A 55,084-nucleotide genomic window follows, 5' to 3' on the forward strand; every position below is an offset into this window, starting at 1 on the left:
GGTGGGGGGTGGGGGGGTTAGGCGGGGGTGGTGGCGGAGGGGAGCAGGGGGAGGACGCGGTAGGGGATCTGCTCGGCCAGCGCGATGATCGTGGAGGCGCGGCGGATGCCCTCGTACGAGACGATCTGGTCGATCACCCGCTGGAGGTCGGTGTTGGATCTCGCGACGATCCGGCAGAGCAGGTCGCTGGCGCCGGTGATGGTGTGCGCCTCCAGCACCTCGGGGATGGCGGCCAGATGGGCGGTGACCGCGTCGTGGCCGTGCCGCTGGCTGATCTCCAGGGTGACGAAGCTGGTCACCCCGAAGCCGATCGCGGCCGGCGAGACCTCCGGCCCGAAGCCACCGATCACCCTCCGCTCGACCAGCTTGTCCAGCCGGGCCTGGACGGTGCCCCGGGCCACCCCGAGCCGGCGGGAACACTCCAGCACCCCGATCCGCGGCTCGTCGGCAAGCAACTGGATCAACCTGGCGTCCAGCTGGTCGAGCTGTACATCCTGTCCAGCGTTCATGTTTCAACACTCTACCGAATGTGCAGGATGACCAGCAGGATCGGTGACGGTTGCCCAGTGAGCCGGGTCACCGCGATCCTCCGTGGAAGAGCATCGGAGCACCGCGACGGCCCACGAGGCCGGCCGGTACGCAAGGGAGGACACCATGACCCAGGCGATCGACCGACCGCAGTCGACCGAGGAGGTCGACGTCGACGCCCTCGTCGGCGCCGTCGACCACGACATCAGCCACGACCCGTTCCCGGTCAAGGGCCTCGACCACGTGCACTTCCTGGTCGGCAACGCCAAGCAGGCCGCGCACTACTACTCCACCGCGTTCGGCATGACCTGCGTGGCGTACCGGGGGCCGGAGCAGGGCTACCGGGACCACGCCGAGTACGTGCTGACCAGCGGCTCCGCCCGGTTCGTGCTGACCGGCGCGGTCCGCCCCGACGCCGCCGGCGCCGAGCACGTCACCAAGCACAGCGACGGCGTCTCCGACATCGCGCTGGAGGTGCCGGACGTCGACGCCGCGTACGCACACGCCGTGGCGCAGGGCGCCACCGGGCTGGTCGAGCCGCACGACGTCGCCGACGAGCACGGCACCGTCCGGCTGGCCGCCATCGCCGCGTACGGCGACACCCGGCACACCCTGGTCGACCGGTCCCGCTACACCGGCCCGTTCCTGCCCGGCTTCGTGGCCCGCGGCCCGATCGTGGACCGGCAGCCGATGATCGACGCCGGCATCCAGCCGAAGCGCTTCTTCCAGGCGGTCGACCACGTGGTCGGCAACGTCGAGCTCGGCCGGATGGACGAGTGGGTGGAGTTCTACAAGCGGGTCATGGGCTTCTCGAACATGGCCGAGTTCATCGGCGACGACATCGCCACCGACTACTCGGCGCTGATGAGCAAGGTCGTCGCCAACGGCACCCGCAAGGTGAAGTTCCCGCTCAACGAGCCGGCGATCGCCCGCAAGAAGTCGCAGATCGACGAGTACCTGGAGTTCTACCAGGGCCCGGGCGCCCAGCACATCGCCGTGGCCACCAACGACATCCTGGCCAGCGTCGACGCGATGCGGGCCGCCGGCGTCGAGTTCCTGGAAACCCCGGACTCGTACTACGACGACCCGGAGCTGCGCGCCCGGATCGGCCAGGTGCGGGTGCCCATCGAGGAGCTGAAGTCCCGCAAGATCCTGGTCGACCGGGACGAGGACGGCTACCTGCTCCAGATCTTCACCAAGCCGGTGCAGGACCGCCCGACGGTCTTCTTCGAGCTGATCGAGCGGCACGGCTCGCTCGGTTTCGGCAAGGGCAACTTCAAGGCGCTCTTCGAGGCGATCGAGCGGGAGCAGGAAGCGCGCGGCAACCTGTAACACTGTCGAGCGTGACGCAGCCTCCGACCTACCCGACGCCGCCGGCCGGTGGGCCCTCGCCCGCCGCCGGCGGCGGCTTCGCGCCGCCCTCCGGTCCCACCCCTCAGGGGTACGCCGTGCCACCGCAGCCCGGCCCGTACTCCGGACTGCCGACCTACCCGGCGCCCGCCTCCGGCCCCCCGCCCCGGCCCGGCTTCCCGGCCGTACCGCTCAGCCCCGGCGGCCAGCCGCTGGCCAGCTTCGGCGACCGGCTGCTGGCGGTACTGATCGACAGTCTGGTGATCATGGCCGCCTGCATGGTGGTCATCCTGCCCGCCGTGCTCGTCTTCTTCATGGCGGTACTGCCCGACCTGACCGCCACCCCACCGGACGGCACCTACGCCGAGCCGGACCCGTTCACGGACTTCCTGCTGCCGTTCCTGGCCCTGGAGGCCGGGGTCTTCCTGTTCGCGATCGGCGTGACGTACGTCTTCCACGTGGAGATGATGTTCAAGACCGGGCAGACGGTGGGCAAGCGGGTGATGAAGCTGCGCATCGTGCCGCTCGACCCGACCGCCACGCTGGACCGGAAGGTGGCGGCCAAGCGGTGGGCCGCCCACCAGATCGGCGGATCGGTCATCCCCGGGTTCAGCTACGTCGACGGGCTCTGGCAGCTGTGGGACAAGCCCTGGCAGCAGTGCCTCCACGACAAGTTCGCCGGCACCGTCGTCGTTAAGGTGTCCGGGTGAGCGTGCAACCAGGCTGGTACGTCGACCCCGCTGAGCCCACCACCAGGCGTTGGTGGGACGGCGAGGGCTGGGTCGGCGCGCCCGTCCCGGTCGACGTCACCCCGCCGGAGGGGCCCCCGCCGCCGGAGCCGCCCCCCGCCCCGGAGCCGCCGCCGGTCTCCCCGGCCGCGCCGGCCACCGGGTTCCCCGGGCCGCCGGGCCCGCCCGGGCCGCCGGGCCCGCCCGGCCCCGGCGCGGGCCCGCAGGGCGTCGGCGTCCCGCAGGGCCACGGCGTCCCACCGGGCCACGGCGTCCCACCGGGCGTCGGCCTGCCTCCCGGCCCGGGCGCGGGCCATCCGCAGGGGCCGCCGCCCGGCTGGCCCCACCCCACCTGGCCGGGGCGTCCACCGGAGCCGCGCCCGCACGGGCTGCCGCTCGCCGGGTACGGCACCCGGCTGGTCGCCCGGCTGATCGACTTCGGCATCGTGTTCCTGCTCAACGCGGTGGTCAACGGCTGGTTCGTCTGGCGGTTCGTGATCGAGATCGCCCCGCCCTTCGAGGAGTACTGGCGGCGGGTGAACGCCCGCGACCTGTCCACCGAACCACTGCCGGCCGCCGGGGTGCAGTCCGGGTCGCTGCTGGTCGCCATCCTGGTGATCGCCACCGCGCTCTGGTACGCGTACGAGGTGCCCTCGATGGCAGCTCGGGGGCAGACCCTCGGCAAGCGGGTGATGCGCATCCGGGCGGTGTCCGTCCAGGCGGACCAGCCGCTCGGCTTCGGCCGGGCCACCCGCCGGTGGAGCACGCTCGGCCTACCCACCCTGCTCTGGTACTGCTGCGGCTTCGGCCTGCTGCTCCAGTTCGTCGACGCGATCTCCGCGCTCTTCGACCACCCGCTGCGCCAGGCGCTGCACGACAAGCGCGCCCAGACCGTCGTGGTGCAACTGCCGCGACCCGGCAGCCCCGCCACCCGTACCGCCCCGCACGACCGTGCCGACTCCCCGGGAGACACCCCATGACCGACACCGGACGTCACCGTCCCGCGCTGCGCCTGACCCGCGCCGACCTGGACGCGCTGCCCAACTACGTACCGGGTCGCAGCCCGGCCGACCTGGCCCGCGAGCTGGGTCTGCCGGAGGCGATCAAGCTGGCCAGCAACGAGGTGCCGTACGGCCCGCTGCCCGGCGTGGTCGAGGCGGTCACCGAGGCGGTGACCGGCTCGCACCGCTACCCGGACATGGGCGTGGTCGCGCTGCGCCAGGCGCTGGCCGAGCGGTACGGCGTGGACGCCGACCGGATCGCCACCGGCTGCGGGTCGGTGGCGCTGGCCGAGCACCTGGTCCGGGCCACCTGCCTGCCCGGCGACGAGCTGCTCTACTCGTGGCGGTCGTTCGAGGCGTACCCGATCATCGCGGCGACCAGCGGCGCGACCAGCGTGCGGGTGCCCAACGACGCCGGGCACGGCCACGACCTGGCGGCGATGGCCGCGGCGGTGACCGACCGGACCCGGATGGTGCTGGTCTGCAACCCGAACAACCCCACCGGCACGGCGGTCCGCAAGGCGGAGCTGGACCGGTTCCTCGACTCGGTCGGCGAGGACGTGCTGGTCGTCATCGACGAGGCGTACCGCGAGTTCGTCACCGACCCGGAGGTGCCGGACGGCCTGACCTACCTGGACCGGCCGAACGTGGTGGTGCTCCGCACGCTCTCCAAGGCCTGGGGGCTGGCCGGGCTGCGGATCGGCTTCCTGGTCGCCGCCCCCGAGGTGGCCGCCGCCGTGCGCAAGGTGGTCACCCCCTTCTCCACCAGCATGGCCGCCCAGGCCGGCGCGCTGGCCGCGCTGGCGCAGGCGGACGAGGTGGAGCGGCGCTGCGCGCTGGTCGTCGCCGAGCGGGACCGGGTCACCGAGGCGCTGCGCAAGCTGGTCCCGGACGTGCCGTCCAGCCAGGCCAACTTCGTCTGGCTGCCGCTGGGCGACCGGGCGGTGGACTTCGGCCGGGCCTGCGAGGCGCGCGGGGTGATCGTCCGGCCGTTCGCCGGCGACGGGGTCCGGGTCACCATCGGCACCCCGGCCGAGAACGACGCCTTCCTGGCCGCGGCGGAGTCCGCGCTGGCCTGAGCCCGACGTCGGTCCGCCTCCGCCAACCCCGAGCGGAGGCGGACCGACGACTCACGCTATTGCATTTTAGGACATTTTGCCCGATTTGCCTCGCAGTGACCTCAGGTCACGGCGAGCACCACCGGCTCGGAGTTCAGGAACCAGCCCTGGTCGTCGTCCTCCGGACGGGCCCGCTCGCGGATCCGCTCCACGGCCACGTAGCCGTCGACCGCGTACGCCAGCCCGGGCACCCAGCCGAGTCCGTCCTCCCCGACGGTGAGCGGGAAACGGGACCGCTGCGCCCCGGTCCTCGGATCCAGCGTGATCAGGTCCCGCTCCGGGGTCAGCACGTGCACCCGACCGGGCTCGACCGCGATCACCCGTACCTCGCCCAGGTCGCCGCGCCGCCACCGTTCCCTGCCGGTACGCGCCTCCCGGCCGTTCAGCACGCCGCCGGTGACCCCGATGGCGAACTCCCCGGACAGGATGATGTCGTCGGCGTCCAGAGCCGGCGCGGCGAGCGGCGGCCCACCCGGGCCGACCAGCCAGCCCCGACCGTCGGAGGTGCGCAGCCCCCGGCACTGCGAGCGCGGGGTCAGGCAACCCAGCGGCGTGACGGACAGCTCCGGACCGGCGCCCGGGGGACGCCAGCGGCCGGTCACCACGCCGGTCGCCGCGTCGCGGAACTCCACGCTCGCCGGCCCGGCACAGGCGTCCACCGAGAGGACCTGGCCGGCGGCGCTGGTCCCGAGATCGGTCCGGCAGTCGGCGCCACCGGTGGCCCGCCAGAGCTCCCGCCCGTCGGCCAGCGCGTACCCGCGCAGCTCGCCCCCGCCGGACACCACCAGCGTCATCCGCTCGTCCGGACCCGGCGCGACGAAGATCCCCCGCGGGTCCCAGACCACGGCCGCGCCGGTGCGCCGGGCGGCGGAGACCTCCCCCGGCGCTGGGCCGTCGGCCCGCCAGGCCACCTTTCCGGTACGGCCGTCCAGTGCGACGACCTTCCCGTCCGACCAGCGGCTCACCACCGTGCTGCCGGTCACCAGCACCCCGTCGAGCTGGGCCGGCCACCGCCGGTACGACCAGAACGGGGTGACCCGGTGCCGGCTGTCGGCCGGCCGGTCGGCGTAGAGCTGGCGCTGCGCCGCGTACACCCGGAGCCGGCCGTCGACGATCAGCGGCGCGGCGGGCAGCCGGCCCACCACCCCGGTGGGCGGGGTGACCAGCGGCGGCAGGGCAGCCTGGGCGGGCGTGACGACCTCGGCGGGCGCGAGCACCCGGTAGCCGACGGCGGCGCCCGCCCCGAGGGCGAGCAGCGCCGCGACCGCGACCATGATCCGTCGCCGGCCCTTCTGGACACCCATGCCGCACCTCCGCCCGGCACCCTACCGAGGCAACCCCCGGTTACCCCGCGCAGGTCGCGGCGTCGCCGCCGGTGTCACCCGGCGGGGTCGCCGTCGTTCCCAGACTCGGCGGCCGGCCTGCGCCGTGGTCCGGCCCGCGCTCGCGGCGGATCGGGGGCCGGCCCGGCACGCCGTCGGCTTCAGTGCGCCGTTGGCGCGCACGTCGTCGGCTTCAGGCCGCCTCGGCGTCGTTGGCGCGCACGGCGTCGGCTTCAGGCCGCCTCGGCGCCGTTGGCGCGCACGGCGGCGGTGGCGAGGTCGGTGAGGTCGCGGCGGATGGACCCCTCGACCGCCCGGGCGGCCAGCCCCCCGAAGAGCAGCGCGACCACCCGGCCGTACGGGGCGGTCGGCAGCGCCTGCTGCTCCACGGTGACGGCGGTGCAGCCCCGGCCCCGCCGGCGCACGGCGCGCAGGGTCCAGGTGATCCGGTAGTCCACCCCGATGCCGGGCGAGCTGAGCACCAGCCGGTGCGGCGGCCCCGCCTCCAGCACCACGAACTCCTCCGCCTGGTCGCCGCCGTCCGGCCTGGTGCGGGTCTCCCGCCAGGCGGTGCCGGGACCCAGCCGGCCCTGGGTCAGCAGCTCGACGCCGCCGACGGTGCGGAGCCAGTCCGCGCGGACCGGCAGGTCGACCAGGAGCGCCCACACTTCGTCGGCCCGCGCCTCGACGAACTCGGTGACCGTGACCGTCGACATGACACCTCCCGTGGCGTCCACGGTACGGCGGGTGAGCGCGCCACGGGGGGTCCCCCGGTGGAATTTCCGTCACCGGTGCCCAGATCGGGGCACCGGTGCGGTCCCGCGTGGCGGGGTCAGGGGCGGAAGCCGCCGAGGCGGATCGCCTCGACGAACGCCGTCCAGCCCGGCGGACCGACGACGAGCACCGGCCCGTCCGGGTCCTTGGAGTCGCGTATCCCGACCACGCCGCGGTCGCGTACGAGGTTGTCCGCCACCTCCACGCAGAGCCCCTGATCGTTGGAACGACTACTGGTACGCCAGAGGGCGCCCACGAGATCGTTCATGCTCGTACCTCCTGTCCGCTGGGACGTGCCACGCCGGCCACGACCCACGCCGCCCCGGACGGGACGGCGTGGGATGGTGACCGAATCCGGTCGATCAACGCGGCAGGAGAACCGGCCGGTCGCACAGCGGGTGCGACCGGCCGCTGCGGAACGTCAGCGGGCCGGCAGGATCCGCCCGGTCACCTCGCCCACGGCGACGGTGGTGCCGTCCGGACCGGGGGCGGTGGCCCGGATGGTGACGGTGTCGCCGTCCTCCAGGAAGGTGCGGGTCTCGCCGCCGCCGACCTTGACCGGCTCGGTGCCACCCCAGGTGAGTTCCAGGAAGGAGCCGACCTGGCCGCGTTCCGGGCCGGACACGGTGCCGGACGCGTAGAGGTCGCCGGTGCGCAGCGAGGCCCCGTTGACGGTGAGGTGGGCCAGCTGCTGGGCGGGCGTCCAGTACATGGTCGCGAAGGGCGGCTCGGCGACCCGCTCGCCGTTCCACTCCACCGCGAGGCGCAGGTCGAGCCCCAGGTGCGGGGTGTCGCGCAGGTAGTCCTGCACCGGCGGGTCCTGCTCGGGCGCCGGTACGAACGCGTCGGCGAGCGCGTCCAGCGGGGTCACCCAGGCCGAGACCGAGGTGGCGAAGGACTTGCCCAGGAACGGGCCGAGGGGCTGGTACTCCCAGGCCTGGATGTCCCGGGCGGACCAGTCGTTGACCAGCACCACGCCGAAGACGTGGTCGGCGAAGTCGGCGGCGGCGACCCGGTCGCCGAGGGCACTGGGCACGCCGACCACGAAGCCCACCTCGGCCTCGATGTCGAGGCGTACGGAGGGGCCGGCGGTCGGACCCTGCGGGGTGGCGCGCTGCCCGGTGGGACGCACCACCGGGGTGCCGGACACGACGACGGTCCCCGCCCGGCCGTGGTAGCCGATCGGCAGGTGCTTCCAGTTGGGCAGCAGCGGCGGCTGGCCGGGGCGGAAGATCTGGCCGACGTTCGAGGCGTGGTGCTCGGAGGAGTAGAAGTCGACGTAGTCGGCCACCTCGAAGGGGAGCAGCAGCTCCGCCTCGTCGAGCGGGACCAGCAGCGGCTCCACCGCCGCCCGGTGCGCGGGGTCGGTGAGCAGCTCGACGATCCGCTGCCGCACCGACGTCCACTGCGGACGGCCCAGCGCCATGAAGTCGTTGAGAGTGGGACGGCCCAGCGCGCCGGCGGCGAGCACCAGGCCGGCCGCCTCCGCGCCGGCCAGGTCGAACACGAGGTCGGCGATGCGTACGCCGATCCGCGGCCCGCGTCCGTCGTGCCGGAACACCCCGTACGGCAGGTTGGCCACCCCGTACGGGGAAGCGTCGGCGCCCGTCACCCAGCTCATGCCGCCACTCCGCTGCGCCGAACGGTCCGAGCCCCGGCCGCGTCGGTCTGTGCAGCACCGTCGCCGCGGCCTCGGCCGGGGATCGGACTGTGAGCAGTGCCGCCATGAGGCAGCATCGCACTGCGCCTGCTGATTCGCTCGCTACGCTCGCTCATGCCGCCACTCCGCTCCGCTCCGTGCCGCCATGAGGCACCAACGCACTGCGCCTGCTGATTCGCTCGCTACGCTCGCTCATCGGTCGAATCCCCCGTTCACCAGCCCCAGCCGGATCAGATCGGTCAGTGGTTCCAGGATGCTGCACGAGCCGAAGCCGACCCAGAGCGGGCGTTCCTCGTCGCGCCGCGCCCGGGCCTGCTCGACCAGGGGCAGCGGGTCGGTCGCGGCGAGCAGGGCGGCGACCGCGTCCACCTCGGCGCCCTCGGCGGCGGCGAGGGCCGCGGCCAGCACGTTGCCGAAGCCGTGGTGGGTGAAGCCGGTCTCCGGGTCGACGTGGCGCAGCGCGTGGTGCAGCCCGGCGGTCAGCTTGAACGGCAGGCCCCGGTCGCGGCAGGCGCAGATCACCGCGGCCAACTCGACCGGGGTGGGGAAGAGTTCGGCGGCCAGCCCGCCGGTGCGGAACTTCGCCGCGACCGGCAGCCCGTCGGCCCGCGCGCCGGCCAGCGTGTCCAGCGCGCCGGTCAACCCGAAGGTCAACGGGACCTCGGCGTAGACGTCGACGCCGGCCAGCCGCTCGGCGAGCTTCAGCAGCTCGGCCAGGCCGGGCTGCGGGTCCTCGCCACGTTTGGCGACCGCCACCTCGATCTGCCGGACGGTGATCCGGGGATCGGCCTCGGCGAGCGCCGCGTCGAGCCGGCCGATCGCCAGGTCACCGATGACACCGGCCGCGATCCGCCCGTCCGGACGGAGCAGGCCGGCCAGGACCGGCAGCGTCGAGGCGGGCACCAGCAGCGGGCCGACCAGGTCGGCGTACCAGGCGTCGCGGTGCCGGTGGTGGGCGGCGACGGCGTCCGGCAGGGACGCGCTGCCGGGCGGGAACACGGCGGCGTCGTCGACGAGGCCGGCGAAGAGTCGGGGGACCTGCGTTGACACGAGACAAGAATCTACGGGACGCTACAAGGAACGGACAACAGCGTCCGATTATCGGACGTCACCGGCCGGAGAACGGGACATAACGGGAGGCGACATGCCGTACTACCGCAGCGTCGGCGAGGTGCCCCGCAAGCGGCACACCCAGTTCCGCCAGCCCGACGGCAGCCTCTACACGGAGGAGTTGATGGGCCAGGAGGGCTTCTCCTCCGACTCGTCCCTGCTCTACCACCGGCACGCGCCCACCGCGATCGTCGCCGCCGAGGAGTTCACCCCGCCGGCGTACACCCGGATGCCGAACCTCCCGCTCAAGCCGCGCCACCTGCGTACCCACAAGCTGGACGGCACCGGCGCCGACCCGGTCCTCGGCCGGCGCTACCTGCTGGCCAACGACGATGTCCGGATCGCGTACGTGCTGGCCGACCGGCCGTCCCCGCTCTACCGCAACGCCACCGGCGACGAGTGCCTCTACGTGGAGGCCGGCACGCTGCGGGTGGAATCCACCTTCGGCGTGCTCGACGCGGTGGCCGGCGACTACGTGGTCATCCCCACCTCGACCGTCCACCGGCTGGTGCCGACCGGCGACTCCCCCACCCGGCTGCTCGCCGTCGAGGCCACCGGGCACATCGGCCCGCCCAAGCGCTACCTGTCGGTGCGCGGCCAGTTCCTGGAGCACTCGCCGTACTGCGAGCGGGACGTCCGGGGGCCGGACGCGCCGCTGCTGGTCGACGGCACCGACGTCGAGGTGCTGGTCCGCCACCGGCGCGGCTGGACCCGGCATGTCTATGCCCACCACCCGTTCGACGTGGTCGGCTGGGACGGGCACATGTACCCGTGGGCCTTCTCCATCCACGACTTCGAGCCGATCACCGGCCGGATCCACCAGCCGCCGCCGGTGCACCAGACCTTCCAGGGCCCGAACTTCGTGATCTGCTCGTTCGTCCCGCGCAAGGTGGACTACCACCCGGACGCCATCCCGGTGCCGTACCACCACCACAACGTCGACTCCGACGAGATGCTCTTCTACACCGGCGGCAACTACGAGGCCCGGCGCGGCTCCGGCATCGAGCAGGGCTCCATCTCGCTGCACCCGTCCGGCTTCACCCACGGCCCGCAGCCGGGTGCGGCGGAGCGCTCCATCGGCGTCGACTTCTTCGACGAGCTGGCCGTCATGGTGGACACCTTCCGCCCGCTCGACCTGTGCGACGCGGCCGGCGAGTGCGAGGACGAGGGGTACGCCTGGACCTGGGCGCGTCGCTAGCTCTTCGTCGAGGCCGGTCGCGGCGCGGTCGTGGGTTCTCGCCGGAGCCCGACCTGCTCCGGGCGGTCAGGCTTGATCCCTGCGCAGGTCGGGCTCCGGCGAGAACCTGACCTGGTCGGTGTCCGTCCGACGGTGCCACCACCCATGTCCTCTTCGCGGGATCATGGTGGTGCTGCTGCCCAGCGTGGGGCTCTCCGGTTTCGTGGGGGTCAGCGGGGTGGGCGGGTGAGGACGGCGAGGACGGCGGCGGTGGTGACGGCGATCGCCGCGACCAGCGGCCACGGCGTGCCGACCAGCGTGTGGAGCAGCAGCAGGGCCGGGCCGGCGGCGACCCCGTAGACGGCGAGCGCCAGCGGTCGGTCGGTCCGCCACAGGTCCGGCAGGACGTCACGACGCAGGCCGGCCACCCGCGTGGCGAGCCGCCAGACCGCGAGCGCCCCGGCGACCGCCGCCAGCACGGCGACGGCGCGGGCCAGGCCGGCTCCGCCGGGCGCGAGGGCGGCGACGACCAGGCTGCCGACCAGCGTCCAGGCTCCTCCCAGGAGCACCACGCGCCGGATCCCCGCCGTGACGGGCAGCCCCGCCGCGCGCCCGGGGTTCACGCTGGCCAGCGCGGCCACCTGCTCCAGCGCCTCGGCCCAGCGCCGCCGCTCCAACCGGATGACGCCGGGATCCTGCCGGGCCTCGGCCAGCTCGGGGTCGAGCCGCAGCGCCTCCCGGTAGGCCCGTTCGGCCAGGTCGAACAGCTCCAGCCGGCCGGCGACCAGGGCGAGCACCAGGTGCGCCTGCGGCTCGTCGGGGGCCAGTTCCACCCCGCGCCAGGCCGCGTTCAGCGCCGACTGCCCGTTGCGCGCCTCGGCCAGGATCCCGGCGGCGCCCCGCTGGGCGTACGCGTCGGTCGGCCCGACCGCGAGGATCCGGTCCGCCGTACGGGCCGACTCGGCGTACTCCTCGAGGTCGGCCAGGGCGAACCCCCGGAGCACCAGGGGCGCGACGGCAGTGGGTGCGCCGGCCGAGGCGGCGTCGGCCGCGGTGAGCGCCTCCGCCGGCCGGCCCGCCACCAGGTGCACCCGGGCCAGCAGGGCCAGCGCGACGGCGTCGGTCGGGTCCAGGGCCAGCGCGAAGCCCAACTCCTCGACGGCCTCGTCGTACCGGCCGAGTTCGGCGAGCAGTTGTGCCCGCTGCCGGCAGCCGTCGAGGTCCGGCTCCTCGCCGGTCATCGCTGGGGCTGGTCGGCCGGCGCGTCGTAGACCAGGGCGACCGCGATCCCGGCGAGCCCCTCGCCGCGTCCGGTGAAGCCCAGCCCGTCGCTGGTGGCGGCGGAGAGGGTGAGCGGCGCGCCGACCGCCACGGAGAGCACCCGCTGCGCCTCCTCGCGGCGCGGCCCGATCTTGGGACGGTTGCCGACCACCTGGACCGAGACGTTGCCGATCTCGAAGCCGGCCGCGCGGACCCGCCGGGCCGACTCGGTCAGCAGCGCCAACCCGGAGGCGCCGGCCCACTCCGGCTGGTCGACCCCGAAGTTGGCGCCCAGGTCGCCGAGGCCGGCGGCGGAGAGCAGCGCGTTGCAGGCGGCGTGCGCGACCACGTCGGCGTCGGAGTGACCGGCCAGGCCGTCCTGGCCCGGCCAGTGCAGCCCGGCCAGCCAGCAGGGCCGGCCGGCCTCGAAGGCGTGGATGTCGGTGCCGACGGCCACCCGAGGAACGATCATGAGCCGAGGGTACGCGTCAGTGGCCGGCGGCCAGCAGGTACTCGGCGAGCGCGAGGTCGAACGGGCGGGTGACCTTGAGCGCGTACTCCGAGCCGGGCACGCAGAAGACGGGCACGCCCTGCTTCTCGACCAGCCCCGCGTCGTCGGTTAGCGGGTCCCGGGCCGCGGCGTGCGCGGCGGTCAGCACGTCCCGGCGGAAGCCCTGCGGGGTCTGCACGGCGCGCAGCGCGGAGCGGTCGACGGTGCCGAGGACCACCTCGCCGACGCCGACCTCCTTGATCGTGTCGACCACCGGGAGCACCGGGATCACCGCGTGGTGCCCGGCGCGGACCGCCGCGGCAACCGACTCGATCAGCTCGGGTGGGGTCAGCGCGCGGGCGGCGTCGTGCACCAGCACGATGCCGGGCCCCGGTGGCACGGCGGCCAGGGCGGCCGCCACGGACGCCTGGCGCTCCGCGCCGCCCGGCACGACCACCACCGACGCCACAGGTGCCAGCAGCCGCCGGACCGCCGCCACCTCGGTCGCCGGGGCGGCCACCACGATGGTGTGCACCGACGGCGCGGCCGCGATCCGCCGTACGGCGTGCACCAGCAGCGGCTCGCCGCCGAGCAGGCGCAACGCCTTCGGCGCGCCCGGGCCGAGGCGTACCCCGGCACCGGCCGCAGGCACGAGGACCGCGACGTCACCGCGCGGATCAAGCTGCGCGGTCACGTCGCGGTCCTGGTGGTTTCTTTGCTGCGGGACGGGTACGACGATCCGGTGGGATCAGGCCTCGGTCAGGACCTTGTCGAGCAAGGTCTCCGCCTCGTCCTTGGTGCTCTTCTCGGCCAGCGCGACCTCGCCGACGAGAATGTCGCGGGCCTTGGCGAGCATGCGCTTCTCGCCCGCGGACAGGCCCCGCTCCCGCTCCCGGCGCCACAGGTCGCGGACGACCTCGGCGACCTTCAGCGGGTTTCCGGAGGCCAGCTTCTCCAGATTCGCCTTGTAACGCCGCGACCAGTTGGTCGGCTCCTCGGTGTGCGGTGCACGGAGCACGTCGAAGACCTTGCCGAGGCCCTCTTCGCCGACCACCTCGCGCACACCCACGATCTCGGCGTTCTCAGCGGGCACCCGGACCGTCAGGTCACCCTGCGCGACCTTCAGGACGAGGTACTGCTTGGGCTCGCCCTTGATGACCCGAGTCTCGATTGCCTCGATGAGTGCGGCCCCGTGGTGGGGGTAAACAACGGTCTCGCCGACACTGAAAACCATAGGTTCGAAACCCCTTTCGCTGTGTCTAGGGTAACACGCTCAGGCACCGATGTCCCACCGCTGTCCTGACCGTTGGCGCAGCTCAGGGGCCCTGTGAGAGGTATTTCTTCAGCTTGACAGGCAGTCAAACCAATGATTTGAACACGCTCCGTGGCCAACAGATGACAGCCCGGTACGGGTGATCGGAGCGTGGATTTCTCGGGCTACGCGCTCTTCCCATGGTAGCCCGGCGGCGCCCGGCCCGCCCGGGTCTGGCGGCAGGAGGGGGGTGTGCGGGACCCTGGAGGGGTACCGCTGTCCGCTCACGAGCCACTTTCCCGGGGGTCCGATGGGCATGCCTGACGCAGAGGGCCACGGCCCGTCCGACGGGCTGCCCGACCTGCCTCCGGAGTGGGGTCGGGTGGTCGTACCGGACGACGCGTCGGCGCTGGCCGAGGAGGCCGAGCAGCTCCGTCGCGAGCTGCGGCGCCGGGCCTCCGGCACGCGCTGGCGACGCCGGCTCGGGCTGACCCCCCACCCGGACGGCCGGTCACCGCTCGCCCTGCCCGCGCTGATCCTGCTGGTGGCGTTGCTCACCACCATCGGCGGCCTGCTCGCGGTCACCTGGCCCCGCTCGCCCCGCGGCACCGAGCGGCCGACCGTCCTGCCGGCCTCGCCCGGCACGCTGACCGGCCGGCCCCTGCCGGCGCTGGACCTGGTCGACGCCGGCCAGTCGCCGGTGCCGCTGCGCGGCCTGCTGCCCGCGATGATCATCCTGGTGGACGCCTGCGCCTGCACCGAGCAGGTCGCCGCAGCGGCGGCCGCCGCGCCCGCCGGCGTCTCGGTGGTCACCGTCACCGGCGGCCGTACGGTCGGTCCCGACCCCGTCACCGGCGGCCCGATACGGGCCCTCGCCGACCCGGCCGGCGGGCTACGGGCCGCGCTGCACCTCGAACCCCGCCCCGGCACCGCCACCGCGCTGCTGGTCGACCGATCCGGCACGGTGCACCGGGTGATCCCCGACCTGGCCACAACCGCCGATTACCGCGCCGACCTCACCCAACTGGTCCGCTGACCCGGCCGGTGCGGGCGCCCGGCGCTCAGGGCACGGTGACGAGCTGCGCCTCCGCCTCGACCGGCCCGGGAGCGACCGCGGAGAACTCGATCCGGGTGGGCGCCAGCGGATCGGGCAGCTCCAGCCCGATCAGCTCCCCGTCGCAGGTCGTCCGGCCGGTGTCGCGGTACGAGCCGTGGACGATCGAGATCAGCAGCTCGCCGCGGCCCGTGCAGCGGTACTGCAACAGGTGCCGCGCCCCGTCGGCCAGCGACTCCCGGCGCACCGGCCGCTGACCCGGCGTCAGCGTCAGGCGCTCCCGCCACAGGGTGTCGGTGAACCGGGGTAGCCGTACGGCGTGCCCGTCGCCCGGCAGCTCGGTCCTTTCCAGGACCCGGCCGGTCTCGGCGTCGATCACCACCCGGACCGCCGTGCCGGGGTCCGCGGCCAGCACCTCGTCGAGGTTCTCCGGCGGCCCGGACGGGCCGACACCCCGCGGGCTCGTGCCGACCGCCACCGGGTGCGGGCCGGTGGCCGGGGCGGTGGCCCGCCACCACCCGCCGCCCGCCGCCAGGGCGAGCAGGGCCGCCACTGCCAGCACACCGCCGCGGAGCCGGTCGTCCGCCCTGTCACCCATCCGCCGAGCGTAACCAGCCGGCCCCGACCCCGCCGGCCCGCGACGCGCCTCGGATCCCCGTCGGCCGACCCGTCCACCTCGTCGGCCGGCCAGCGGGAAGGGCGGACCGACGCCCAGCCGGTGGACGGGCGACGATGCCGGCGGGGTTCACGGGCGGCGTTCGAGCAGGGCCGCGTACAGGGTGAGGCCCGGACCGAAGGCGAGCATCACGACCCGCCGCGGCGGCACGGGCGCCCGCCGCAGCCGGTCCAGGATCAGCAGCACCGTCGGCGACGAACAGTTGCCGTGCTCGTCCAGCGTCGCCCGGGAGGCCGCGAGGGCCTCCGGCGGCAGGGCCAGCTCGCGCTCCACCACGTTGAGGATGCGCGGACCGCCCGGGTGCACCGCCCAGCCGTCCACCTCGGCGAGGCCCGCGCCGTGTCGGGCCAGCAGGTCGTCCACCAGCCCCCGGACGTGCGTGGAGAGCACCTGCGGGACCTTCGGCGACAGGCCCATCCGGAAACCGGTGTCGGTGACATCCCAGGTCATGTGGTCGGCGGTGGAGGTGTCGGTGACCGAGGTGACCTCCCGCAGCGCGTACCCGCCCGGCGAATCGGGGCCCGCCGAGCCGGGGACCACCACGGCGGCGACCGCGGCGTCGGAGAAGAGCGCGTGCGAGACGATCTGCTGGGTGTCCATCCGGGCGCCGGCCGGCTGGATGTGCAGGCTGGTCAGCTCGGCGCAGAGCAGCAGCGCCGGCCGCCCCCGCGCGGTGACGAAGTCGGCCGCCGCGCCGAGCCCGGGCAGCGCCGCGTAGCAGCCCATGTGCCCGACGAACATCCGCTGCGTGTCGGGGGCCATGCCCAGGTCCCGGGCGAGCAGGATGTCCAGCCCCGGGGTGGCGTACCCGGTGCAGGAGCAGACCACGAAGAGCCCGACGTCCCCGGCGGCGAGACCGGCGGAGGTCAGCGCCCGACCCACCGCCTCCTTGCCCAGCGGCAGCGCCTCGACCTGGTAGCGCCGCATCCGGCGCTCGGTCGGCCAGTCGGAGACGTCCTCCAGCAGCGGGTTGACCGCGGCCTGCCGGCGGGACACTCCGGAGTTGGCGAAGATCCGCGCGGCCAGCGCCCGGGTGGTGCCCGAGAAGTGCCGGGAGAAGAAGCCCTCCCAGAGCTCGTCCTGCGCGGCCCCCGGCGGCTGCGCCGTACCGAGGCCCGCGATCACTGGCACGGCCATGTCCCCCACCTCTCGTCCACGACTGCACGCCCGGCGGCCGCCCCCGCCCCGGGGAACGACCACCACGCCCTCACCAACGAGGAATCGATCCGTCGCGATCCGGGTCCCCGCCCAACGCCGCGATGCCGAGCCAGTCCGCGCAGACGTCCGAGGTCGCCGGGTGCAGCGACCCGCAGCGGGCGTCCCGGTAGAGCCTTTCCAGGGGGTGACCCCGTCGGGTCGCCGACGTGCCGGCCGCCTCCAGCACGGATGCCACCACGTCGGCGGCGGTCGTGCCGGCGAGCAGCTTGGCCCGCCAGACCCAGCGGTTGGTCTCGGCGTCGCCGGGAGCCTCGTCGACCCGCCGGGCCGCCTCCGCCACCACCAGCTGGGCCGCCGCCACCGCCGCGTCGGCCCGACCCAACCGGGCCCGGACCGCCGGCAGGCCGGCGAGGTTGCGGGCGTTCAGGTGCTCGGCCGCCGCGTCCACCGCCGCCCGGGCCACCCCGACGTAGACGGCCGCGTAGCTGGCCACCAGCCAGTGCGGCATCAGTTGGGCCACCACCAGGGCCAGCCCCTCCACCCCGCCGAGCAGCCGGTCGGCGGGGACGGTGACGTCCAGGTGCAGATCGTGCGAGGAGGTGGCCCGCATGCCGAGTGAGTCCCAGGTCGGCTCCACGGTCAGCCCCTCACCGGCCGGCACCAGGAACTGGGAGACCACCGACTGGTCGGCGGCGCTGCGCGCGGCCACCAGATAGCCGTCCGGGTGCCCCGCGCCCGAGCAGAAGGTCTTGCTGCCCTTGATGTGCCAGCCGCCGTCGACCGCCTCGTAGGCGGTGCTGAGCTGGGAAAGCCGCGCGCCGGCGCCGCGTTCGCTCATCGCGACCGCGTACCAGGAGCCCTCCGCCGCCGCGCGGAGCAGGCGGTCCCGGGCGGCCAGCGCCTCGTCCGGTACGCCCAGCGCCTCGGCCAACTCCTCGGTGACCGCGCCCAGCGCGCCGGTGACCGAGGCGTGCATGTTGAACACCAGCGCGGTCGCGCCGTTGCCCCGGGCCAGCTCGGTGGCGACCGCCGCGTACTCGGCGAAGGTGGCGCCCGCGCCGCCCAGCTCGCGCGGCACCATCAGCCCGAAGAGCCCCGCCTCGCGCAGGTCGGCGAAGTCGTCCACCGGGAAGGAGCCGTCCCGGTCGTGCCGTGCCGCCCGCGCGGCGAACCGCGGCGCCAACCGGCGGGCCGCCTCCAGCGCGTGCACCGTCATATCGCTCCTCCTCGCCCGTCCCTTTGCCCCCGCGCGGTCCGGCTACCCGTGCCGCACCCCGTGTCCCTGGTAGAGCACGGCGACCGACCAGGTCGGCCTGATCCGGGGCTGCCGCCCGTCGACCACCCCCGAAGAACCGCCGCGCGCCTGTCGGACCAGCCAGGCCAGCGTCCCGCGCAGGCTCGGCCGGATGCCGCGGATCCGCAGGTGGACGCCGTGCCGCGCGCACTCGGCGACCAGCTCCCGGGCGTCCACGAACAACCGTGGATCGTGGATGCCCCGGGGCACCGTCGGCAGCCGCTCCCCGATCCGCACCGCCACCAGCCGGGCCAGCGCGGTGTCGTTCAGCGTGTCCAGCACCAGCAGGCCACCGGGCCGCAGCAGCCGGCACGCCTCGGCCACCGCGCGCCGCCAGTCCGGCACGTGCTCCAGCAGCTCACCGGCGGCCACCACGTCGGCGCAGCCGTCGGCCAGCGGCACCGCGGTGGCGTCGCCGTTGACCACCGTCACCCCGTGCGGGGCGGCCTGCGCCAGCGCGGACCGGGTCAGGTCCACCCCGACGTGCCGGTAGCCCTTGCCGGCCAGGTGCGGGGCGAGCAGCCCGGCGCCGCAGCCCAGGTCGACCAGCAGGGCGTCGGGCCGGCCCGCGGGCGGGACCAGGGCGGCCCGGGCCCGGGCCAGCCAGTGCAGCATGGCGAACGCGCCGTCCGGTCGCCACCACTCGCCGGCCAGGTCGTCGTACTGGCGGGGGTCGTTGGGGGGCAGCAGGCGGGGCGGACTGGACACCGGACCGTTCCGCATGGACCGAGCGTGGCACGACTCCCCGGTAACGACCAGACTTCCCTTATGTCGTCGACGGTGTTAGGGCTGGTCAGGGCGAGCCATCCGGAGCCGTCCGCGGCGGTCACCGCGGTCGCCGGCCTGCTCGCGTGGGGGGCCGGGCACCCTCCGTCCGGCGTCGCCGCGGTCGCCGCGACGGTGCTGGCCAGCCAGCTCGCCGTCGGCTGGACCAACGACGTGCTCGACGCCGGGCGGGACGCGGCGGTGGGGCGTACCGACAAGCCGGTCGCCGCCGGCACGGTGCGCCGGCGCACGGTGGCGCTGGCCGCGGTGCTCGCGGCCCTCGCGACCCCGCTGCTGGCGCTGGCCACCAACCCGACCGCCGCGCTCTGGGCCACGATCGGCCTGGCCTCGGCGCTGCTCTACGACTGGCCGCTGAAGTCCACCCCGGTCTCCGTGCTGCCGTACGCGGTCTCCTTCGGGTCGCTGCCCGCCTTCGTGGTGCTGGCCCTGCCCGGCGAGCCGGCACCGCCGGCCTGGCTGGTCGCCGCCGCGGCCAGCCTCGGCGCGGGGGCGCACTTCGCCAACGTGCTGCCGGACCTCGCCGACGACGCCCGCACCGGGGTGCGCGGGCTGCCGCACCGGCTCGGTCCGGCGGGCAGCCGGGTCGCCGCCGCCGGGCTGCTGCTCGCCGCGACCGTCACCCTGGTCGCCGGGCCGCCCGGGCCGCCGTCGTGGCTGGGTCTGTCGGCCGTGGCGGCCGCCGCCGTGGTGCCACCCCTCGGCTGGTACGGCGGACGCGCCGCGACCGGGGCCGGTGGACGGCCGGTGGCGGCCTTCCGGGCGGTGATGGTGGTGGCCCTGATCGATGTGGTGCTGCTGGTGGCGAGCGGTCGGGTGATCTGACCCCGCACCCGCCCAGGTGGCAGTACCGGGTCGGCGTGCGACCGTCGATCAGCCCCAACTACCCTGGAGCGCGGTCTGCGCGGGTATGACCACCCCGCGCCCGGGGTACGGCCGGGTGGGGATCGTGACGAGGAGGACCGACGTGACGCGCTCGATCAGGGGTTCCCGGCGGGCGGCCCTGCTGCTGTCCGGCATGGCGGCGGCGACCGCCCTGCTGGCGACGGGATGCGGGGCCGGCCAGGTGGCGGAGACCGCCGTGAAGGACCCGTCGATCCAGGGCGTCGACGTCCAGACTCCGGACAACGCCTACAAGGTGCGCGGCCTCTACGTGGAGTACCCCGGCACCGAGGGCTTTCGCAGCGGTGGCAACGCCGCGATCAACGCCGTGATCTACAACGACACGCAGAGCCCGGTGACGGTGACCGTCACCACGGACAGCGCGCGGGAGGTCGTGATCACCGGCACGGCGGGCTCGCCGGCCCCGTCGGAGAGCGCCTCGCCGTCCGAGAGCGCCTCCCCCTCGGAGAGCGCGTCGGCGTCCGGGAGCGCGTCGCCGTCCGGCTCGGCCTCGGCCAGCCCGTCGGAGAGCGCGTCGGCCCCGGCCGGGCAGCCGGCTCGCTTCGAGATCCCGGCCTTCAGCTACCTGCAGCTCAACATGCACGCTGGCCGCCACCTCCAGCTCGTCGGGCTGAACGAGTCGGTACGCGTCGGCCAGCAGGTCGACCTGACCTTCGACTTCGGCAACGGCAGGACCCTCCGCACGAACGCTCCGATCGCCGTGCCGCTGACCCCGGCCCCCCAGGTCTCCCCGATCATCACCCGCGAGGGTGGCACCGGCGAGGAGCACAACACCGGGGGCCACGGCTGACCGGCGCCGCGACGAACGGCCGACGACACCGTCGGCGTGGTGACCACCACGCCGACGGTGTTTTCGTCGTACGAGGGGGTTAGCGTCCTGTGGTGACCACCTCCCGATCGACCTCGGCGCGCGGTGGCGCGGCCTCCGGCGCGTCCCGCGGCCGGGCCGCCCGCGAGCCCCGCCCGGCCTACGAGTGCGACGCCTGCGGGCACCAGCCGCCCAAGTGGGTGGGGCGCTGCCCGGAGTGCGGCGAGTGGGGCTCGGTGGTCGAGTGCACGGTGACCGGGCCGATGGTCTCCGGCCGGGTGGTCAGCTCCCGGATGCCGGCCGAGCCGGCCCGGCCGATCGCCACGATCAGCGCCGCCCCGGCCCGGGCCCGGCCCACCGGGGTCAGCGAGCTCGACCGGGTCCTCGGCGGCGGCCTCGTGCCCGGCGCGGTGGTGCTGCTCGCCGGCGAGCCGGGGGTCGGCAAGTCGACCCTGCTGCTCGACGTGGCCCAGCAGTGGGCCGCCGGGGCGGGCAGCCCCTCCCTGGTGGTCAGCGGCGAGGAGTCGGTCAGCCAGGTCCGGCTGCGCGCCGAGCGGATGGGCACCCTGCACGACCAGCTCTACCTGGCCGCCGAGAGCGACCTGGGCGCGGTGCTCGGCCACCTCGACGCGGTCAAGCCGGGCCTGCTGGTGCTCGACTCGGTGCAGACCATCTCCACCACCGGCACCGAGGGGGTGCCGGGCGGGGTGACCCAGGTCCGGGCGGTCACCGCCGCGCTGGTCGCCGTCGCCAAGGAGCGCGGCGTCGCCACCGTGCTGGTCGGCCACGTCACCAAGGACGGCCAGGTCGCCGGCCCCCGGGTGCTGGAGCACCTGGTCGACGTGGTGCTGCACTTCGAGGGCGACAAGCACTCGTCGCTGCGGATGGTCCGGGGCGTCAAGAACCGGTTCGGCGCCGCCGACGAGGTCGGCTGCTTCGAGATGCACGAGGGCGGCATCAGCAGCCTCGCCGACCCGTCCGGGCTCTTCCTGACCCGCTACTCCGAGCCGGTGCCCGGCACCTGCGTGACGGTCGCGATGGAGGGGCGGCGGGCCCTGGTCACCGAGGTGCAGGCGCTGATCGGCGCGACGGTGGCCGGTTCGCCGAGGCGTACGGTCTCCGGGCTGGACGGGGCCCGGCTGGCCATGGTGCTGGCCGTGCTCCAGCGCCGCACCGAGCGGCTGACGCTGCACGACCGGGAGGTCTTCGCCGCCACCGTCGGCGGCATCCGGGTGGTGGAGCCGGCGGCCGACCTCGCCGTCGCCCTGGCCGTCGCCTCCGGCGGGCTCAACCTGGCCATCGCGCCGCACCTGGTGGCGATCGGCGAGGTCGGGCTGACCGGTGAGGTGCGCCGGGTGGGCGCGGTGCCGCGCCGCCTGGCCGAGGCGGCCCGGCTCGGCTTCCGGGTCGCGCTGGTGCCGTCCGGCTGCGGGCCCGGCAGCACCGGGGTGGCCCCGGAGAACATGCAGGTGATGGAGGTCACTGACGTGCGGTCGGCGCTCCAGTGTGTCGCCCGCGCATCCGCCGAGTGACCGACGGTGGCCGCCGGGCCGGACCGCGCGGGCCATACCGGACAAGGCCCGGCGCCCGCGCCGGCACGGAGGGATCCGACGCCGTGACACATCACGGTAACCACGACAGCACCCACCGCACGGCAGTCCGTAGACTGTGCGCGTGCCGACCGACCGCGATACCACCAAGCCCGCCGGCGCGACACCCCACGCCCGCACCGGCGCCGTGGGCTCGCCCGCCCGCCCGATCAGCGTGAGCGTGACCGGGGGCGCCGGGAGCGCCGGCGATCCACTGCGGGCCAACCTCGCCCTGATGGCGCCCGGCACCGCGCTGCGCGACGGTCTCGAGCGGATCCTGCGCGGCCGCACCGGCGCGCTGATCGTCCTCGGCTACGACAAGGTGGTCGAGCAGATCTGCACCGGCGGGTTCCCGCTCGACGTCGAGTTCTCCGCCACCCGGGTCCGCGAGCTGTGCAAGATGGACGGCGCGGTGGTGCTCTCCAGCGACGGCACCCGCATCGTCCGGGCGGCCGTGCACCTGATGCCCGACCCGTCCATCCCCACCGAGGAGTCCGGCACCCGGCACCGCACCGCGGAGCGGGTGGCCCGGCAGGCCGGTTACCCGGTCATCTCGGTCAGCCAGTCCATGCGGATCATCAGCCTCTACGTCAACGGCCAGCGACACGTCCTGGACGACTCGGCGGCGATCCTGTCCCGGGCCAACCAGGCGCTGGCCACCCTGGAGCGCTACAAGCTCCGCCTGGACGAGGTCTCCGGCACCCTCTCCGCGCTGGAGATCGAGGACCTGGTCACCGTACGGGACGCGGTCGCCGTGGTGCAGCGGCTGGAGATGGTCCGCCGCATCGCCGACGAGATCGCCGGGTACGTGGTGGAGCTGGGCACCGACGGCCGGCTGCTCGCCCTCCAGCTCGACGAGCTGATGGCCGGCGTGGACGCCGACCGCACCCTGGTCATCCGCGACTACCTGCCCACCGGTCGCAAGTCGCGCACGCTCGACGAGGCGCTGGTCGAGCTGGACCTGCTCGGCGCGACCGAGCTGATCGACCTGGTCTCGGTGGCCAAGGCGATCGGCTACCCGGCCGCCTCCGACGCCCTCGACGCGGCGGTCAGCCCGCGCGGGTTCCGGCTGCTGGCGAAGGTGCCCCGACTCCCGGTGGCGATCGTCGACCGGCTGGTCGTGCACTTCGGCAGCCTCCAGCGGCTCCTCGGCGCCACCGTGGAGGACCTCCAAGCCGTCGACGGGGTCGGCGACGCCCGGGCCCGGGGCGTACGGGAGGGCCTGTCCCGGCTCGCCGAGGCGTCCATCCTGGAGCGGTACGTCTGATCGCTCCGGTCAGCCGGTGATGACCAGCTTCACCGGTTCGCTGTGCTTGGTGCCGACGCGGGCGAAGACCTGGTACGTCCCGGCGGGCGGGGTCGGCCCGGCGGCCACCCCGCCGGCGCACCGGCTGGCGTCCTTGCCGTTCCAGGTCAGCTGGTAGGAACGCTCGAAGCCCGGGGTGAACGACTGCACGTCCGAGCCCTTGCCGGTGCCGCAGGTGTCCGACGACCAGACCTTCTCCGCACCGGACTTGACGTACAGCTCCTGGAGGTCGGCGCCGACGTCCCGGCTGCAGGTCCGCTGCGACGTGTTCCTGACCTTCAACGTCAGGTCGACCAGGGCGCCCCGCCGCACCTCGGACGGGAGCGCCAGCGGTGTCACGCTGAGCTCGGCATCCGTGCAGGTGCCGTCGTCGACCACGGCCGGGCCGCCGGTTGCGGCCGGGGGCTCGGTGGACGTACCCGGGTCGGCGGCCGGACCGCCCCCGGAGCTCGGCGCCTCCGGCGTGGCCGGCGGTGCGGCGGACCCGGAGGCGGGTGCCGGAGTCGGTGACGGATCGACGGCCGGCGACGTCGGGGTGGTGTTCGCCCCCGGTGTCGTGGCGGTGTCCCCCGACTGGTTGCAGGAATAGAGCAGGACAATCAGGAAGAGAAGCCCCGCTCCGAGTACGACGGCGCGACGCCGCCAGTACACGGCGGATGGCAGGGGACCGACCGTCAGACGCATGATGCCCCCACCGTAGCGGCGCACCGCACGGGGACCCGTCGCGACGCGCCGGACGCCGCCCGGATCACCGCCTCCACACTCCACTCACGACAGCCGACGGCGGCCGGTCACAGGTAGACCTTGCGCTGGTAGACGGCGTGCGCACCGGCGACCCGGTCGAGGAAGAGCAGCCCCGTGCAGTGGTCGATCTCGTGTTGCAGCGCGCGTGCCTCGAAGCCGTCGGTGACCAGCCGCACCGGCTCGCCGGTGCCGGGCAGCTCGCCCTCCACCACGAGCCGGCTGGCCCGCTTCACGTCCCCGGTCAGGTCCGGCACCGACATGCAGCCCTCCCGCCCCGGCTTCCACCGGGTCGCCTCCACCACCCGTGCGTTGCAGAGCGCGAAGGCACCGTGCACGGTGAGCGCCTTCGGGTGACCGGTGACGTCCACGGCGAAGACCTGCGCGCCCACGCCGACCTGCGGCGCGGCCAGCCCGACGCAGCCCGGCGAGACCCGCATGGTGGCGATCAGGTCGGCCGCCAGCTGGACGGTCTCCGCCGCGGTGGGGTCGACCGCGCCGCCCGGTCGGCTCAGCGCCGGGTGGGGGGCGGCGACCACCGGACGTACCTCGCCGGGCAGGGCCAGCGCCTCCGGAGTCCAGTCGCCGAGGCCGCCGTACTCCTCCTCGCTCACAGCAGGTCCGGGTCGGCCGGCCGCAGGGAGACCTCGACGCCCAACTCGGCGGCGGTGGCCGCGAGGCGCTCGGCCAGCTCGTCGGCGGTGCCCGGCGGCAGGTCCACCTCGGCGACCACCACGTAGAGCGAACCGGCGAGCCGGGTGCTGAGGTCGGTCACGTTGCCGCCGGCGTCGGCGAGCACCCGGGTCATCGCCGCCACGATGCCCATCCGGTCCGCGCCGTGCACCGCCATCACGTACGGCCCGCCGGCCCGCGTCGCCGCCCCGTCCGGGGTGACCGCGCGTACGGTCGCCAGCAGGTGGCCGTCGGCGGCGAGCGGCGCCAGGGCGGCCTCGACCTCGGCGGCGGCCGGGCCGACGCAGATCAGCGTCATCGCGAAGTGACCGCGCAGCCGGGTCATGGTGGAGTCGGTGAGGTTCGCGCCGAGCCGGGCGAGCACCTCGGCGACATCGGCCACGATGCCGGGCCGGTCCCGGCCGATGACGGTGATCGCGAGCTCGTTCATCCGGGCATTCTGCACGATCCGCGCCGGCCCGCCACGTCGCCCCGCCCGGCCCGCCCATCCTCCGGGACCACCCCGCGTGACATCATCGGCGGCGCGATGACCGAACCCACTTTCGCCACCCTGATCAGCCGGTGGTACGAGGAGAACGCCCGCGACCTGCCCTGGCGCGAGCCCGGGGTCGGCGCCTGGGCGATCCTGGTCAGCGAGGTGATGCTCCAGCAGACCCCGGTGGTCCGGGTGCTGCCCGCCTGGCAGGCCTGGCTGGCCCGCTGGCCGGACCCGGCCGCGCTGGCCGCCGACACGCCGGCCGAGGCGATCCGGATGTGGGGGCGGCTCGGCTACCCCCGCCGGGCGGTCCGGCTGCGGGACTGCGCGGTGGCGATCGTGGAACGGCACGGCGGCGAGGTGCCGGACAAACTGGACCAGCTGCTGGCGCTGCCCGGCGTCGGCACGTACACCGCGCGGGCGGTGGCGGCCTTCGCGTACGGACAGCGGCACCCGGTGGTCGACACCAACGTCCGGCGGGTGGTGTCGCGGGCGGTGGCCGGCGAGCCGGACGCCGGACCGGCCACCCGACCGGCCGACCTGGTCGCCTGCGAGGAGCTGCTGCCGGTCGAACCCGCCGCCGCCGCGCTGGCCAGTGCGGCGTTCATGGAGCTGGGCGCGATGGTCTGCACGGCCCGGTCCCCGCGGTGCGCGGTCTGCCCGGTCGAGTCGGTCTGCGCGTGGCGGGCCTCCGGTCAGGAGGCGCCCGCCGGCCCGACCCGGCGCCCCCAGCGGTACGCCGGCACCGACCGGCAGGTACGCGGACTGCTGCTCGGGGTGCTCCGGGAGGCCACCGGTCCGGTCCCGCACCAGCGGCTCGACCAGGTGTGGCAGGACGACGTGCAGCGGGCCCGGGCGCTGGCCGGGCTGGTCACCGACGGCCTGGTGGAGCCGGTCAGCGAGGCCTCCTTCCGCCTGGCCGGCGACGGCCCCACCACCCAACCCGTCGGCTGACACGTCGGGGCGCACGAAAAGGGCGACGGCCCGGTGGCTTTCGCCACCGGGCCGTCGCCCTCGTACTGTCGTCCTTACTCGTCCGCCCCCGCGGTGGCGGCGCCACCCAGGTCGGCCGGGACGGCGTCCGGCACCTCGGCCGGGCGGTCCGAGCCGCGGAAGACCAGCTTGGACTTGTCGATGTCCTCCGGGTCGCCCTCGCAGTCCACCACCACGATCTGACCCGAGGTCAGCTCGTTGAAGAGGATCCGCTCGGAGAGGTTGTCCTCGATGTCGCGCTGGATCGTGCGACGCAGCGGACGGGCGCCCAGCACCGGGTCGAAGCCCTTCTTCGCCAGGTACTTCTTGGCGTTGTCGGTCAGCTCCAGGCCCATGTCCTTGTTGCGCAGCTGGGTCTCGATCCGCTGGATCATGATGTCCACGATCGAGAGGATCTCGTTCTGGCGCAGCTGGTGGAAGACGATGGTGTCGTCGATCCGGTTCAGGAACTCGGGCCGGAAGTGCTGCTTGAGCTCGTCGTTGACCTTCTGCTTCATCCGGTCGTAGGTCGACTCGGAGTCCTCAGAGGCCTGGAAGCCCAGCGACACCGCCTTGGCGACGTCCCGCGTACCGAGGTTGGTGGTCAGGATGATGACCGTGTTCTTGAAGTCCACGATCCGACCCTGACCGTCGGTGAGCCGGCCGTCCTCCAGGATCTGGAGCAGCGTGTTGAAGACGTCCGGGTGGGCCTTCTCGATCTCGTCGAAGAGGACCACCGAGAACGGCCGACGCCGCACCTTCTCGGTCAGCTGACCACCCTCGTCGTACCCGACGTAGCCGGGAGGGGCACCCACCAGCCGGGAGACCGTGTAGCGGTCGTGGAACTCGGACATGTCCAGCTGGATGAGGGCGTCCTCGCTGCCGAACAGGAACTCGGCCAGCGCCTTGGAGAGCTCGGTCTTACCCACGCCGGACGGGCCGGCGAAGATGAACGAACCGGACGGACGCTTCGGGTCCTTCAGGCCGGCCCGGGTACGCCGGATCGCCTTCGAGACCGCCTTGACCGCGTCCTCCTGGCCGATGACGCGCTTGTGCAGCTCGTCCTCCATGCGCAGCAGGCGCGAGGTCTCCTCCTCGGTCAGCTTGTAGACCGGGATGCCGGTCCAGTTGCCGAGCACCTCGGCGATCTGCTCGTCGTCCACCTCGCTGACGACGTCCAGGTCACCGGCCTTCCACTCCTTCTCCCGCTGCGCCTTCTGACCGAGGAGCTGCTTCTCCTTGTCACGCAGCTGGGCGGCGCGCTCGAAGTCCTGCGCGTCGATCGCGGACTCCTTGTCGCGACGCACCTGGGCGATGCGCTCGTCGAAGTCGCGCAGGTCTGGCGGCGCGGTCATCCGACGGATCCGCATCCGGGCACCGGCCTCGTCGATCAGGTCGATCGCCTTGTCCGGGAGGAAGCGGTCCGAGATGTACCTGTCGGCCAGAGTTGCGGCAGCCACGAGAGCCGCGTCCGTGATGGAGACCCGGTGGTGCGCCTCGTACCGGTCGCGCAGGCCCTTGAGGATCTCGATGGTGTGGGCCAGCGACGGCTCACCCACCTGGATCGGCTGGAATCGACGCTCCAGCGCGGCGTCCTTCTCCAGGTGCTTGCGGTATTCGTCGAGAGTGGTGGCGCCGATGGTCTGCAGCTCGCCACGGGCCAGCATCGGCTTGAGGATGCTCGCCGCGTCGATCGCGCCCTCGGCGGCGCCCGCACCCACCAGGGTGTGGATCTCGTCGATGAACAGGATGATGTCGCCGCGGGTGCGGATCTCCTTGAGCACCTTCTTGAGGCGCTCCTCGAAGTCACCGCGGTAGCGGGAACCCGCGACCAGGGCGCCGAGGTCCAGCGTGTAGAGCTGCTTGTCCTTCAGCGTCTCGGGCACCTCGCCCTTGATGATCTTCTGGGCCAGCCCTTCCACCACGGCGGTCTTGCCGACGCCGGGCTCACCGATCAGGACCGGGTTGTTCTTGGTACGGCGGGAGAGCACCTGCATGACCCGCTCGATTTCCTTCTCGCGCCCGATCACCGGGTCGAGCTTGCCCTCGCGGGCGGCCTGGGTCAGGTTGCGGCCGAACTGGTCCAGCACGAGGCTGGTCGACGGCGCGGCCTCACCCGGCGCGGCGCCCGCCGCGGCCGGCTCCTTGCCCTGGTAGCCGGAGAGCAGCTGGATCACCTGCTGGCGGACCCGGTTGAGGTCCGCGCCGAGCTTGACCAGCACCTGGGCGGCGACGCCCTCACCCTCGCGGATCAGACCGAGCAGGATGTGCTCCGTGCCGATGTAGTTGTGGCCGAGCTGCAGCGCCTCGCGCAGCGACAGCTCCAGCACCTTCTTGGCCCGCGGCGTGAACGGGATGTGCCCGCTCGGCGCCTGCTGGCCCTGGCCGATGATCTCCTCGACCTGCTGACGGACGCCCTCGAGGGAGATGCCGAGGCTCTCCAGGGCCTTTGCCGCGACACCCTCACCCTCGTGGATCAGGCCCAGCAGGATGTGCTCCGTACCGATGTAGTTGTGGTTGAGCATCCGGGCCTCTTCTTGGGCCAGGACGACAACCCGTCGCGCTCGGTCGGTGAACCGCTCGAACATGCCCTCGTGCTCCTCACGTGCCGTGCGCCTTGATGTCCTAGATCTTGGCGGGGCCGGTGCGCGGACGTCCGGGACGGGCGTCCGTGCCTCCTTACTCTATCGCCGCCGACCGACTCCGCTGAGGTCGTGTGTCCCCGCGATGAGCCGTTCTGACGTCGTTCTGACCAACCATCCGCGCTCAGGAGGTGTTCCGGGACCCTGGCCTGTACGCGCAGAGCGAAATTCGCTCCGGGTGCGGAAGCTCCCCGGCGGACCGGTGGCTCGTCCACAGGTTGTGGACGGATTCTCCACCGCCTGTGGACAACGCCGTCCACGGCGGGAAATTCCCGCCAGCCGGACGCACCTGCACGGGCCCCGCCAGCCTCTCCGGCATCGCCGACCCCGCCGGACACCCTCACCCCAGCGGGCACTGCCGTCACACCGCGACCGCGGCGGAAAACGGCGACGCCGGCCCGGAGTCGTGCTCCGGCCCGGCGTCGTGTCGCCCCTGGCGCTCGGTCAGTGACCGGCCTTGGAGTGGTACTCGTCGACGATCTCCTGCGGGATGCGCCCCCGGTCGGAGATCTCCTTGCCCGACTTCTTGGCCCAGGCCCGGATCGCCTTGTTCTGCTCGCGGTCCGCCGTGGCGCCGCCCCGACCCCGCGCGGCCCGGCCGCCCACGACCACGCCACCACGACCGACCCGGGTGCCCGACGTCATGTACGGCCCGAATGCCTCACGCAATTTGTCGGCGTTGGAGTTCGACAGGTCGATCTCGTACTGAACGCCGTCGAGGGCGAACTTGACGGTCTCGTCCGCGTCCCCGCCGTCCAGGTCATCGACCAGCTTGTGAATGATCTGCTTGGCCACGTCCCACATTCCTTTCGAGCAGGGTGCTCCTGCAATAGGAGCACAATAACCCCCGCCATGCTCGACGCGTCAATAGGATGCCGTAACGACCCGGAGAAGCTTCCGGAGTCACTCCGGGCGGACCAACGGGAAGAGGATCGTCTCCCGAATTCCGAGGCCGGTCAGCGCCATCAGAAGTCGATCGATTCCCATTCCCATACCGCCGGCCGGTGGCATTCCGTACTCCATCGCGCGCAGAAAGTCCTCGTCCAGCCGCATGGCCTCGTCGTCGCCGCGGGCGGCCAACTGCGCCTGCGCGACCAGCCGTTCCCGCTGCACCACCGGGTCCACCAGCTCCGAGTACGCCGTGCCCAGCTCGAAGCCGAGCACGTAGAGGTCCCACTTTTCGGCCAGCCCCGGCTCGCTGCGGTGCGCCCGGGTCAGCGGGCTGGTCTCCTCCGGGTAGTCGCGCACGAAGGTGGGTGCCTCCAGGCCCGGCACGACCAGTTCCTCGAACAGCTCCTCGGCCAGCTTGCCCGGGCCCCACTTCGGATCCACGGCGAGCCCGACCTTGTCGGCGTACTCCACCAGACGGGACCGCTCGGTGCGGACCGTGACCTCCTCGCCGAGCGCCTCCGAAAGCACCCCGAACAGCGTCACCGACCGCCACTCGCCGCCCAGGTCGAACTCGCGGCCGTCCGCGTGGGTCACCACGGTCGAGCCGCTGACCGCGATCGCCGCCTGCTGCACCAGATTGCGGGTCAGCTCGGCCATCGTGTCGTAGTCGCCGTACGCCTCGTAGGCCTCCAGCATCGCGAACTCCGGCGAGTGCGAGGAGTCGACGCCCTCATTGCGGAAGTTGCGGTTGATCTCGAAGACCCGGTCGACGCCGCCGACCACGGCCCGCTTGAGAAACAGTTCCGGCGCGATTCGCAGATACAAGTCGGTGCTCAACGCATTGCTGTGGGTCACGAATGGCCGGGCCGCCGCCCCGCCGTGCAGCAACTGGAGCATCGGGGTCTCGACCTCGATGAATCCCCGGCCGTGCAGCGAATCACGCAGGCTCCGCACCGCCGCCGCCCGGGTACGCACCATCTGCCGGGCCTGCGGACGGACGACCAGGTCCACGTAGCGCTGGCGGACCCGTGCCTCCTCGCTCAGCGGCTTGTGCGCCACCGGCAGCGGGCGCAGCGCCTTGGCGGTGACCGCCCACTCGTCGGCCAGCACCGACAGCTCACCCCGGCGGCTGGTGATCACCTCACCGGTCACCCCGACGTGGTCACCGAGGTCGACCAACCGCTTCCAGTCCTCCAGCCGCTCGGCGCCGACCCGGTCCAGGGAGAGCATCGCCTGCAGTTCGGTGCCGTCGCCGTCACGCAGCGTCGCGAAGCAGAGCTTGCCGGTGTTCCGCACGAAGATCACCCGGCCGGTGACCGAGACCCGGTCGCCGGTCGCGGTGTCGGTGGGCAACTCGGCGTACTTCGCGCGGATCTCGGCCAGCGTGCTGGTCCTGGGGAAACCGACCGGGTACGGCTCGACGCCCTCGGCGAGCATCCGGTCCCGCTTCTCCCGGCGGACCTTCATCTGCTCGGGAAGGTCGTCGGCGGGGTCCACTGGCACGGCGTTCTGCTCGGTCACGGCACTCTTCCTCAGGAGGGAGATATCGGCGGGGTCAGCCCCCGAGCGTACTCAAGGGCCCAGGTCGTCGTTACGGGATAACCTGCCGCCCATGACCGACCCCACTCACGCCCTGTCGTTCGGCGCCGCGGCCGCGGAGTATGACCGGTTCCGCCCCCGCTATCCGGACGAGGCCCTGCGCTGGGCGCTCGACGGGCTGGCCACGCCCGCCCGGGTGGTGGACCTCGGCGCGGGCACCGGCATCCTCACCCGTGGCGTGCTCGCGCTCGGCCACGAGGTCGTACCCGTCGAGCCGGATCCCGGGATGCGGGCGCAGCTGGCGGTCGCGACCCCGGGCACCACGCCGCTGGCCGGCAGCGCCGAGGCGGTGCCGCTGCCGGACGGGTCGGCGGACGCGATGCTGGTGGGGCAGGCCTACCACTGGTTCGACAAGGAGCCGGCGCACGCCGAGATCGCCCGGGTCCTCCGCCCGGGCGGCGTGTTCGCCCCGATCTGGAACACCCGCGACGAGCGGGTGGCCTGGGTGGCCGAGCTGAGCCGGGTCGCCCACCTCGGCGACACCTCCGGCGACGTGATCGAGAAGTACGGCGACTTCGGCCCCGCCTTCGAGTCGGTCGAGTTGGGCGAGTTCGCCCACACCACCACACTCACCCCTGACGAGATGGTGGGCATGCTGCACACCCGCTCGTACTGGCTCACCGCCCCGCCCAACGAGCGGGAAAAGATCGACCGCGAACTCCGGGACCTCTTCGCGAGTCACCCCGACCTGGTCGGAAGAGAGACGGTGAAGCTGCCCTACCGGACCTTCGTCTTCAGATCCCGACGGCGCTGAACCACCGAAGGGTTTCCGGCCCACGATCAGGTGTTGCGCTCGTAGACCATCCGCAGACCGATGAGAGTGATCATCGGCTCGTGGTGGGTGATGGTGCGGCACTCGCCGATGACCACCGAGGCCAGCCCGCCGGTGGCGATCACCGCCTTCACCTCGCCCAACTCCTCGGCCATCCGCTCGACGATCCGGTCGACCTGCCCGGCGAAACCGAAGTAGAGGCCGGACTGGAGGCACTCGACGGTGTTCTTGCCGATCACCGAGCGCGGCTTGGTCGCCTCCACCTTGCGCAGCTGAGCGGCCCGGGCGGCCAGGGCGTCGAAGGAGATCTCGATGCCCGGGGCGAAGGCGCCGCCGAGGAACTCACCCCGGCCGCTGATCACGTCGAAGTTCGTGGTGGTCCCGAAGTCGACCACGATCGACGGACCGCCGTAGAGGGTGTACGCGGCGAGGGTGTTGACCACCCGGTCCGAGCCGACCTCCTTGGGATTGTCGATCGCGAGCTGGACGCCGGTGCGCACCCCCGGCTCGACGATCACGCTGGGCAGGTCGGCGTAGTAGCGGGCCAGCATGGTCCGCAGCGAGCGCAGCGCCGCCGGGACCGTGGAGCAGGCGGCCACCCCGGTGATCTCCACCGCGTCACCGGCGAGCAGCCCCCGGAACATCAGACCCAGCTCGTCCGCCGTGGACCGGGCGTCGGTCTTGATCCGCCAGGAGTGCACCAGCTTGTCGCCGTCGAAGGTCGCCAGCACGGTGTTGGTGTTTCCGATGTCGATGCAGAGCAGCACACGCGAAGCCTAGACAACCCGGCGGCGGGTCACTCCGTCCGCAGGTCCAACGCGATGTCCAGGATCGGCGAGGAGTGAGTCAGCGCGCCCACCGACAGGAAGTCCACGCCGGTGGCCGCGTACTCGGCCGCCACCTCCAGGGTGAGCCCGCCGGTCGCCTCCAGCTCCGCCCGGTCACCCACCCGGGCGACCACCTCGCGCAGCGTCTCCGGGGTCATGTTGTCCAGCAGCAGGAAGGCCGCGCCGGCCTCGACCGCCTCCACCGCCTCGGCGACGGTGTCGACCTCCACCTGCACCGGCACGTCGGGGAACGCCTCCCGGACCCGCCGGTAGGCGGGCGCGATGCCGCCCGCGGCGAACTTGTGGTTGTCCTTGATCATGGCGACGTCGTGCAGGCCCATCCGCTTGTTGGTGCCGCCGCCGGCGCGGACCGCGTACTTCTCCAGGGCGCGCAGGCCCGGGGTGGTCTTGCGGGTGTCCAGCACCATCGCCTTCGTACCGGCCAGGGCGTCGGCCCAGGCCCGGGTGTGGGTGGCCACTCCGGACATCCGGCTGAGCAGGTTGAGCGCCGTCCGCTCGGCGGTGAGCAGCAGCCGGGTCGGGCCGGTCACCGTGGCCAGCACGTCGGCGCGCGCCACCCGCTGCCCGTCGTGCGCCACCAGCGACACCTCGACGGTACGGTCCGACCCGGTCACCTCGCCGACCAGCTCGAAGGCGGCCGCGGCCACGGCCAGCCCGGCCACCACGCCGTCGGCGCGGGCGACCACGTCGGCGGTGTCGGTCTGCGCGTCGGGGATGGTGGCCACGCTGGTCACGTCGAGGAAGTCCGGGCCCAGGTCCTCGGCGAGCGCCCCCACGACGATCCCCCGCACCTGCGCCGGGTCCAGGCCACCGGCCCGCAACGCCCGCTCCGTCGACTCCCTCACCGCGACTCCTCAGTTCCCGACTGCGGGGCTCGCAACACCGGCTCACTCCTCGCGCTCACGCCGACTCCTCAGTTCCCGACTGCGGGGCTCGCAACACCGGCTCACTCCTCGCGCTCACGCCGACTCCTCCCACCGAGACGTCAACCGACCCTGCGCACCGACCGCGCCGACCAGGTGGCCCCGCCACCGCTCGTCGGCCGTCGGGAAGTCCTCCCGCCAGTGGCAGCCCCGGGTCTCCTGGCGGGCGTACGCGGCGGCGACCAGGGTCGACGCCACGGTGATCAGGTTCGTCGCCTCCCAGTCGGCGGTTCGCGGCGTGCCCCGGCCCAGGCCCAGCTCGCCCAGGATCGCGGCGGTCCCGGTCAGCGTCCCGGCCGACCGCAGCACCCCGGCGCCCCGGGTCATCGCCCGTTGCAGGGCCGCCGTGCCCTCGGCCGGCACCACCCAGCCCTCCCCGCCCACCCAGGCGCCGGTCTCCGCCGGCTTCGCCTGCTCGGGCAGCCCGGCGGCGATGTCCTCGGCGATCCGGCGGGAGAAGACCAGCCCTTCCAGCAGCGAGTTGCTGGCCAGCCGGTTGGCGCCGTGCACACCCGTGCAGGCGACCTCGCCGCAGGCGTACAGGCCCGGGATCGAGGTGCGGCCGCGCAGGTCGGTGCGGACGCCGCCGGAGGCGTAGTGGGCGGCCGGGGCGACCGGAATCAGGTCGGTGGCCGGGTCCACCCCGATGGCCAGGCAGGAGGCGACGATGGTGGGGAACCGCCCGGCGAGGAAGTCCCCGCCCAGGTGCCGGGCGTCCAGCCAGACGTGGTCCGCGCCGGTGGCCAGCAGCACCCGGTGGATGCCCTTGGCCACCACGTCCCGAGGGGCCAGCTCGGCCAACTCGTGCTGGCCGACCATGAACCGCCTGCCGTCGCCGTCGACCAGGTGGGCGCCCTCGCCGCGTAGCGCCTCGGAGACCAGCGGCTGCTGGGCCAGTCCGGTGCCGGCCACCCGGGCCGCGTCCGGCACGATCAGCGCGGTCGGGTGGAACTGGACGAACTCCACGTCGGTGACCGCCGCGCCGGCCCGCATGGCCAGGGCCACCCCGTCACCGGTGGAGACGGCCGGATTGGTGGTGGCCGAGAAGACCTGCCCCATGCCGCCGGTGGCCAGCACCACCGCCCGGGCCAGCAGCGCGCCGACGCCGTCCTCGCTGCCCTCGCCGAGCACGTGCAGGGTGATGCCGCAGGCCGGGCCGAGCGAGTCCGGGCCGTCGCCGGGGGCGCGGAGCAGATCCAGCACCAGGGCGTGCTCGACCAGCCGGATCCACGGGTCGCGGCGGACCGCCGCGTGCAGCGCCCGCTGCACCTCGGCGCCGGTGGCGTCGCCGCCGGCGTGCACGATCCGGTCCGCCCGGTGCCCGCCCTCCCGGGTGAGCATCAGCGACCCGTCCGGGTTGCGGTCGAACTCCGCGCCGATGCGCATCAGCTCGCGGAGCCGGGTCGGCCCCTCCTCCACCAGCACCCGCACGGCCGCCGGGTCGCAGAGACCGACACCGGCGACCTCCGTGTCGTGGGCGTGCGCGCCCGGCGTGTCCGTCGGGTCGAGCACCGCGGCGATGCCGCCCTGCGCCCACCGGGTGGAGCCCTCGTCGATGTTGACCTTGGTGACCACGGTGACGTGCAGGCCCGCCTCGCGCAGGTGCAGCGCGGCGGTGAGCCCGGCGACCCCGGAACCGACCACGATCACGTCGGTGGTCTCCACCCAGCCGGGCGCGGGAGCGGCCAGCAGTCTCGGCAGGGCCGGCAGGTCGACGGTCGGAAGGTCCATGAGCACAGTCAACCCGAACACCCCTCATCCCGGGCGGCGGGGGCACGACGAGTGGTTTCGGCTACGGTGCCCCGCTAATTCGTCCGGACGGGCAGCCCGGCCGGGCCGACGCCCTTCAGCGAGGCAGTCACCGTCCGGTCGCTGAGCCAGAGGTGGCAGCGGACGCCCCGGTCACCCGCCCGCCAGCGGCCGGCGCCGGGCGGGCGGACCACCACACCGCTGCGGAAGCGCAGGTCGGCGTCGTCGGGCACGCCGACGTACCGGGCGAGGACGCCGCGGCAGCCGGCGTAGAGCGGCAGCCAGTCGGCGTCCCGGGTCGGGTACGGGCGGTCGGGCGCCCTCCATACGCCGACGAACTCGGCGTCGTGGGCGGTGCCACACTCCGCCGGGAGCAGCACCTGCACGCCCCGCCCCGGGCCCGTGCGGGTGCGCTGGCAGCCCAGGCGCAGCGGCGACGGTCCCTTCAGGGCGTCGCGCAGGCTGCCGGTGCGGGTCACCACGGCGGCCGCCGCCTCGACCGTGGTCAGCTCGCTCAGGTCGCAGCGGTACCAGCGGGAGCCGGCCGCCCAGCCGGGGCCGGTGGGCAGCGCCACGGCCAGTCGCAGCCGCCCGGCGCGCCAGTCGTCGCCGACGTACCCGGTGGCCCGGGCGTCGCACTCGGCGAAGGCGCCGCGCACCTCGGGCGAGCCGGTGGCCGGCGGGTCGGCCCGGCCGGCCGGAAAGGCGCCCACGTGCACCGTCTCCACCCGGTGCGCCACCGCGCAGTCCACCGGCGCGTACGCGTCCAGCGCCACGGTGTCGGTGAAGTCGCCGACCTGGCAGACGCCGGCCTCGGGGGTGAACGGCCCCGGAGCCGCCAGGGCGGCCCAGTCGTCGGTGAGGTCCCCGTCGAGCCCGTCCGCGGTGGCGCACCCGGCCAGCAGGGCCCCCGCGACCAACGCGGCGACCAGGCTCGTCATCGCACGGCGCATCGCGGCCTCCCCCAGCCGACGACCGTCGATCCGACGGCTCGCCCAGGGTAACCAACAATGACCTTCCGGTGACAGACCGGAAGTCCGCTCAGCCCACCACGGCCAGCGGGCTGGGGGTGGGGTCGCCGGCGGTGCCGGGGGCCACTGCGGCCGGGTCGACGCCGAGGTCGACGACCTTGTTGTCGGCGTCGACGTGCACCACCCGGGGCCGGTAGGAGCGCGCCTCGGCGTCGTCCAGCTGACCGTACGAGATGAGGATGACCAGGTCGCCGGGGTGCACCAGGTGCGCCGCCGCACCGTTGATGCCGATCACGCCGCTGCCCCGCTCACCGGGGATGACGTACGTCTCCAGCCGGGCCCCGTTGGTCACGTCCACGATCGCCACCTGCTCGCCGGGGAGCAGGTCGGCGGCGTCGAGCAGATCCTGGTCCACGGTCACCGAGCCGACGTAGTGCAGGTCGGCCTGGGTCACCGTGGCCCGGTGGATCTTCGACTTGAGCATGGTCCGGAACATCGGGGTGCCTTTCAGCAGCGTGTGTGGTGGTGGGTGGTCAGGAACGGGGGGCGAGCCGGACCGCCATGTTGTCGATCAGACGGGTGCCGCCCACCCAGGCCGCGACCAGCAGCCGGGCCGGGCCGGACACCGGGCCCGGCTCCAGGTCGGGGTCGGTGAGCACCAGGTAGTCCAGCCGGGCGGCGGCTCCCACCGCGGCGAACGCCCGGTGCGCGGCGGCCAGCACCTCCCCGGCGTCGTGGCCCTGCTCGGCGGCCGTCGCGCCGGCCCGCAGCGCGGCCGACAGGCTCAGCGCGGTCCGCCGCTCGTCCGGCGAGAGGTAGCGGTTGCGGCTGGACAGGGCCAACCCGTCCGGTTCGCGGACGGTCGGCACGCCGACCACCTCCACCGGGACGTTCAGGTCGCGGGCCATCCGCCGGACCAGGGTGAGCTGCTGGTAGTCCTTCTCGCCGAAGAAGGCGAGATCGGCGCGGGTGAGCTGGAGCAGCTTCATGACCACGGTCAGCACCCCGTGGAAGAAGCCCGGCCGGCTCTGCCCCTCCAGGTCCTCGCCGAGCTGCCCCGGGTTCACCCGGACCGTCGGCTGCCCGTCCGGGTACATGTCCGACGCCGAGGGGGCGAACACCACGTCGGCCCCCGCGCGGCGGCAGATCTCCAGGTCCGCGTCGAGGGTGCGCGGGTAGCGGTCGAAGTCCTCGTTCGGCCCGAACTGCAGCGGATTGACGAAGATCGTCACGAGTACGTGGTCGGCCCGCTCCCGGGCCGCCCGCAGCAGCGTCTCGTGCCCCGAGTGCAGCGCGCCCATGGTCATCACCACGCCGACGGTGCCCTTGAGCCCGTCCCGCGCCTCCGCCAGCTCGGCACGGGTGTGCACCAACTCCGTCACCAGGTCACCTCGGTTCGCGACTGCGGGGCTCGCAAGATCGGCTCACTCCTCGCGCTCACGCCGCCACCTCCCGATGGATTCCGGCCAGCACGTCGAGCAACGACTCCGCGTCCACCGGCCGCAGCCGACCGGCGGCGATCGCCCGGTCGGCGCTCCGTCGTGCCAACGCCAGGTAGGGGGCCACCGATTCCGGGGCGGTCTCCGCCAGCCGGGCCAGGTGCCGCCGTACGGTGCCCGCGTCGCCCCGGGACACCGGGCCGGTCAGCGCGTCGTCGCCGAGCCGCAGGGCGTTCTCCAGGGCCGCCCGCAGCAGCGGGGCCAGCACCTTCTCGGGCTGGGCCACCCCGGCGTCGCGCAGCCGGTCGGCCGCCTCGTTGACCAGGGTCACCAGGTGGTTCGCGCCGTGCGCCAGCGCCGCGTGGTAGAGCGGGCGGTCCGCCTCGCCGATCCACTCCGGCACCCCGCCCAGGTCGGCGACGAGCCGGACGGCGAGCGGGCGCAACTCCGCCGGGGCGGTCACCCCGTACGAGATGCCGGCGAGCCGGCCGAGGTCGTCCGGCGTACCGGTGAAGGTCATCGCCGGGTGCAGCGCCAGCGGGCGCGCGCCGACGGCCGCGGCCGGGGCCAGCACGGCCAGGCCGTGCGCGCCGGAGGTGTGCGCGACCACCTGGCCGGGGCGCAGCGCCCCGGTCTCGGCCAGCCCGGCGACCACGCCGGCCAGCGCGTCGTCCGGGACGGCGATCAGCAGCAGATCGGTGGCGGCGCGGGCGACCGAGGTCGCCGAACGGTTGCGGGCGCCGGGCAGCAGCAGCGCGATCCGGGCCTTCGCGGCCCCGGAGACGCCGGAGGCGGCGACCACCCGGTGGCCGGCGGCGGCGAGCGCCGCGCCCAGCACGGCACCGACCCGGCCGGCGCCGATGACACCGGCGGTGAGGGTGCGCGGGAAGGCGAGCGGGGCGCCGGCAGGGGCGCCACCCGCGGGTACGGCGGCCTCGCGCGGGGCGGCCGGACGCGGGCGCAGCGGTGCGCTCATGGCAACGATCCAGTCCTCGAAAGGGGGTACCGGTCGACCGCAAGTATGCGCTGCGGTCACGGAGCCCGAACAAGGATGTGTGAAAACCTTCACCAGCCGGTGGGCGGCACCTTCAAGAGCGGCGCGGACCGCCCGCCGCGGTTACAGTGCCGCGTGTGACGCAACGGGTCGTGGTGGACGAGATCGGGGTCCGGACGGAGGACGGAGACCACAGCTTCGGCTGGCCCTGGTCGGAGATCCAGCACATCTCGGTCTCCGCACTGGCGCCCGAGGAGCACAGGTTCCTGTACTTCGAGGTCACCCACGAGTCAGGCGAATTCATGGAGATCGGCGAGACGGTCAACGGCTTCCGGGAGGCGGTACGCGACATCGCCGCCCGTGCCGGGCGGTCGGCCCCCGACCTCCCGGCGCTCCGGGCGTCGGACCCCATGGCGGAGATCTGGCCGGCCACCACCCCCGACGCGCGCCACCGGCCCTGATGATCCCCCTGACCCTCGGGTCGGCACCGTGACGCACCGGGGACAAGGGATGAACTGATGTCGATGCGGTGGCGGGACGCCATGGACCGGGCCCTGTACGGGCCGGGTGGGTTCTTCGTCTCCGGCGCCGGGCCGGCCGCCCACTTCCGCACCAGCGTCCACGCCTCCCCCGTGTTCGCGTCGGCCCTCCTCCGGCTGGTCGAGCGGGTCGACGCCGCCCTCGGCCACCCTCCGGTGCTCTCCGTCGTCGACGTCGGCGCGGGCCGTGGGGAGCTGTTGCGGTCGCTCGCCCTGGGGGTTGCCGGGGCCTTGGCCGCCGCCCCGGTGCCGCTCGCCTCCCGGGTACGGCTCGTCGCCGTCGAGAAGGCCCCCAGACCCGTCGACCTGCCTCCCGGGATCGAGTGGGTGGACGAGATTCCGACGGGGATCACCGGGCTGCTGGTCGCCACGGAGTGGCTGGACAACGTGCCGCTCGACGTCGCCGTGCGGACGCGGGACGGCTGGCGCTACCTGCTGGTCGACCCGGCGACGGGTCAGGAGACCGTCGGCGACCCGGTCGATGCCGTTGACGCCGGGTGGCTCGACACGTGGTGGCCCGACTCCAGCCCGATCGATGCGCTGGCCGAGATTGGCCGACCCAGAGACGAAGCCTGGGCCGACGCCGTCGGCAGGATCGACCGGGGGTTGGCACTGGCCGTGGACTACGGGCACCTGAGGGCCGAGCGCCCGTTCGACGCGACGCTGACCGGGTACCGGGGTGGGCGCCAGGTGGCGCCCGTGCCGGACGGTTCCTGCGACGTAACCGCGCACGTCGCGATGGACTCGGCCGCCTCCGCCGGCGGGCGGGCCGCCCGGTGTGCGTACTCGCTGGTGTCGCAGCGGGAGGCGCTGCGGGCGCTCGGGGCCGACGGCGGCCGACCGCCGCTGAGCCTGGCCACCCGCGACCCGGCCGGCTACCTGCGGGCGCTGGCCGGCGCGTCGTCGGTGGCCGAGCTGACCGATCCGGTCGGCCTCGGCGGGCACTGGTGGCTGCGGCAACCGGTCGGCGTCGACCCGGCCGCGTTCATGGCACGATGACGGGCATGACCACGGACGCCGGCGACCTCCACGAACTGACCGTCGGCACCGGCGCCGGCCTGGTGGCGGGCACCGCCGGGGAGCAGCTGGGCACCGACATGGTGCTCAACATCGGCCCGCAGCACCCCTCCACGCACGGGGTGCTCCGGCTCAGGCTGGTGCTCGACGGCGAGCGGGTCGTCTCGGCCGAGCCGATCGTCGGCTACATGCACCGGGGCGCGGAGAAGCTCTTCGAGGTCCGCGACTACCGGCAGATCATCGTGCTGGCCAACCGGCACGACTGGCTGTCGGCGTTCTCCAACGAGCTGGGCGTGGTGCTCGCCGTCGAGCGGCTGATGGGCATGGAGGTGCCGGAGCGGGCCACCTGGCTGCGGATGGCCCTCGCCGAGCTGAACCGGGTGCTCAACCACCTGATGTTCCTCGGCTCGTACCCGCTGGAGATCGGCGCGATCACCCCGGTCTTCTACGCGTTCCGCGAGCGGGAGACCCTCCAGGCGGTGATGGAGGAGGTCTCCGGCGGCCGGATCCACTACATGTTCAACCGGGTCGGCGGCCTCAAGGAGGAGGTGCCCGCCGGCTGGACCGGCCGGGCCCGCGCCGCGATCGGCGAGGTCCGCCGGCGGATGCCGGACCTGGACCAGCTCATCCGGCGCAACGAGATCTTCCTGGCCCGCACCGTCGGGGTGGGGGTGCTCTCCGCCGCCGACGCCGCCGCGTTCGGCGCGTCCGGGCCGGTCGCCCGCGCCTCCGGCCTCGACCTCGACCTGCGCCGCGACGAGCCCTACCTGGCCTACGACCAGCTCGACGTGCCAGTGGTCACCCGCACCGCCGGGGACTGCCACGCCCGCTTCGAGGTACTGCTCGACCAGGTGTACGCCTCACTCGACCTCGCCGAGCAGTGCCTGGACCGGGTCGACCGGCTCACCGGGCCGGTGAACACCCGACTACCCAAGGTGGTCAAGGCCCCCGAGGGGCACACCTACGCCTGGACCGAGAACCCGCTCGGCATCAACGGCTACTACCTGGTGTCCCGGGGCGAGAAGACGCCGTGGCGGCTCAAGCTGCGCACCGCGTCGTACGCGAACGTGCAGGCGCTGGCCACCCTGCTCCCCGGCGCCCTGGTGCCGGACCTGATCGCCATCCTCGGCTCGATGTTCTTCGTGGTCGGCGACATCGACAAGTGACCGGCGGCTGACCGGACCGGTCAACGCCAGCGGCCACCGGCACGCGGGGAGTCGTCCTGCGGCGGGTGGCCGTACCGCTCCTCACCGCTCCACTGCTGGCGGGCGCGCGGCTCCGGCTCGGCCGCCCGCCACGAGTCGACCGGTTCCCGCTGCGCGGGCGGCCGCCACTGGTCGGCCGGCCGCTGGCCCCACGACTCCTCGGCGGGCTGCTGGCCACGCGCCGGCCCCCGCCACTCGTCCGGCACGGGCACCCCGCCGGCCGGCAGCCCCGGCCGGTCCTCCGGCTCGGCCCAGCCGCCACCCCACTGCTCGGCGGGCCGGCGCGGCTCGTCGTGGCGTACCGAGGCCCACCGGTCCTGCATGCGGAACTCGGCGCCGTCGGCGTGCACCTCCGCCCGGCGCTCACCGATCCGCACCTCACGGGCCCGCCCGTCGTCGCGCACCTCCGCCCAGCGGTCACCGGCCCGCGCCCCGGACCAGCTCTCCTCCGCCGGGTACGACCCGCCCGCCCGGTCGGCGCTGTCGTCGGCGGGGCCCGGCCAGGACCGCTCCTCGGGCTGGCCGCCCGACCAGGACCGGTCCTCACGCTGGCCGCCCGACCGCTCGTCGCGCTGGCCCGGCCAGCCCCGCTCCGCCGGCTCGGCCCGCTCCGACCAGGAGTTCTCCGCCTCCGCGGCACCCCGGGACGACTCCTCAGGATTGGGCGACCAGCGGCCGGCGTACCCGGCGTAGGCGTTGCCGACCGCCGGGTCCGCGCCGTCCACCACGGTGTGCCGGGTGGTCACGTGCACGGTCTCGGTGTGCCGCACCACCGGACGGCCGCCGGGCTCCGGGGCCGACGCCGCGCCGCGCGACTCGCGGGCCGAGCCGTACACCCCGGCCTGGCCGGCGGCGGGACGCTCCGCGCCGTACCGGCGGCCGGCCGGCTCCTCGTCGTCCCGGTCGTCGGTCGCGCGCCCCCAGGTGGCCGGGGCCTCCTCGGGCGCGGCGGCCCGCCGCCGCCCGCCCGACGCGTGGTCGTGGGCCTCCGGGGCGGGCACCCAGGCCCGGCCGGCGCTGGACGGCTCCTCGGCGACCGGGCCGGTGATCCCGGCGATTCCGGCCGCCGCCGCGTCCAGCCGGCGACGCAGCCCGGTGACCTGGTCCTCGACCCGCTGGGACCGGTCGAGCGCCTGGTTGCCGCGCTGGGCGGCGGCCACGATCTCGGCACGCAGCTCCCGGCGCAGCTGCTCCAGCTCGTCGAGGAACTCCTCGCCGCGCGGCTGGCCGCCGTCGGCGCGCAGCGCGATCGACAGGCCGATCAGGACCACGGCCATGATGGCCAGTACGGCGGCGAACCGGAGCGGGCCGTTGTTGTCGGCGACCAGCAGGATCAGCGCCGCGATGGGCGCGATCGCCACCCCTATCCAGAACAGGACGGTCAGCAGCTGGGGGTTGTGCTTTTCTGGCGCGACCGGGGCGGGCATGGCTGTGGAGCCTACCGAGAGATCCCCTGGCTGGGAACGGTCGAGAACCCGGAATCGGGACGGCAGGGGGGCTGCCGGGCGCGGCCGACGGAGTGCCCGCCGCGCCCGGAACCCGTGGTCAGCTGCTGGCGAGCGCGCCGTCTGAGGAGAGGACCAGGCCGACGCTGGCGGCGCCGGTCTTGAGCGCGTTCTTGGTCTGCGGGCCACCGGCGTCCAGCGAACTGAACGAGCCGGCCTTGAAGTCGTAGACCTGCACCAGACCCGCCTGGCACTTCGGCCGCTGCGGGCACTCCGGCGGCCCGGCCAGCACGGTCGCCTTGCCGGAGCACTTGGCCGCCAGGTCGGAGAGCGTCTTCAGGCCGTACTTGTCGGCGAACGCGCTGGTGACGGCGAAGGCGTTCTGGTCCTGGGCGGTCGACGGGGTGCCGAAGGTGATGCCCACCTTGTCGCCGGCGGCCTTCAGCGCGGCCACCGTCTTGTCCAGGTCCGGCGAGGAGACCGGGGTGGCGTTCTTGCCGTTGGCCTTGGTGTTGAGGAACTCGGCCATGGTCGCCGCGTACTCCGGGACGACCTGGATCTCGCCCTTCTCCAGGGCCGGCTCGTAGAGCTCGCGGCTGCCGATCTGCTGCACCCTGACCTGGTAACCGGCCGCGGTGAGGGCGATGTTGTAGAGCTCGGCCAGGGTCTGGCTCTCGCTGAAGTTGCCGGCGCCGACCACGAGCTGCCCGCCCGGGCCCTTGGCGATGCCGGTGGTGAGGTTGTTGACCGAGGCGAACTCCTCGGCGGCCGCCTTCGGGGTCTTGCGGTCGACGACGACGGCCTTGTTGAGCGCGATCAGCTTCGGCGTGTCCAGCGCCGCGGAGACCTTGTCCAGCGCGGCGACCAGCTGCGGGTTGGCCACGTCGGCGTTGACCGCCGGGATGACGTTGTCGGTGTCCTGGAGCTTCTTGTCGTCGTCGAGGACGACCAACTGGTCGCCGGCGACCGGGGCGCACCCGGCCCCGCTCGCGCCCTGCTCCGGCGCGTCGGTGCCGGAGGACCCCGCGTCCCCGCAGCCGGTGAGCAGACCCGCTGCCGTGATCGCGCCGACCGCGCCGACCGCCAGCCGTGTCCGTACGCGCATGGTGCCCGCCTTCCGTGTCCCGGCGCGGCCCGTGGGCCGGCCGCGTGTCCGACGGGCGATCCGATCGCCGCCCGCGACTCCAGCCAATATCCTCCGGGCCGGACCGACAAACTCTGCGCGGAGTTCGTCACCGGATTGTCATCGGCCCGCCCAGGGCGTGTGTCCTGGATCTCGTCGAGCCGGGACGAGGCCCAGACGGCGAACCGCCAACGCCGCCGGGCGTCGTCCGGGCCCGTCGCAGGCCGGTGAAGATCCGGGAGACCCCTAGTTCCCGGCGATCGCGGCCGCCGCCCGCCGATCGGCCCCGGCCCGGGCCCGCCGCAACGGGTGCGGGGTGACGGCGCGCTCGACCAGCGCCAACACCCCCTCCATCAGCAGCGCCAGCCCGGCCACCAGCACGCCGCCGGCGATGATCTGGCCGCCACCGGCCGCGATGTCCAGCCCGAAGCCGGCCCGGATGATCTGGCCGAGCCCGCCGCCGTTGACGAACGAGGCGAGCGCCGCGGTGGCGACCACCTGCACCGCGGCGGTCCGGAACCCGGCCGCCAGGTACGGCACCGCCAGCGGCAGTTCCACCCGGCGCAGCACCTGGCCCCCGGACAGCCCCATCCCCCGGGCCGCGTCCCGGGCCTCCGGGTCGGCCTGCCGCACCCCCGTGTACGCGTTGGCCAGCAGCGGCGGCACCGCGAAGACGGCCAGCGCCACCACCACGGCCGGGCGGCCGAACCCGAGGAAGGTCAGCGGCAGGATGGTCAGCAGCGCCAGGGTGGGAATCGACAGCGTGACGTTGGAGATCAGCAGGACCACCCCGCCGCCGCGGCCGGTGTGCCCGAGCCACAGCCCGACCGGCCAGGCCACCAGGCAGCCCAGCAGCACCGCGGCAGCCGACATGCTCAGGTGCTCGCCGAGCCGGTCCAGGACGCCGCCCGGGTTCGTCCAGTTCAGCGGGTCGTTGAGCCAGACCACCGCCTGTTCGACGGGATTCATGCCCGCCCTGGAGTCCGTGCCGGTCACCCGGTGCGCCCCCGCAGCCACGGCGTGAGCAGCCGGCCCACCCCGGCGAGGAGCAGGTCCAGCACCAGGGCGAGCAGGACGCAGAGCAGCGTCCCGGTCATGATCTCGGCCTTGTAGAAGTTGTTCTGGAAGCCGGCGAAGATGAGCTGCCCCAGGCCGCCGCGACCGACCACCACCCCGACCGTGACCAGCGCGACCGTCGAGACGGTCGCGAGGCGTACCCCGGTGAGGATGCCGGGCAGGGCCAGCGGCAGCTCGATCCGGAACAGCCGCGCCCAGCGGCCGTACCCCATGCCCTCGGCCGCGTCGCGGACCTCGGGGGGCACCTGGTTCAGCCCGGCCACCGCGTTGCGCACGATCACCAGCAGCGCGTACAGCACCACCACGGTGAGCACGGTGACCGCGCCGATGCCCAGGTACGGGGCGATGAAGGCGAACAGCGCCAGCGACGGGACCGTGTACAGCACACCGGCGAGTGCGAGAATCGGGCCGGCGAGGACACGGAACCAGTACGCCGCCACCGCCAGCGGGAGGGCCACCAGGGCGGCGATCAGCACCGCCCGCGCGGTAAGCGAGGCGTGCTCGCGCAGCGCGGCGAGGACCGTGTCAGAGTTGTCCCGCAAGTACTGCCAGGAGAACCACGGGTTACCCGGGGCGGCCCGGTAACTGAGGTGGAGGAACACACGTGGACGTTACCCCGGACACCACCGACGACGCCGGACACAGTGCGGCCTCGATCACCCTGGACGGCATCCGCAAGCGCTACCCGGACGGCACGGAGGCGGTGCGCGAGCTGAGCCTGGAGGTCAGGGCCGGCGAGCTGGTGGTGCTGATCGGCCCGTCAGGCTGCGGGAAGTCCACCGTGCTGCGGATGGTCAACCGGCTGATCGAGCCGACCGGCGGCCGGATCCTCCTCGGCGACGAGGACATCACCCGGGTCGACCCGGTGAAGCTGCGCCGCCGCATCGGCTACGTGATCCAGAACGTCGGGCTCTTCCCGCACCAGACGGTGCGCGCCAACGTGGGCACCGTGCCCCGGCTGCTCGGCTGGCCGAAGGAACGGATCCGCCGCCGCGCCGACGAACTGCTGGAACTGGTCGGGCTCGATCCCGCACAGTTCGGCCGCCGCTACCCGCACGAGCTCTCCGGCGGGCAGCGGCAGCGGGTCGGGGTGGCCCGGGCGCTCGCCGCCGACCCGGTGGTGCTGCTGATGGACGAGCCGTTCTCGGCGGTCGACCCGATCGTGCGGACCCGGTTGCAGGAGGAGTTCCTCCGGCTCCAGGCCGAGGTCCGCAAGACCATCGTGCTGGTCACCCACGACCTGGACGAGGCGGTCCGGCTCGGCGACCGGATCGCGGTGCTCTCCGAGGGGGGCCGGCTGGAGCAGTACGACAGCCCGGCCGCCCTGCTCGGCGCCCCCGCCTCGCCGTTCGTCCGTGAGTTCGTCGGCGCGGACCGGGGCATCCGCCGGCTGGCCGTCACCCCGCTCACCCGGGACGGGCTCGCCCCGCTGGCCGGCGCGACCGCCGACCTGCCGGCGGTGCCGCTGGGCACCTCCGCGTACGACGCGCTGGCGGCGATGCTGACGTCGGGCTCCGACGCGGTCGTGGTGACCACCGACGGCGAGCCGGTCGGCGCGCTCAGCCGGGCCCGGGTGCTCGAACTCGGGCGGACCACGGTCTGAGACCGCTCCGCCGGGCGGTCCGCCCACGGCCGGCTCCGAAGCTGACCGGGTGACCGGTCCGGCGGCTGCCGGGCCGCCCCGGCGGGGAGGTCAGGCCCGGCCGCCGAGGCTGGCGGTGCCGATGATCCAGCCGGCGAAGAAGCCGTACGTGGCCCCCGTGCCGGTGGTCTGGAAGTCGGCGAGCAGCGGCCCGTCCGAGGTCAGCAGCGCCGCCAGCAGCGTCGCGGTCGCGGCGGCGAGGACGTACGCGGCCCAGCCGGAGAAGAACTGGCTGACCGACCCCTGCACCCGGGCCACCTGCGAGGTGGGCAGCAGGTAGAGGAAGGTCGCGGCGAACACCAGCAGCAGGATGGCCCGCAGGTCGCTGGCGAGCACGCCGTGCTCGTCACCGGTGGCCTCCAGCCGCCAGGCCGGCCAGGCGAGCAGCCGCAGGAACCAGCCGCCGGCGGAGTTCGGGTCGGTGTGCCCCTCGGCCCAGTCGACGTACCACGGGCTGCCGCACACGCCGACCAGGATGAGTGCGGCCAGGGTGCCGGTGCCGGCGGCGGTGCCGTACCCGCTGACGGTCCGGGGGCGGTTGGTGAGGGCCATCCGGCGGGCAACCCTCCACCACCCGGCGGTACGACCGGTCAATGCTTCATCAGGTAGTCGATGAACGCCGCCCGCAGCAGCGGCGCCGACTCCTCGTAGCCGTGGCCGGTCAGCTCCCGCCACAGCGCCGAGGCCTCGTCGATGGTCGGACCGACCGAGTTGGGCGCCCCGTCCAGCGCGGCGGCCTCGTCGGCGTTCGGCAGGTGCCGCAGCACCGACCAGAAGAAGCCCACGTCGCGGCGCTCCCGGGCCAGCGCGAAGGCCCGCTCCCGCAGCTCCTCGGTGGAGAGCGCGTCGAGCGCGTCGAAGGTGCGGCCGGTACCGGCGGAAGGAGTCTCGCTCATGCCCGCGAGCCTAACCGGCGAGATCACGTACGGCCCGTCGGACGCGGCACACCCCGGGGCCTCACCGGTCGTCGGCGTCCCAGTGGCGCGGCCCGGTCTCCCAGCGGGGGACCTCCCACGGGTCGGGTGGGGTCCCGGTCGACTGGGCCGGCAGCGCGGGCGGCCAGTTGTCGGCCGGGCTCGGCCGGGGCAGCGACCAACCGGAGCTGATCATGCCGTCACCCGCCGGGGCGACCTCGGCCACCTCACCGGTCGCCGCGCGCGGCCGCCCGCACGCCTCGACCAGCCGGGTCACCACCAGCCCGGCGCCCAGCGCCGCCCCGCCGACCGTCCAGCGGCCGACCGTCCAGCCGTGCGCGGCGGCCCAGGCGAGGAAGACCACGACCACGACCACCGCGAGCAGGGTGCCGAAGATCCCGCCGCGCCGGCCGTACGCGCTGGTGCCGCCGAGCATCGCCACGCCGACCGCCAGCACCGTCCAGTCCAGCCCGGACGCCGGTACGACCGGGCCGGCGCCGTTGGCGGCGAGCAGCACCCCGGCCAGCATGGCGAGCACGGTGGAGCCGACCAGCGCCACGGCGGTGACCAGGGCCGCCAGCACGCCCCGGCGGCGGGCCGGGTCACTCACCGGCCGGAACCGGCCGACCACCCGCCGGACCGCCCGGATCGCGCCGAAGAGCCCACCCAGCGCGGCGACCGCCGCGAACCCGGCGAAGAGGTAGAAGGCGGTGCGGTGCGGGTCGTAGTCGGCCTGCACGGCGACCGGGGCGGTGCGTCGCTCGATGTAGACGATCACGCCCGCGGCGGCGGCCAGGCTAGCCGCCCAGCCGGGCACGTGCAGCACCACCACGGCCAGGGCCAGGGCGAGGCCGCCGACGGCGGCGGCCACCAGGGCCGGGGTGAGCGCCGTCGTGACACCCCGGTCGCCCTGCTCGGCGAAGTGCAGCGCGGCGGCCACCGCGACCGGCCCGACCGCCAGGTTCACCGCCGCGGTGCGCAGGCTCAGCCCGGCGGCGAGGGTGAGCAGGCCGAGCGCGACCACGTCGACCAGGAGGCTGCGCAGCCCGTCGCCCCGCAGCGCGTCGGCGTCCTCCCGCCCGAGCAGGAGGACCACGGCCACCAGGCCGACCAGGAGGACCATCTCCCACACCAGGTGCACGGCGACCCGGTCCCGGCCCGGCTCACCGTGCGCGGGATCGTCGAAGACGTTCTCCAGCACGGCGGCGGGCACCCCCGACGCGGGCTCCGCGGACCCGGCCCGGCCTGGTTCGTCGTACGCCATGCCGCGCGCCTCCCACGTGGCCGGCCGTCCCCGTCGACGGTCGTCTGCACTCCGGTCGCCAGGGACGGTACCTGCGCACGCGGCCGGACGTAACCCCCCTGATCAGCGGCGGGGCGGGCCGCCCTGGCGCTCGCCGGGCTCCCGGTCCTCGTCGTCCTCCTGCTCGGGGACCCGGCAGGCGCGTTCGAGCCAGAGCGCGGCGGCGGCCAGGGCGAGCGAGGCGAGCACGCCGGCGCCGGCCGCCGGGCGGTCATCGATCGCGGCGTTGGTGTGCTCGATGAAGAGCCACCCGGTCAGCCCCGCGTAGAAGCCCACGAAGATCGCCCCGGCCAGGGCGGACGCCTTGGCCAGCACCACGAACCGGGCGACCAGGATCGGGTTGACGGGCTCCCGGCCCGGCCGGCGCTCGATCCGGCTGCGGGTGTTGACCGCCGCGTACGCCTCGAGCACCGCGAGCGCGGCCAGCGTGACCACCGGCAGCCAGGGCAGGTTCGGCGCGACGTCGTAGTAGAAGGTACTGATCAGCAGCCAGGCCACCGCCGCGGCGGCGAGGGCGGCCACGACCAGCGTGGAGATCCGGGTGGGGCCCATCCGGAAGCGGTCGGGCTCGCTTCCGCGCGGGGGCTGCGCCTGGTTCATGCCGGCCGGCTCCACTCGGTCATGGGGTCGACTCTAACGCCAGATCGGGCCGTGGAGTGAGTTCCAGGGCGTCACCGGCGACCGGTTCGGCGTTGAGCAGGTCGGTCAGCCAGCCGTGCCCGGGCAGCCGCCCGTACGGCTGGATGTCGATCCACGGCCGGAGCACGAACGCCCGCAGGTGCGCGCGGGGGTGCGGCAGGGTCAGCTCGGGGTCGTCGGTGAGCACCGGCTCGTCGGCGGAGTCCCAGACGGCGATGACGTCCACGTCCAGGGTGCGCGGCCCGAACCGGCGCTCCGGGTCGCGGACGCGGCCGGCCGCCTCCTCGGCGGCCCGGGCCCGGTCCAGCCAGTCGCGGGGGGCCGCCGCCGGGTCCGCGACCAGCACCGCCGCGTTGAGGTACGCCGGCTGGTCGGCGTCCCCCCACGGTGGAGTCTCGTAGACCCCGGAGACCACCAGGACCGCGTCGCCGAGCGCGGCCACCGCCGCGCGCAGGTGGGCGAGGCGGTCGCCGAGGTTGCTGCCGAGGGAGAGCACGGCCCGGGTCATCGGGTACGCCGCATCGTCACGGCGACGTCGGCGAAGGTGTGCGGGATCGGCGCCTCGGGCTTGTGCACGGTGATCGTGGCGGCTGTGACCAGCGGCTCGGCCAGGCAGACCGCGAGCAGCCGGTCGGCGAGCGTCTCGATCAGGGCAACGGGTTCGCCGGTGATCACGGCGACCAGCCGCTCGGCCAGCTCGCCGTAGTGCACCGTGTCGGTCACCTCGTCGGAACGGGCCGCCGGGGCGAGGTCGAGTTCGAGCACCGCGTCGACGACGAACTCCTGCCCCTGGGCGCGTTCGAAGTCGTAGACGCCGTGCCGGCCGCGCGCCCGCAGGCCGGTCAGCTCGATCCGGTCGATCATCGCGCTCCCTCGTCCCGGCCGGCGTGCGCGGCGGCCCCCACCCCGGACGCGGTCACCACGCCCGCCCGCTCTCGTGCCCCACCGCGGGCGCGCCGGCCCCGCCCGTCGGGGGTGCGTGGCCGACCCGGCCGGCGGCGGGCCCGGCGACCAGGCGGGGGCGGCCGGTGGCCTGCCAGACGGCGAGCGCGTCGGCGGTGCCGCGCACGTCGTGCACGCGTACCCCCCAGGCGCCGGCGGCGACGGCCAGCAGGCTGGTGGCGGCGGTGGCCGCCTCCCGGCCGGCGGTGGGCCGCGGCTCGCCGTCGGCGTCGGCCAGCAGCCGGCCGAGGTACGACTTGCGGCTCGCCCCGAACAGCAGCGGGAAGCCGAGCGCCACCAGCTCGGGCAGGCGGGCGCTGAGCTCCCAGTTGTGCGCGGCGGTCTTGGCGAAGCCGAGGCCGGGGTCGACGATGATCCGGTCGGCGGCGACCCCGGCGGCCAGCGCCTCGTCGACCCGCTGGCCCAGCTCGGCGCGCACGTCGTCGACCACGTCGGTGTAGCTGGCCAGCTCGCGCATCCCCCGCGAGTGGCCGCGCCAGTGCATCAGCACCCAGGGGCAGCCGGCGTCGCGCACCACCCGGGCCATGTCCGGGTCGGCCAGCCCGCCGGAGACGTCGTTGACCACGGCGGCCCCGGCGGTCAGGGCCGCCTCGGCCACCAAGGCCCGGCTGGTGTCGATGCTGACCGCCACTCCCGCCGCGACCAGTTCCCGGATCACCGGCACGACCCGGGCCGCCTCGGTCGCGGCGTCGACCCGGTCGGCGCCGGGCCGGGTGGACTCGCCACCGACGTCGACCAGCGCGGCCCCCTCCTCGCGCAGTCGCACTCCGTGTGCGACGGCGGCGTCACGGTCGGCGTACCGGCCGCCGTCGGAGAAGGAGTCGGGCGTGACGTTGAGGACGCCCATCACCACCGGGGACTGCGCCCGTACCAGATCGGTCACGACTAGACGGTACCGGTCGTCCGCGCCCCGCCCGGCGGCCCCCGCCGGCCCGTCCACCACCAGGACTGACGTGCGCATTGGAACAGGTGTACGATCGGTCGTCCGGGTCGAAACGGGTCGAGTCTTCGCGGGTTGTCGCAAAGGAGGGCGGCCCGTACGCTGTGAAATTGCCCAGCATCGAGATGGCGAAGCTTGGAGGGAGGGCCCAAGCGGGAACAATCCCCCCCAAACTCACCACTCTCCGTGGTGGGTAACGAACACAGCGTCGCCGACGCTGCGCCGAGTGAACACATTTCCCGCCAGGCTTGCCTACTGCACCGCCGCGGCACCGCCGGCCGCGACATGGGGAGGTTCCAGTGATCGCCTTCGAACTCATGCAGACGGCGACGTCCGGCGTCGCGCAGGCGCTGCACACCCTGGCGACGGCGCCACTCGCCGAACCGGCCCCGAAGGGCATCATCGACACCAGCGGCGTCGTCACCTTCTTCGCCAGCAAGATCGCACCCATCCTGCTCGCCGTGCTCGGTGTCATCTTCATCGGCCGGGCCAGCCGGGGCGAGATCTCCAAGGTGCTCACCAGCTCCGCCATCGCGATCGTCGGCCTAGCCTTCATCGCCGGGGCGGCCACACTCTTCTTCGTCGGTGACTACCTGATCGACCTGATCTTCGAATAGGCCGGGCGAGACATGCGGCTGCGCACCGACGACGACATCTACCGGGCTCGCCTGGTCTACCTCGGGCCGCCCGGCTACACCCTTCCCGTCCACCTGCCGTACGCCCAGTACGGCCTGTTCATGCTGCTCGTACCCCTCTACATGTTCATCCACTGGCTGTTCACGCTGCAGGTCGAGCTCTTCCCCGCCTGGGAGATCGCGCTCGCCATCGTGAGCACCTCGTTCATCTTCCGGTACGTCGACCCGGACCGGCCGGCACGGATGGTCATCCGCACCGCGCTGACCGACTGGCGACGCACCCGGGAGCCGGCCGCCGAGCTGCGGGACCCCCGCCTGGTCGGCAGCCGGATCAGGATCCGGGAGGAACTGGCATGACCGGGCGTACGCCGATCGGGCAGTCGAACCACGCGGGTGAGGCGGTCGAATGAGTCGCTCTTCCACGCCGGGTCTCCCGGCCGGACGGCACAGTGCCACGCACGGTAACCGTGCGCAGTCACTCGACTACCCGGAGGAGGAGGTCCGGGGCGAGGAGACGTACGACCCGGCCCTGGTGACCAGTCCCGGGCACGGCGGCGTCGGCGTCTTCCAGGCCCCCCGGCCGGCGAACGGCCGGGGCGTACCGCCGGCCGAGCCGAGCACGCCGATGCTGGTCGGCGACGGCACCGACATCGACTCGCCGTTCCTCGACCTCTTCGGCGGCCCGGCCGCGCCCCCGCACCCCGGCACGCCGCCCCCGGTGTCGTCCCCGCGTCGCGGCGGTCGGGAGCACCCGCCGATCCCGCACCAGCCGGCGGCGCCGCCCGCGTCGGCCGCACCGACGCCCGCCATCGGGACGGAGACGCCCCCGGCGATCGAGGCGCCCCCGGCCGCCGACCGGCCGGTCCGCACCCGCGTCCCGCACCAGCCCGGCGACCGCCTCCCCGTGCTCCGCCCGCCGGCCGAGGCCGAGCCGGTCCCCGACCGGCCGGTGCAGGCGCCGACCCAGCGCGTGCCCCGCGGCACGCCCGCCGAACCGCTCACCGCGCGCGAGGCCACCGAACGCAGCCGCCGGGAGGCCGTCGAACGAGCCCGCCGGGAGGCCGACGAACGGGCCCGCCGGGAGGCCACCGAGCGGGCCCGCCGGGAGACCGTCGAACCGGTCCGGTCGGAGCCGGCCGAGCCGGAGTGGCCCGAGCCCGAGGAACTGCCCCGGTCGGCGCCCGCCGGGTCGGCGCGGCGCGAGGTCGACGAGCCGGCCCGCCATCCGGTGGCCGAGCCGGGCCGGCGCGAGCTCGCCGAGCCCGGGCCGCGGGAGCCGGCGGAACGGGCGTCCCGGGAGCTGGCGCCACCGCGCGAGCGGGCGGCCAGCCGGCGCGGCGCCCCCGCCAAGCCCGTCCGGGTACGCCCTCCGAAGATCAAGTTCGGCGACCGGGACCCGTCGATCGAGCTGGCGATCACCGAGATCGCCGGTCACCTGACCTTCACCCCCAACACCGTCACCGCGTGGTACTGGCTGCCCGAGGTGCGCTGGGCGTTCCGCCCGGACGCCGAACGGGAGGCGCTGCTCTCGGCGATCTCGGAGCAGTACGCCGGCCTGGCCGGGTTCCGGCTGCACCTGCGCCGCACCACCCGCCCCTTCCCGGCCGACGAGTGGGCCCGCACCATCGACGCGCACACCGCCGCGCCGCTGCCCGACGTCCCCGGCACGCCCGGCTGGGCCGACCACCTGGTCGCCGCCCAGCGGCACCTGATGTCGGTGAACCACGCCGAGGGGCAGACGTACCTCGGGGTCACCTTCGCCCGGCGCTCGCTCGGCGACTCACTCACCGAGCGGCTGCTGCGCGCCTTCGGCCGGGGCACCGCCGACGGCGAGCGCCGCAAGCTGGGCCGCACCGTCGAGCAGTTCGACGAGGTGCTGGGCGCGTTCGGCATGCGCGGCCGCCGGGTGACCGCGCAGGAGCTGGAATGGTTGCTCTACCGCTCGGTCGCGCTCTGCATGGCGCCGCCCGGCACGCTGTCCCCGGTGACCAACGGCCGGTGGGAGCGGGGCGACCTGCTCGCCCTCACCGAGCAGGTCGAGCGCTACCGCACCCCGTACGGCTCCACCGTCAAGCTGGTCAACCGGATGACCGGCGAGGAGCGGCACGTCGCGGTGCTCGCCGTCGGCCGGATGGAGCCGCTGGAGATCCCCGAGCGGCACGAGCCCTGGCTGCACTTCCACGAGCGGCTGCCCTGGCCGATGGAGATCTCCACCCGGGTGGACATCCTCGGCTCCGGCGACTCCTTCCGTAACCTCGAACACCGGCTGCGGATGATCCGCTCGCAGCAGCTCGACTACGCGGAGCACGGCATCGACGCCCCGCCCGAGCTGGAGCGACTGGCCAAGCGGGCGCTGGTGATCGGCGACGAGATGACCACCGGGCTGCCGGTCGACTCCGCCCGCGCGCACGGCTGGCACCGGATCGCCGTCGGCGGCCGGACCAGGGAGGAGTGCCTGGAACGGGCCCGCCGGCTCATCCAGCTCTACTCCCGAGAGCTGCGCATCTCGCTGCAACACCCGAAGAACCAGGACTGGCTGGCCCGCGAGTTCATCCCCGGCGAGCCGATCGCCAACACCGGGTACGTCCGCCG

The 55,084-nt window shown here is 74.1% G+C and carries 57 protein-coding genes (1 of these 57 cut by a window edge); 19 read left to right on the plus strand and 38 right to left on the minus strand.

The genetic code is table 11. The features are described 5' to 3' along the window. Positions 1-17: 17 nt before the first annotated feature. Positions 18-509 carry an Lrp/AsnC family transcriptional regulator gene (locus AB0I41_RS04185; RefSeq protein WP_357101651.1) on the minus strand — a complete coding sequence of 164 codons (492 nt, stop codon included), beginning with the start codon at positions 507-509 and terminating at the stop codon, positions 18-20. Between the two features lie 145 nt (positions 510-654). Between AB0I41_RS04185 and hppD the strand changes: the two genes are divergently transcribed. Genes hppD through hisC form a run of 4 tightly spaced genes read left to right on the plus strand, consistent with a single transcriptional unit; the run spans position 655 to position 4,686 of the window. Next, the gene (gene hppD, locus AB0I41_RS04190) at positions 655-1,860 is read left to right on the plus strand and encodes a 4-hydroxyphenylpyruvate dioxygenase (RefSeq protein WP_357101653.1); all 1,206 of its coding nucleotides are present in this window, start codon (positions 655-657) and stop codon (positions 1,858-1,860) included. A gap of 11 nt (positions 1,861-1,871) precedes the next feature. Further along, on the plus strand, positions 1,872-2,588 hold the full coding sequence (locus tag AB0I41_RS04195) for an RDD family protein (protein WP_357101655.1): 717 nt from the start codon (positions 1,872-1,874) through the stop codon (positions 2,586-2,588). Then, entirely contained in the window at positions 2,585-3,586 is a 1,002-nt protein-coding gene (locus AB0I41_RS04200) for an RDD family protein (RefSeq protein ID WP_357101657.1), read from the plus strand. Before AB0I41_RS04195 ends, AB0I41_RS04200 begins: the two co-directional genes overlap by 4 nt. Next, positions 3,583-4,686: a histidinol-phosphate transaminase gene (gene hisC / locus AB0I41_RS04205; protein ID WP_357101659.1), complete on the plus strand. Its 1,104-nt coding sequence runs from the start codon at positions 3,583-3,585 to the stop codon at positions 4,684-4,686. The genes AB0I41_RS04200 and hisC overlap by 4 nt, the downstream gene beginning before the upstream one ends. A 101-nt stretch (positions 4,687-4,787) precedes the next feature. Here the strand turns inward: hisC and AB0I41_RS04210 are convergent, their stop codons facing one another. The 5 genes from AB0I41_RS04210 to AB0I41_RS04230 form a co-directional block, all read right to left on the minus strand. Continuing rightward, the gene (locus AB0I41_RS04210) at positions 4,788-6,029 is read right to left on the minus strand and encodes a PQQ-binding-like beta-propeller repeat protein (protein WP_357101661.1); all 1,242 of its coding nucleotides are present in this window, start codon (positions 6,027-6,029) and stop codon (positions 4,788-4,790) included. 251 nt (positions 6,030-6,280) lie between these two features. Further along, positions 6,281-6,763, minus strand: coding sequence for an SRPBCC family protein (locus AB0I41_RS04215; RefSeq protein ID WP_357101663.1), 483 nt, complete (start codon positions 6,761-6,763; stop codon positions 6,281-6,283). Positions 6,764-6,879: 116 nt separating this feature from the next. Then, complete coding sequence (locus AB0I41_RS04220) at positions 6,880-7,089, minus strand: DUF397 domain-containing protein (RefSeq protein ID WP_357101665.1); 210 nt, start codon at positions 7,087-7,089, stop codon at positions 6,880-6,882. Between the two features lie 153 nt (positions 7,090-7,242). Continuing rightward, entirely contained in the window at positions 7,243-8,442 is a 1,200-nt protein-coding gene (gene fahA, locus AB0I41_RS04225) for a fumarylacetoacetase (RefSeq protein ID WP_357101667.1), read from the minus strand. A 231-nt stretch (positions 8,443-8,673) separates the two neighbouring features. After that, complete coding sequence (locus tag AB0I41_RS04230; RefSeq protein ID WP_357101669.1) at positions 8,674-9,531, minus strand: hypothetical protein; 858 nt, start codon at positions 9,529-9,531, stop codon at positions 8,674-8,676. Positions 9,532-9,625: 94 nt separating this feature from the next. Between AB0I41_RS04230 and AB0I41_RS04235 the strand changes: the two genes are divergently transcribed. Next, complete coding sequence (locus AB0I41_RS04235; RefSeq protein ID WP_357101670.1) at positions 9,626-10,789, plus strand: cupin domain-containing protein; 1,164 nt, start codon at positions 9,626-9,628, stop codon at positions 10,787-10,789. 209 nt (positions 10,790-10,998) lie between these two features. Here AB0I41_RS04235 and AB0I41_RS04240 read toward each other — a convergent pair whose 3' ends face one another. From AB0I41_RS04240 to AB0I41_RS04255, 4 genes are read right to left on the minus strand one after another with little or no spacing between them, the layout of a single operon-like run. Then, positions 10,999-12,009, minus strand: a complete 1,011-nt coding sequence (locus AB0I41_RS04240; RefSeq protein WP_357101672.1) for a tetratricopeptide repeat protein — start codon at positions 12,007-12,009, stop codon at positions 10,999-11,001. Continuing rightward, positions 12,006-12,500 carry a 2-C-methyl-D-erythritol 2,4-cyclodiphosphate synthase gene (ispF, locus tag AB0I41_RS04245; RefSeq protein WP_357101674.1) on the minus strand — a complete coding sequence of 165 codons (495 nt, stop codon included), beginning with the start codon at positions 12,498-12,500 and terminating at the stop codon, positions 12,006-12,008. Before ispF ends, AB0I41_RS04240 begins: the two co-directional genes overlap by 4 nt. Before the next feature lie 16 nt (positions 12,501-12,516). Beyond that, entirely contained in the window at positions 12,517-13,212 is a 696-nt protein-coding gene (gene ispD, locus AB0I41_RS04250; RefSeq protein ID WP_357101676.1) for a 2-C-methyl-D-erythritol 4-phosphate cytidylyltransferase, read from the minus strand. A 54-nt stretch (positions 13,213-13,266) separates the two neighbouring features. Next, complete coding sequence (locus AB0I41_RS04255) at positions 13,267-13,752, minus strand: CarD family transcriptional regulator (protein ID WP_091626665.1); 486 nt, start codon at positions 13,750-13,752, stop codon at positions 13,267-13,269. 328 nt (positions 13,753-14,080) lie between these two features. Here AB0I41_RS04255 and AB0I41_RS04260 point away from each other — a divergent pair, with 328 nt between their 5' ends. Beyond that, positions 14,081-14,806 (plus strand): hypothetical protein, encoded by a 726-nt coding sequence (locus AB0I41_RS04260; protein ID WP_357101678.1) that lies wholly within the window; start codon positions 14,081-14,083, stop codon positions 14,804-14,806. 25 nt (positions 14,807-14,831) lie between these two features. On the opposite strand, the gene AB0I41_RS04265 is transcribed toward AB0I41_RS04260, so the two are convergent. From AB0I41_RS04265 to AB0I41_RS04280, 4 genes are all read right to left on the minus strand, one after another. Further along, positions 14,832-15,422 carry a hypothetical protein gene (locus tag AB0I41_RS04265; RefSeq protein ID WP_357101681.1) on the minus strand — a complete coding sequence of 197 codons (591 nt, stop codon included), beginning with the start codon at positions 15,420-15,422 and terminating at the stop codon, positions 14,832-14,834. Between the two features lie 147 nt (positions 15,423-15,569). Continuing rightward, entirely contained in the window at positions 15,570-16,637 is a 1,068-nt protein-coding gene (locus AB0I41_RS04270) for a type III polyketide synthase (RefSeq protein ID WP_357101683.1), read from the minus strand. Positions 16,638-16,707: 70 nt separating this feature from the next. Next, positions 16,708-17,874 (minus strand): acyl-CoA dehydrogenase family protein, encoded by a 1,167-nt coding sequence (locus AB0I41_RS04275; RefSeq protein ID WP_357101685.1) that lies wholly within the window; start codon positions 17,872-17,874, stop codon positions 16,708-16,710. A 42-nt stretch (positions 17,875-17,916) separates the two neighbouring features. After that, complete coding sequence (locus AB0I41_RS04280; RefSeq protein ID WP_357101687.1) at positions 17,917-18,675, minus strand: methyltransferase domain-containing protein; 759 nt, start codon at positions 18,673-18,675, stop codon at positions 17,917-17,919. 45 nt (positions 18,676-18,720) lie between these two features. Between AB0I41_RS04280 and AB0I41_RS04285 the strand changes: the two genes are divergently transcribed. The 4 genes from AB0I41_RS04285 (at position 18,721) to disA (ending at position 23,302) form a co-directional block, all read left to right on the plus strand. Continuing rightward, positions 18,721-19,560 carry a UbiA family prenyltransferase gene (locus tag AB0I41_RS04285; RefSeq protein WP_357101689.1) on the plus strand — a complete coding sequence of 280 codons (840 nt, stop codon included), beginning with the start codon at positions 18,721-18,723 and terminating at the stop codon, positions 19,558-19,560. A 142-nt stretch (positions 19,561-19,702) separates the two neighbouring features. Beyond that, the gene (locus AB0I41_RS04290) at positions 19,703-20,428 is read left to right on the plus strand and encodes a hypothetical protein (protein ID WP_357101691.1); all 726 of its coding nucleotides are present in this window, start codon (positions 19,703-19,705) and stop codon (positions 20,426-20,428) included. A gap of 92 nt (positions 20,429-20,520) precedes the next feature. Continuing rightward, positions 20,521-21,978 carry a DNA repair protein RadA gene (radA, locus tag AB0I41_RS04295; protein WP_357101693.1) on the plus strand — a complete coding sequence of 486 codons (1,458 nt, stop codon included), beginning with the start codon at positions 20,521-20,523 and terminating at the stop codon, positions 21,976-21,978. 142 nt (positions 21,979-22,120) lie between these two features. Beyond that, positions 22,121-23,302, plus strand: coding sequence for a DNA integrity scanning diadenylate cyclase DisA (disA, locus tag AB0I41_RS04300; protein ID WP_357101695.1), 1,182 nt, complete (start codon positions 22,121-22,123; stop codon positions 23,300-23,302). Between the two features lie 9 nt (positions 23,303-23,311). Here disA and AB0I41_RS04305 read toward each other — a convergent pair whose 3' ends face one another. The 3 genes from AB0I41_RS04305 to AB0I41_RS04315 all read right to left on the minus strand — a co-directional run bounded on the left by AB0I41_RS04305 (position 23,312) and on the right by AB0I41_RS04315 (position 25,205). Further along, entirely contained in the window at positions 23,312-24,025 is a 714-nt protein-coding gene (locus tag AB0I41_RS04305; protein WP_357101697.1) for a hypothetical protein, read from the minus strand. A gap of 107 nt (positions 24,026-24,132) precedes the next feature. After that, positions 24,133-24,696, minus strand: a complete 564-nt coding sequence (locus tag AB0I41_RS04310; protein ID WP_357101699.1) for a peptide deformylase — start codon at positions 24,694-24,696, stop codon at positions 24,133-24,135. Beyond that, a complete protein-coding gene (locus AB0I41_RS04315) occupies positions 24,693-25,205 on the minus strand; it encodes an ACT domain-containing protein (RefSeq protein WP_357101701.1) in 513 nt (170 codons plus the stop codon). The genes AB0I41_RS04310 and AB0I41_RS04315 overlap by 4 nt, the downstream gene beginning before the upstream one ends. Positions 25,206-25,301: 96 nt before the next feature. Between AB0I41_RS04315 and AB0I41_RS04320 the strand changes: the two genes are divergently transcribed. Next, complete coding sequence (locus AB0I41_RS04320) at positions 25,302-26,204, plus strand: A/G-specific adenine glycosylase (protein ID WP_357101703.1); 903 nt, start codon at positions 25,302-25,304, stop codon at positions 26,202-26,204. Positions 26,205-26,278: 74 nt separating this feature from the next. Here AB0I41_RS04320 and AB0I41_RS04325 read toward each other — a convergent pair whose 3' ends face one another. The 3 genes from AB0I41_RS04325 to lysS all read right to left on the minus strand — a co-directional run bounded on the left by AB0I41_RS04325 (position 26,279) and on the right by lysS (position 31,276). After that, positions 26,279-28,810: an ATP-dependent Clp protease ATP-binding subunit gene (locus AB0I41_RS04325; protein ID WP_357101705.1), complete on the minus strand. Its 2,532-nt coding sequence runs from the start codon at positions 28,808-28,810 to the stop codon at positions 26,279-26,281. 498 nt (positions 28,811-29,308) lie between these two features. Then, positions 29,309-29,659, minus strand: coding sequence for an Lsr2 family protein (locus AB0I41_RS04330; RefSeq protein ID WP_357101707.1), 351 nt, complete (start codon positions 29,657-29,659; stop codon positions 29,309-29,311). A gap of 108 nt (positions 29,660-29,767) precedes the next feature. Beyond that, the gene (lysS, locus tag AB0I41_RS04335) at positions 29,768-31,276 is read right to left on the minus strand and encodes a lysine--tRNA ligase (protein WP_357101709.1); all 1,509 of its coding nucleotides are present in this window, start codon (positions 31,274-31,276) and stop codon (positions 29,768-29,770) included. A 91-nt stretch (positions 31,277-31,367) separates the two neighbouring features. Between lysS and AB0I41_RS04340 the strand changes: the two genes are divergently transcribed. Then, positions 31,368-32,108, plus strand: coding sequence for a class I SAM-dependent methyltransferase (locus AB0I41_RS04340; protein ID WP_357101711.1), 741 nt, complete (start codon positions 31,368-31,370; stop codon positions 32,106-32,108). Between the two features lie 26 nt (positions 32,109-32,134). Here AB0I41_RS04340 and AB0I41_RS04345 read toward each other — a convergent pair whose 3' ends face one another. The 7 genes from AB0I41_RS04345 to AB0I41_RS04375 all read right to left on the minus strand — a co-directional run bounded on the left by AB0I41_RS04345 (position 32,135) and on the right by AB0I41_RS04375 (position 39,032). Continuing rightward, positions 32,135-32,893 carry a type III pantothenate kinase gene (locus AB0I41_RS04345; protein WP_357101713.1) on the minus strand — a complete coding sequence of 253 codons (759 nt, stop codon included), beginning with the start codon at positions 32,891-32,893 and terminating at the stop codon, positions 32,135-32,137. A 29-nt stretch (positions 32,894-32,922) separates the two neighbouring features. After that, positions 32,923-33,819, minus strand: coding sequence for a carboxylating nicotinate-nucleotide diphosphorylase (gene nadC, locus AB0I41_RS04350; RefSeq protein WP_357101715.1), 897 nt, complete (start codon positions 33,817-33,819; stop codon positions 32,923-32,925). A 114-nt stretch (positions 33,820-33,933) separates the two neighbouring features. Next, entirely contained in the window at positions 33,934-35,628 is a 1,695-nt protein-coding gene (locus AB0I41_RS04355; RefSeq protein ID WP_357101717.1) for an L-aspartate oxidase, read from the minus strand. A 74-nt stretch (positions 35,629-35,702) separates the two neighbouring features. Then, positions 35,703-36,599, minus strand: a complete 897-nt coding sequence (locus AB0I41_RS04360) for a septum formation family protein (protein WP_357101719.1) — start codon at positions 36,597-36,599, stop codon at positions 35,703-35,705. Positions 36,600-36,687: 88 nt separating this feature from the next. Further along, the gene (panD, locus tag AB0I41_RS04365; RefSeq protein ID WP_357101721.1) at positions 36,688-37,113 is read right to left on the minus strand and encodes an aspartate 1-decarboxylase; all 426 of its coding nucleotides are present in this window, start codon (positions 37,111-37,113) and stop codon (positions 36,688-36,690) included. 37 nt (positions 37,114-37,150) lie between these two features. After that, positions 37,151-37,999 (minus strand): pantoate--beta-alanine ligase, encoded by an 849-nt coding sequence (panC, locus tag AB0I41_RS04370; RefSeq protein ID WP_357101723.1) that lies wholly within the window; start codon positions 37,997-37,999, stop codon positions 37,151-37,153. A gap of 55 nt (positions 38,000-38,054) precedes the next feature. Beyond that, positions 38,055-39,032 carry a Rossmann-like and DUF2520 domain-containing protein gene (locus tag AB0I41_RS04375; protein ID WP_357101725.1) on the minus strand — a complete coding sequence of 326 codons (978 nt, stop codon included), beginning with the start codon at positions 39,030-39,032 and terminating at the stop codon, positions 38,055-38,057. 155 nt (positions 39,033-39,187) lie between these two features. On the opposite strand from AB0I41_RS04375, the gene AB0I41_RS04380 reads away from it, so the two are divergent. From AB0I41_RS04380 to AB0I41_RS04390, 3 genes are read left to right on the plus strand one after another with little or no spacing between them, the layout of a single operon-like run. Beyond that, complete coding sequence (locus AB0I41_RS04380) at positions 39,188-39,511, plus strand: hypothetical protein (protein ID WP_357101727.1); 324 nt, start codon at positions 39,188-39,190, stop codon at positions 39,509-39,511. Between the two features lie 57 nt (positions 39,512-39,568). After that, complete coding sequence (locus AB0I41_RS04385; RefSeq protein WP_357101729.1) at positions 39,569-40,588, plus strand: SAM-dependent methyltransferase; 1,020 nt, start codon at positions 39,569-39,571, stop codon at positions 40,586-40,588. Next, positions 40,585-41,772 carry an NADH-quinone oxidoreductase subunit D gene (locus AB0I41_RS04390; protein ID WP_357101731.1) on the plus strand — a complete coding sequence of 396 codons (1,188 nt, stop codon included), beginning with the start codon at positions 40,585-40,587 and terminating at the stop codon, positions 41,770-41,772. The genes AB0I41_RS04385 and AB0I41_RS04390 overlap by 4 nt, the downstream gene beginning before the upstream one ends. 20 nt (positions 41,773-41,792) lie before the next feature. Here the strand turns inward: AB0I41_RS04390 and AB0I41_RS04395 are convergent, their stop codons facing one another. The 4 genes from AB0I41_RS04395 to AB0I41_RS04410 form a co-directional block, all read right to left on the minus strand. Then, complete coding sequence (locus tag AB0I41_RS04395; protein WP_357101733.1) at positions 41,793-43,238, minus strand: hypothetical protein; 1,446 nt, start codon at positions 43,236-43,238, stop codon at positions 41,793-41,795. 118 nt (positions 43,239-43,356) lie between these two features. Beyond that, a complete protein-coding gene (locus tag AB0I41_RS04400; protein WP_357101735.1) occupies positions 43,357-44,361 on the minus strand; it encodes a glycine betaine ABC transporter substrate-binding protein in 1,005 nt (334 codons plus the stop codon). Between the two features lie 264 nt (positions 44,362-44,625). Beyond that, positions 44,626-45,348, minus strand: coding sequence for an ABC transporter permease subunit (locus tag AB0I41_RS04405; RefSeq protein WP_357102093.1), 723 nt, complete (start codon positions 45,346-45,348; stop codon positions 44,626-44,628). Positions 45,349-45,371: 23 nt separating this feature from the next. Next, complete coding sequence (locus AB0I41_RS04410; protein WP_357101737.1) at positions 45,372-46,058, minus strand: ABC transporter permease; 687 nt, start codon at positions 46,056-46,058, stop codon at positions 45,372-45,374. Between the two features lie 2 nt (positions 46,059-46,060). Here AB0I41_RS04410 and AB0I41_RS04415 point away from each other — a divergent pair, with 2 nt between their 5' ends. Continuing rightward, positions 46,061-47,059: an ATP-binding cassette domain-containing protein gene (locus AB0I41_RS04415; protein ID WP_357101740.1), complete on the plus strand. Its 999-nt coding sequence runs from the start codon at positions 46,061-46,063 to the stop codon at positions 47,057-47,059. A 90-nt stretch (positions 47,060-47,149) separates the two neighbouring features. On the opposite strand, the gene AB0I41_RS04420 is transcribed toward AB0I41_RS04415, so the two are convergent. The 7 genes from AB0I41_RS04420 to folP all read right to left on the minus strand — a co-directional run bounded on the left by AB0I41_RS04420 (position 47,150) and on the right by folP (position 51,800). Next, positions 47,150-47,650: a hypothetical protein gene (locus tag AB0I41_RS04420; RefSeq protein WP_357101741.1), complete on the minus strand. Its 501-nt coding sequence runs from the start codon at positions 47,648-47,650 to the stop codon at positions 47,150-47,152. A 38-nt stretch (positions 47,651-47,688) separates the two neighbouring features. Further along, the gene (locus tag AB0I41_RS04425; protein WP_357101742.1) at positions 47,689-47,994 is read right to left on the minus strand and encodes a hypothetical protein; all 306 of its coding nucleotides are present in this window, start codon (positions 47,992-47,994) and stop codon (positions 47,689-47,691) included. A 61-nt stretch (positions 47,995-48,055) separates the two neighbouring features. Beyond that, on the minus strand, positions 48,056-49,276 hold the full coding sequence (locus AB0I41_RS04430; RefSeq protein ID WP_357101743.1) for an ABC transporter permease: 1,221 nt from the start codon (positions 49,274-49,276) through the stop codon (positions 48,056-48,058). Between the two features lie 102 nt (positions 49,277-49,378). Further along, a complete protein-coding gene (locus AB0I41_RS04435; protein ID WP_357101744.1) occupies positions 49,379-49,915 on the minus strand; it encodes a DUF3180 domain-containing protein in 537 nt (178 codons plus the stop codon). Positions 49,916-49,934: 19 nt separating this feature from the next. After that, on the minus strand, positions 49,935-50,462 hold the full coding sequence (gene folK / locus AB0I41_RS04440) for a 2-amino-4-hydroxy-6-hydroxymethyldihydropteridine diphosphokinase (RefSeq protein WP_357101746.1): 528 nt from the start codon (positions 50,460-50,462) through the stop codon (positions 49,935-49,937). Next, on the minus strand, positions 50,459-50,818 hold the full coding sequence (gene folB / locus AB0I41_RS04445; RefSeq protein WP_357101748.1) for a dihydroneopterin aldolase: 360 nt from the start codon (positions 50,816-50,818) through the stop codon (positions 50,459-50,461). Before folB ends, folK begins: the two co-directional genes overlap by 4 nt. Positions 50,819-50,870: 52 nt before the next feature. Then, on the minus strand, positions 50,871-51,800 hold the full coding sequence (gene folP / locus AB0I41_RS04450) for a dihydropteroate synthase (RefSeq protein ID WP_357101750.1): 930 nt from the start codon (positions 51,798-51,800) through the stop codon (positions 50,871-50,873). Between the two features lie 356 nt (positions 51,801-52,156). Here folP and AB0I41_RS04455 point away from each other — a divergent pair, with 356 nt between their 5' ends. The 3 genes in view from AB0I41_RS04455 to AB0I41_RS04465 are tightly spaced (at most 49 nt apart) and all read left to right on the plus strand, a layout consistent with a single transcriptional unit that may run on beyond the window. After that, complete coding sequence (locus AB0I41_RS04455; RefSeq protein WP_357101752.1) at positions 52,157-52,474, plus strand: hypothetical protein; 318 nt, start codon at positions 52,157-52,159, stop codon at positions 52,472-52,474. Positions 52,475-52,486: 12 nt separating this feature from the next. Further along, complete coding sequence (locus AB0I41_RS04460) at positions 52,487-52,849, plus strand: hypothetical protein (protein WP_067302246.1); 363 nt, start codon at positions 52,487-52,489, stop codon at positions 52,847-52,849. A 49-nt stretch (positions 52,850-52,898) separates the two neighbouring features. Then, positions 52,899-55,084, plus strand: the 5' portion of a protein-coding gene (locus AB0I41_RS04465; RefSeq protein ID WP_357101754.1) for an ATP-binding protein. 1,345 nt of this gene lie beyond the right edge of the window; 2,186 of the gene's 3,531 nt are visible here — the first part of the coding sequence; it begins with the start codon at positions 52,899-52,901; its stop codon lies beyond the right edge, outside the window.

Origin of the sequence: Micromonospora sp. NPDC050200 (assembly GCF_040656135.1) — a bacterium.
Classification (GTDB): Bacteria; Actinomycetota; Actinomycetes; order Mycobacteriales; family Micromonosporaceae; genus Micromonospora.

Excerpts from the sequence above, each read along its gene's own strand:
- AB0I41_RS04185 (WP_357101651.1), bottom strand. The coding sequence starts at position 509 with ATGAACGCTGGACAGGATGTACAGCTCGACCAGCTGGACGCCAGGTTG.
- hppD (WP_357101653.1), top strand. The coding sequence starts at position 655 with ATGACCCAGGCGATCGACCGACCGCAGTCGACCGAGGAGGTCGACGTC.
- hisC (WP_357101659.1), top strand. The coding sequence starts at position 3,583 with ATGACCGACACCGGACGTCACCGTCCCGCGCTGCGCCTGACCCGCGCC.
- AB0I41_RS04210 (WP_357101661.1), bottom strand. The coding sequence starts at position 6,029 with ATGGGTGTCCAGAAGGGCCGGCGACGGATCATGGTCGCGGTCGCGGCG.
- AB0I41_RS04215 (WP_357101663.1), bottom strand. The coding sequence starts at position 6,763 with ATGTCGACGGTCACGGTCACCGAGTTCGTCGAGGCGCGGGCCGACGAA.
- AB0I41_RS04220 (WP_357101665.1), bottom strand. The coding sequence starts at position 7,089 with ATGAACGATCTCGTGGGCGCCCTCTGGCGTACCAGTAGTCGTTCCAAC.
- fahA (WP_357101667.1), bottom strand. The coding sequence starts at position 8,442 with ATGAGCTGGGTGACGGGCGCCGACGCTTCCCCGTACGGGGTGGCCAAC.
- AB0I41_RS04235 (WP_357101670.1), top strand. The coding sequence starts at position 9,626 with ATGCCGTACTACCGCAGCGTCGGCGAGGTGCCCCGCAAGCGGCACACC.
- AB0I41_RS04240 (WP_357101672.1), bottom strand. The coding sequence starts at position 12,009 with ATGACCGGCGAGGAGCCGGACCTCGACGGCTGCCGGCAGCGGGCACAA.
- ispF (WP_357101674.1), bottom strand. The coding sequence starts at position 12,500 with ATGATCGTTCCTCGGGTGGCCGTCGGCACCGACATCCACGCCTTCGAG.
- AB0I41_RS04255 (WP_091626665.1), bottom strand. The coding sequence starts at position 13,752 with ATGGTTTTCAGTGTCGGCGAGACCGTTGTTTACCCCCACCACGGGGCC.
- AB0I41_RS04260 (WP_357101678.1), top strand. The coding sequence starts at position 14,081 with ATGGGCATGCCTGACGCAGAGGGCCACGGCCCGTCCGACGGGCTGCCC.
- AB0I41_RS04265 (WP_357101681.1), bottom strand. The coding sequence starts at position 15,422 with ATGGGTGACAGGGCGGACGACCGGCTCCGCGGCGGTGTGCTGGCAGTG.
- AB0I41_RS04270 (WP_357101683.1), bottom strand. The coding sequence starts at position 16,637 with ATGGCCGTGCCAGTGATCGCGGGCCTCGGTACGGCGCAGCCGCCGGGG.
- AB0I41_RS04275 (WP_357101685.1), bottom strand. The coding sequence starts at position 17,874 with ATGACGGTGCACGCGCTGGAGGCGGCCCGCCGGTTGGCGCCGCGGTTC.
- AB0I41_RS04280 (WP_357101687.1), bottom strand. The coding sequence starts at position 18,675 with ATGCGGAACGGTCCGGTGTCCAGTCCGCCCCGCCTGCTGCCCCCCAAC.
- AB0I41_RS04285 (WP_357101689.1), top strand. The coding sequence starts at position 18,721 with ATGTCGTCGACGGTGTTAGGGCTGGTCAGGGCGAGCCATCCGGAGCCG.
- AB0I41_RS04305 (WP_357101697.1), bottom strand. The coding sequence starts at position 24,025 with ATGCGTCTGACGGTCGGTCCCCTGCCATCCGCCGTGTACTGGCGGCGT.
- AB0I41_RS04315 (WP_357101701.1), bottom strand. The coding sequence starts at position 25,205 with ATGAACGAGCTCGCGATCACCGTCATCGGCCGGGACCGGCCCGGCATC.
- AB0I41_RS04320 (WP_357101703.1), top strand. The coding sequence starts at position 25,302 with ATGACCGAACCCACTTTCGCCACCCTGATCAGCCGGTGGTACGAGGAG.
- AB0I41_RS04325 (WP_357101705.1), bottom strand. The coding sequence starts at position 28,810 with ATGTTCGAGCGGTTCACCGACCGAGCGCGACGGGTTGTCGTCCTGGCC.
- AB0I41_RS04340 (WP_357101711.1), top strand. The coding sequence starts at position 31,368 with ATGACCGACCCCACTCACGCCCTGTCGTTCGGCGCCGCGGCCGCGGAG.
- AB0I41_RS04355 (WP_357101717.1), bottom strand. The coding sequence starts at position 35,628 with ATGGACCTTCCGACCGTCGACCTGCCGGCCCTGCCGAGACTGCTGGCC.
- AB0I41_RS04360 (WP_357101719.1), bottom strand. The coding sequence starts at position 36,599 with ATGCGCCGTGCGATGACGAGCCTGGTCGCCGCGTTGGTCGCGGGGGCC.
- panD (WP_357101721.1), bottom strand. The coding sequence starts at position 37,113 with ATGTTCCGGACCATGCTCAAGTCGAAGATCCACCGGGCCACGGTGACC.
- AB0I41_RS04375 (WP_357101725.1), bottom strand. The coding sequence starts at position 39,032 with ATGAGCGCACCGCTGCGCCCGCGTCCGGCCGCCCCGCGCGAGGCCGCC.
- AB0I41_RS04385 (WP_357101729.1), top strand. The coding sequence starts at position 39,569 with ATGTCGATGCGGTGGCGGGACGCCATGGACCGGGCCCTGTACGGGCCG.
- AB0I41_RS04390 (WP_357101731.1), top strand. The coding sequence starts at position 40,585 with ATGACGGGCATGACCACGGACGCCGGCGACCTCCACGAACTGACCGTC.
- AB0I41_RS04395 (WP_357101733.1), bottom strand. The coding sequence starts at position 43,238 with ATGCCCGCCCCGGTCGCGCCAGAAAAGCACAACCCCCAGCTGCTGACC.
- AB0I41_RS04400 (WP_357101735.1), bottom strand. The coding sequence starts at position 44,361 with ATGCGCGTACGGACACGGCTGGCGGTCGGCGCGGTCGGCGCGATCACG.
- AB0I41_RS04405 (WP_357102093.1), bottom strand. The coding sequence starts at position 45,348 with ATGAATCCCGTCGAACAGGCGGTGGTCTGGCTCAACGACCCGCTGAAC.
- AB0I41_RS04420 (WP_357101741.1), bottom strand. The coding sequence starts at position 47,650 with ATGGCCCTCACCAACCGCCCCCGGACCGTCAGCGGGTACGGCACCGCC.
- AB0I41_RS04425 (WP_357101742.1), bottom strand. The coding sequence starts at position 47,994 with ATGAGCGAGACTCCTTCCGCCGGTACCGGCCGCACCTTCGACGCGCTC.
- AB0I41_RS04430 (WP_357101743.1), bottom strand. The coding sequence starts at position 49,276 with ATGGCGTACGACGAACCAGGCCGGGCCGGGTCCGCGGAGCCCGCGTCG.
- AB0I41_RS04435 (WP_357101744.1), bottom strand. The coding sequence starts at position 49,915 with ATGAACCAGGCGCAGCCCCCGCGCGGAAGCGAGCCCGACCGCTTCCGG.
- folK (WP_357101746.1), bottom strand. The coding sequence starts at position 50,462 with ATGACCCGGGCCGTGCTCTCCCTCGGCAGCAACCTCGGCGACCGCCTC.
- folB (WP_357101748.1), bottom strand. The coding sequence starts at position 50,818 with ATGATCGACCGGATCGAGCTGACCGGCCTGCGGGCGCGCGGCCGGCAC.
- AB0I41_RS04460 (WP_067302246.1), top strand. The coding sequence starts at position 52,487 with ATGCGGCTGCGCACCGACGACGACATCTACCGGGCTCGCCTGGTCTAC.